This is a genomic window from Pantoea sp. SM3640 (assembly GCF_015654165.1).
GTDB classification, from domain to species: Bacteria; Pseudomonadota; Gammaproteobacteria; order Enterobacterales; family Enterobacteriaceae; genus Pantoea; species Pantoea vagans.
In genome coordinates this window covers 2187436-2245106 of record NZ_CP064872.1, presented here as the reverse complement: position 1 = coordinate 2245106, position 57671 = coordinate 2187436, and the positions used below count along the sequence as shown (strand labels likewise).

General features: G+C 54.0%; 49 protein-coding genes and 4 pseudogenes (1 of these 53 running past the window's edge). 42 read left to right on the top strand and 11 right to left on the bottom strand.

All coding sequences use genetic code 11. The features are described 5' to 3' along the window. The 3 genes from ghrA to IV493_RS10400 form a co-directional block, all read left to right on the top strand. Positions 1–13: the final stretch of a glyoxylate/hydroxypyruvate reductase GhrA gene (ghrA, locus tag IV493_RS10410; protein ID WP_110331745.1), read on the top strand. The gene continues 929 nt to the left of window position 1, outside the view; only the last 13 of its 942 coding nucleotides appear in the window; its start codon lies beyond the left edge, outside the window; its stop codon occupies positions 11–13. A 39-nt stretch (positions 14–52) separates the two neighbouring features. Beyond that, the gene (locus IV493_RS10405; protein WP_195857107.1) at positions 53–790 is read left to right on the top strand and encodes a phosphatase; all 738 of its coding nucleotides are present in this window, start codon (positions 53–55) and stop codon (positions 788–790) included. Between the two features lie 513 nt (positions 791–1303). Beyond that, complete coding sequence (locus IV493_RS10400; protein ID WP_195857106.1) at positions 1304–2020, top strand: HNH endonuclease; 717 nt, start codon at positions 1304–1306, stop codon at positions 2018–2020. A 21-nt stretch (positions 2021–2041) separates the two neighbouring features. Here IV493_RS10400 and IV493_RS10395 read toward each other — a convergent pair whose 3' ends face one another. From IV493_RS10395 to drt2, 4 genes and pseudogenes are all read right to left on the bottom strand, one after another. Continuing rightward, a complete protein-coding gene (locus tag IV493_RS10395; RefSeq protein ID WP_195857105.1) occupies positions 2042–2443 on the bottom strand; it encodes a hypothetical protein in 402 nt (133 codons plus the stop codon). Between the two features lie 227 nt (positions 2444–2670). Next, positions 2671–3807 (bottom strand): annotated as a pseudogene (locus IV493_RS10390) (IS3 family transposase). Positions 3808–4326: 519 nt separating this feature from the next. Continuing rightward, on the bottom strand, positions 4327–5121 hold the full coding sequence (locus tag IV493_RS10385) for a hypothetical protein (protein ID WP_195857104.1): 795 nt from the start codon (positions 5119–5121) through the stop codon (positions 4327–4329). A gap of 163 nt (positions 5122–5284) precedes the next feature. Further along, positions 5285–6571: an antiviral reverse transcriptase Drt2 gene (gene drt2, locus IV493_RS10380; protein WP_195857103.1), complete on the bottom strand. Its 1287-nt coding sequence runs from the start codon at positions 6569–6571 to the stop codon at positions 5285–5287. Positions 6572–7172: 601 nt separating this feature from the next. Here drt2 and IV493_RS10375 point away from each other — a divergent pair. Then, a complete protein-coding gene (locus tag IV493_RS10375; protein ID WP_195857102.1) occupies positions 7173–7991 on the top strand; it encodes a hypothetical protein in 819 nt (272 codons plus the stop codon). A 33-nt stretch (positions 7992–8024) separates the two neighbouring features. Here IV493_RS10375 and IV493_RS10370 read toward each other — a convergent pair whose 3' ends face one another. After that, a complete protein-coding gene (locus IV493_RS10370; protein ID WP_195857101.1) occupies positions 8025–8222 on the bottom strand; it encodes a helix-turn-helix transcriptional regulator in 198 nt (65 codons plus the stop codon). A gap of 195 nt (positions 8223–8417) precedes the next feature. Here IV493_RS10370 and IV493_RS10365 point away from each other — a divergent pair. Then, a pseudogene (locus tag IV493_RS10365) lies at positions 8418–8759 on the top strand (phosphatase); the annotation flags it as partial. A gap of 28 nt (positions 8760–8787) precedes the next feature. Continuing rightward, positions 8788–9354 carry a molecular chaperone gene (locus IV493_RS10360; protein WP_013357561.1) on the top strand — a complete coding sequence of 189 codons (567 nt, stop codon included), beginning with the start codon at positions 8788–8790 and terminating at the stop codon, positions 9352–9354. 1 nt (position 9355) lies between these two features. Here IV493_RS10360 and IV493_RS10355 read toward each other — a convergent pair whose 3' ends face one another. Together IV493_RS10355 and IV493_RS10350 are read right to left on the bottom strand one after the other, a co-directional pair. Continuing rightward, a complete protein-coding gene (locus IV493_RS10355; RefSeq protein ID WP_195857100.1) occupies positions 9356–10735 on the bottom strand; it encodes a CoA transferase in 1380 nt (459 codons plus the stop codon). Positions 10736–10781: 46 nt separating this feature from the next. After that, complete coding sequence (locus IV493_RS10350; RefSeq protein ID WP_195857099.1) at positions 10782–11666, bottom strand: DMT family transporter; 885 nt, start codon at positions 11664–11666, stop codon at positions 10782–10784. Between the two features lie 172 nt (positions 11667–11838). Here IV493_RS10350 and IV493_RS10345 point away from each other — a divergent pair, with 172 nt between their 5' ends. Next, positions 11839–12564 carry a glutamine amidotransferase gene (locus IV493_RS10345; protein ID WP_195857098.1) on the top strand — a complete coding sequence of 242 codons (726 nt, stop codon included), beginning with the start codon at positions 11839–11841 and terminating at the stop codon, positions 12562–12564. On the opposite strand, the gene IV493_RS10340 is transcribed toward IV493_RS10345, so the two are convergent. Next, positions 12552–13115 carry a class I SAM-dependent methyltransferase gene (locus IV493_RS10340; RefSeq protein ID WP_195857097.1) on the bottom strand — a complete coding sequence of 188 codons (564 nt, stop codon included), beginning with the start codon at positions 13113–13115 and terminating at the stop codon, positions 12552–12554. The two genes, IV493_RS10345 and IV493_RS10340, sit on opposite strands and share 13 nt — an antisense overlap. Positions 13116–13348: 233 nt before the next feature. Here IV493_RS10340 and IV493_RS10335 point away from each other — a divergent pair, with 233 nt between their 5' ends. From IV493_RS10335 to tssC, 10 genes are all read left to right on the top strand, one after another. Further along, positions 13349–14869, top strand: a complete 1521-nt coding sequence (locus IV493_RS10335; RefSeq protein ID WP_013357566.1) for an aldehyde dehydrogenase family protein — start codon at positions 13349–13351, stop codon at positions 14867–14869. 1066 nt (positions 14870–15935) lie between these two features. Continuing rightward, positions 15936–16532: an SH3 domain-containing protein gene (locus IV493_RS10330; RefSeq protein WP_195857096.1), complete on the top strand. Its 597-nt coding sequence runs from the start codon at positions 15936–15938 to the stop codon at positions 16530–16532. Positions 16533–16555: 23 nt separating this feature from the next. Continuing rightward, positions 16556–17053: a type VI secretion system lipoprotein TssJ gene (gene tssJ / locus IV493_RS10325; RefSeq protein WP_013357568.1), complete on the top strand. Its 498-nt coding sequence runs from the start codon at positions 16556–16558 to the stop codon at positions 17051–17053. A gap of 5 nt (positions 17054–17058) precedes the next feature. Then, entirely contained in the window at positions 17059–18399 is a 1341-nt protein-coding gene (gene tssK / locus IV493_RS10320; protein WP_195858173.1) for a type VI secretion system baseplate subunit TssK, read from the top strand. A gap of 17 nt (positions 18400–18416) precedes the next feature. Next, a complete protein-coding gene (locus tag IV493_RS10315; RefSeq protein WP_013357570.1) occupies positions 18417–19655 on the top strand; it encodes a DotU family type VI secretion system protein in 1239 nt (412 codons plus the stop codon). Positions 19656–19658: 3 nt separating this feature from the next. Next, the gene (gene tssM / locus IV493_RS10310; protein WP_195857095.1) at positions 19659–23288 is read left to right on the top strand and encodes a type VI secretion system membrane subunit TssM; all 3630 of its coding nucleotides are present in this window, start codon (positions 19659–19661) and stop codon (positions 23286–23288) included. Between the two features lie 14 nt (positions 23289–23302). Continuing rightward, positions 23303–24019, top strand: a complete 717-nt coding sequence (gene tagF, locus IV493_RS10305; protein WP_013357572.1) for a type VI secretion system-associated protein TagF — start codon at positions 23303–23305, stop codon at positions 24017–24019. Between the two features lie 16 nt (positions 24020–24035). After that, the gene (tssA, locus tag IV493_RS10300; protein WP_195858172.1) at positions 24036–25052 is read left to right on the top strand and encodes a type VI secretion system protein TssA; all 1017 of its coding nucleotides are present in this window, start codon (positions 24036–24038) and stop codon (positions 25050–25052) included. 79 nt (positions 25053–25131) lie between these two features. Then, positions 25132–25665 (top strand): type VI secretion system contractile sheath small subunit, encoded by a 534-nt coding sequence (tssB, locus tag IV493_RS10295; RefSeq protein WP_013357574.1) that lies wholly within the window; start codon positions 25132–25134, stop codon positions 25663–25665. Further along, positions 25662–27161, top strand: coding sequence for a type VI secretion system contractile sheath large subunit (gene tssC / locus IV493_RS10290; protein WP_013357575.1), 1500 nt, complete (start codon positions 25662–25664; stop codon positions 27159–27161). Before tssB ends, tssC begins: the two co-directional genes overlap by 4 nt. 114 nt (positions 27162–27275) lie before the next feature. On the opposite strand, the gene IV493_RS10285 is transcribed toward tssC, so the two are convergent. Beyond that, on the bottom strand, positions 27276–27509 hold the full coding sequence (locus IV493_RS10285; protein ID WP_033782822.1) for a hypothetical protein: 234 nt from the start codon (positions 27507–27509) through the stop codon (positions 27276–27278). Between the two features lie 328 nt (positions 27510–27837). On the opposite strand from IV493_RS10285, the gene IV493_RS10280 reads away from it, so the two are divergent. The 21 genes from IV493_RS10280 to IV493_RS10180 all read left to right on the top strand — a co-directional run bounded on the left by IV493_RS10280 (position 27838) and on the right by IV493_RS10180 (position 53005). Further along, positions 27838–28320, top strand: coding sequence for a type VI secretion system tube protein Hcp (locus IV493_RS10280; protein ID WP_013357577.1), 483 nt, complete (start codon positions 27838–27840; stop codon positions 28318–28320). Positions 28321–28424: 104 nt separating this feature from the next. Beyond that, the gene (locus IV493_RS10275) at positions 28425–29417 is read left to right on the top strand and encodes a hypothetical protein (protein WP_195857094.1); all 993 of its coding nucleotides are present in this window, start codon (positions 28425–28427) and stop codon (positions 29415–29417) included. After that, positions 29414–29827 carry a hypothetical protein gene (locus IV493_RS10270; RefSeq protein WP_041456803.1) on the top strand — a complete coding sequence of 138 codons (414 nt, stop codon included), beginning with the start codon at positions 29414–29416 and terminating at the stop codon, positions 29825–29827. Before IV493_RS10275 ends, IV493_RS10270 begins: the two co-directional genes overlap by 4 nt. 154 nt (positions 29828–29981) lie before the next feature. Then, on the top strand, positions 29982–30347 hold the full coding sequence (locus IV493_RS10265; RefSeq protein ID WP_195857093.1) for a T6SS amidase immunity protein Tai4 family protein: 366 nt from the start codon (positions 29982–29984) through the stop codon (positions 30345–30347). A gap of 19 nt (positions 30348–30366) precedes the next feature. After that, positions 30367–30759 (top strand): lysozyme inhibitor LprI family protein, encoded by a 393-nt coding sequence (locus tag IV493_RS10260; protein ID WP_041456806.1) that lies wholly within the window; start codon positions 30367–30369, stop codon positions 30757–30759. A gap of 297 nt (positions 30760–31056) precedes the next feature. Beyond that, positions 31057–32916, top strand: a complete 1860-nt coding sequence (tagH, locus tag IV493_RS10255) for a type VI secretion system-associated FHA domain protein TagH (RefSeq protein ID WP_195857092.1) — start codon at positions 31057–31059, stop codon at positions 32914–32916. After that, on the top strand, positions 32913–33704 hold the full coding sequence (locus tag IV493_RS10250; protein ID WP_013357582.1) for a PP2C family serine/threonine-protein phosphatase: 792 nt from the start codon (positions 32913–32915) through the stop codon (positions 33702–33704). The genes tagH and IV493_RS10250 overlap by 4 nt, the downstream gene beginning before the upstream one ends. Before the next feature lie 10 nt (positions 33705–33714). Continuing rightward, entirely contained in the window at positions 33715–34692 is a 978-nt protein-coding gene (locus IV493_RS10245) for a hypothetical protein (RefSeq protein ID WP_195857091.1), read from the top strand. A gap of 16 nt (positions 34693–34708) precedes the next feature. Then, entirely contained in the window at positions 34709–35536 is an 828-nt protein-coding gene (locus IV493_RS10240) for a type VI secretion system accessory protein TagJ (protein WP_195857090.1), read from the top strand. Continuing rightward, positions 35526–36101, top strand: a complete 576-nt coding sequence (gene tssE / locus IV493_RS10235) for a type VI secretion system baseplate subunit TssE (protein ID WP_061062261.1) — start codon at positions 35526–35528, stop codon at positions 36099–36101. Before IV493_RS10240 ends, tssE begins: the two co-directional genes overlap by 11 nt. A 2-nt stretch (positions 36102–36103) precedes the next feature. Beyond that, the gene (gene tssF, locus IV493_RS10230; protein ID WP_110331763.1) at positions 36104–37975 is read left to right on the top strand and encodes a type VI secretion system baseplate subunit TssF; all 1872 of its coding nucleotides are present in this window, start codon (positions 36104–36106) and stop codon (positions 37973–37975) included. After that, entirely contained in the window at positions 37972–39018 is a 1047-nt protein-coding gene (tssG, locus tag IV493_RS10225; RefSeq protein ID WP_195857089.1) for a type VI secretion system baseplate subunit TssG, read from the top strand. Before tssF ends, tssG begins: the two co-directional genes overlap by 4 nt. A gap of 54 nt (positions 39019–39072) precedes the next feature. Beyond that, positions 39073–41682 carry a type VI secretion system ATPase TssH gene (gene tssH, locus IV493_RS10220; RefSeq protein WP_147788298.1) on the top strand — a complete coding sequence of 870 codons (2610 nt, stop codon included), beginning with the start codon at positions 39073–39075 and terminating at the stop codon, positions 41680–41682. Positions 41683–41709: 27 nt separating this feature from the next. Further along, on the top strand, positions 41710–43212 hold the full coding sequence (locus IV493_RS10215) for a serine/threonine-protein kinase (RefSeq protein ID WP_195857088.1): 1503 nt from the start codon (positions 41710–41712) through the stop codon (positions 43210–43212). Positions 43213–43228: 16 nt separating this feature from the next. Beyond that, positions 43229–45946 carry a type VI secretion system tip protein TssI/VgrG gene (gene tssI, locus IV493_RS10210; RefSeq protein ID WP_195857087.1) on the top strand — a complete coding sequence of 906 codons (2718 nt, stop codon included), beginning with the start codon at positions 43229–43231 and terminating at the stop codon, positions 45944–45946. A 13-nt stretch (positions 45947–45959) separates the two neighbouring features. After that, positions 45960–46520 carry a hypothetical protein gene (locus IV493_RS10205; RefSeq protein ID WP_195857086.1) on the top strand — a complete coding sequence of 187 codons (561 nt, stop codon included), beginning with the start codon at positions 45960–45962 and terminating at the stop codon, positions 46518–46520. A 258-nt stretch (positions 46521–46778) separates the two neighbouring features. After that, entirely contained in the window at positions 46779–47213 is a 435-nt protein-coding gene (locus IV493_RS10200; RefSeq protein WP_195857085.1) for a hypothetical protein, read from the top strand. Between the two features lie 77 nt (positions 47214–47290). Beyond that, positions 47291–47653 (top strand): hypothetical protein, encoded by a 363-nt coding sequence (locus IV493_RS10195; protein WP_195857084.1) that lies wholly within the window; start codon positions 47291–47293, stop codon positions 47651–47653. Positions 47654–47711: 58 nt separating this feature from the next. Continuing rightward, complete coding sequence (locus IV493_RS10190; protein WP_033782841.1) at positions 47712–48152, top strand: DcrB-related protein; 441 nt, start codon at positions 47712–47714, stop codon at positions 48150–48152. 3 nt (positions 48153–48155) lie between these two features. Then, the gene (locus IV493_RS10185) at positions 48156–52619 is read left to right on the top strand and encodes an RHS repeat-associated core domain-containing protein (RefSeq protein ID WP_195857083.1); all 4464 of its coding nucleotides are present in this window, start codon (positions 48156–48158) and stop codon (positions 52617–52619) included. A gap of 14 nt (positions 52620–52633) precedes the next feature. Then, on the top strand, positions 52634–53005 hold the full coding sequence (locus tag IV493_RS10180; RefSeq protein ID WP_195857082.1) for a hypothetical protein: 372 nt from the start codon (positions 52634–52636) through the stop codon (positions 53003–53005). A gap of 275 nt (positions 53006–53280) precedes the next feature. Here the strand turns inward: IV493_RS10180 and IV493_RS18670 are convergent. Further along, positions 53281–53498 (bottom strand): annotated as a pseudogene (locus tag IV493_RS18670) (DUF933 domain-containing protein). After that, complete coding sequence (locus tag IV493_RS18665; RefSeq protein WP_370584684.1) at positions 53452–53604, bottom strand: hypothetical protein; 153 nt, start codon at positions 53602–53604, stop codon at positions 53452–53454. The pseudogene IV493_RS18670 and the gene IV493_RS18665 overlap by 47 nt, the downstream one beginning before the upstream one ends. A gap of 126 nt (positions 53605–53730) precedes the next feature. Here IV493_RS18665 and IV493_RS10170 point away from each other — a divergent pair. The 4 genes and pseudogenes from IV493_RS10170 to IV493_RS10155 form a co-directional block, all read left to right on the top strand. Then, positions 53731–55161: pseudogene (locus IV493_RS10170) on the top strand (RHS repeat domain-containing protein); the annotation flags it as partial. Further along, positions 55158–55628, top strand: coding sequence for a hypothetical protein (locus tag IV493_RS10165; protein ID WP_107319575.1), 471 nt, complete (start codon positions 55158–55160; stop codon positions 55626–55628). The pseudogene IV493_RS10170 and the gene IV493_RS10165, both read left to right, overlap by 4 nt. A gap of 445 nt (positions 55629–56073) precedes the next feature. Continuing rightward, the gene (locus IV493_RS10160; RefSeq protein WP_013357595.1) at positions 56074–57036 is read left to right on the top strand and encodes a hypothetical protein; all 963 of its coding nucleotides are present in this window, start codon (positions 56074–56076) and stop codon (positions 57034–57036) included. Then, positions 57036–57617, top strand: a complete 582-nt coding sequence (locus IV493_RS10155) for a hypothetical protein (protein ID WP_195857081.1) — start codon at positions 57036–57038, stop codon at positions 57615–57617. The genes IV493_RS10160 and IV493_RS10155 overlap by 1 nt, the downstream gene beginning before the upstream one ends. Positions 57618–57671: the final 54 nt, after the last annotated feature.

Here is a 57671-nt window from a genome sequence, read left to right as displayed (position 1 = left end):
GCGCGGCTACTAATGAACCGGCCCCGGCAGGGGCACTCAGCAGGAGAAGAGGATGTATCCGGTAGATCTGCATATGCACACCATCGCCAGCACGCATGCTTACAGCACGCTGCACGACTACGTGACCCAGGCGAAACAAACCGGCATGAAGCTGTTTGCCATTACCGACCACGGCCCCGACATGGCTGATGCGCCGCACTACTGGTACTTCATTAACATGCGCGTCTGGCCGCGCGTCATCGATGGCGTGGGAATTCTGCGCGGTATCGAAGCCAACATTAAAAACCAGCAGGGTGAGATCGACTGTTCCGGCCCGATGCTCGATGCATTGGATTTAATCGTCGCTGGTTTTCATGAGCCGGTTTATGCGCCGCGCGACAGAAAGCATCACACAGACGCGATGATCGCCGCCATGGCGGGCGGGCTGGTTCATATCATCAGCCATCCGGGCAACCCGAAATTCCCGGTCGATATCCCGGCGATTGCCGAGGCCGCAGCGCACTACGACGTGGCGCTGGAGCTGAACAACTCCTCCTTTACCCATTCGCGTCCGGGCAGCGAACCTAACTGCCGCGCTATCGCCGCCGCCGTGCGTGATGCGGGTGGACGGCTGGCATTCGGCTCCGATTCCCACACCGCGTTTACGCTGGGCCATTTCGATCACTGTCTGCGGATTGCCCGCGAAGTGGATTTTCCCGAGGATCGGGTGTTAAATGTCACGCCGCGTCGCCTGCTCGACTTTCTGGAAATGCGTAGCGGCAAACATATTGCTGAACTGGCTGACTTTTAATTTATTACCTGGGGACTCCAATGCCGCCAGACTTCCTGCCCCTGGTGTAAGCTGTGGGTCTGATATATCTGTTTTGCGGCTGAGTTACCCGAATTGAACCGACTGTTTTAGCTGTACGGACGATAGCGATGATTGGTACATCAGAAAATCGCTTCTTCATGGCAATGTCCTCAGGGGGCTGAAGACATGATTAACACCGGGATGTTACTAATCCACGGGAAGCAGGTTCGTTTACTGTCCATCTGCTACTAATCAGTACTTACTTTGCAAGTAATTTGGCCTGACGTCTCCGTGATTAACTACGCGGCGTTGCCTTGTTTGTTCGTGTTGAACTCATAGAAAAGTACTTAACAACTATCAAGTACTTCAAAGTGATTGGGCAAGTATCGCTGCGTAGTAGAGCCGACGAAGTGAACGCCTGCCTTATAATCATTGTAAGTGTTAGAACAACTGAAAAACTGGATCAGTTAGGCCGTTTTTATGTACAAAGAAATACTTCAAAGGGAGATGCGTATGAACAGAAAGCAATTCATCCAGTCAGAAGGCGCGACTTGCAGCAACTGGACCTGGAGTTGGTCATTTGTTAACCACGAAAAGAAGTTGGTAATTTTTGGTACTTGGGATGTAGAAAGCGAGCAGAAGCGAGCCGTAATACTTCGGGAAATATGGGAGTACAATTCCAAGAACAAAAAACAACCGGGCTACACACAAGCACTTGAACACATCAAACTCGTACATGAGGGATACGAGCTGTATACCTTCAATATGGAGTTTTCAGAACATCCAGATGATCCAGATGTCGCAGTTATTAAGAACTTCGAGCGTAAACTCGAAAAACGCTTTCTGAGGAAAGAAGGTACAGTCTGGTACGCAGATTTCCTTCCCAATCCATTCCCAGATGAAATTCCAGCACCTGAGAACTACTTAGAAGGGGCTAAGAAGCAGGTAACTGTCAACTCCTATGAACGTGATCCACGTGCTAGACAAGCTTGTATTGACCATTACGGTACTATCTGCAAATGCTGTAATTTCGACTTCGAGAAAATATATGGTGAACACGGTAAAGGCTTCATCCACGTCCATCACATCAAGCCATTGCATACTGTAGGAGAGGGCTATAGGGTAGATCCTATCGCTGACATGATACCTCTATGTCCAAACTGTCACGCAATGGTGCATCGCGGTAGTGAAGTACTTACTCTTGAGGAATTAAAAGAGAAAATGGTCTGAAGGGCTTGTTATAATCTTAAATTATAAGTTACTCAATGAATTTTTAAGCGTGTTCCATGCCTCACTTACTTCCTCTACAAAGGATTCAAGTGGGCTTGATTTTATAGCAAAAAATTTTCTCAAATACAAGTATCTCAATACGTAATCACTTTGCATATATTCAGAATGTCCAAAGTTAGTTTTGATGTTAATAAATTTATTACTTGAAATAGGTGTTGTGCCTATAGCGGATGTAGAGTAACAACATATCTCGATTAGTAATCTTTCTAAAATGAAATCATTAGTTGAATAAAGATTGAAAGCTCCAAGAATATTTTCATATGAATCGAGCATGGCATATTCCAACTCAGAAGAAATCCCTCCCATAAGTAGCAAGAATACCTTGTTTTTCTTGTCTATGATGTCAAGACTTTCAAGAACCACTTAAGTACCCATCGAATGAGCGATGATTAATATTGTCTCTGATGGAGTTGACCGGAGATTCACATTATAAGCTAGTTTTTTGCGGCATTACTTATCTGGTTTTGTGCCTCACCCCAGGCAATGATTGTTTTTTCTCCGTAATTTCTAGGTGAGCTAAGAAAGGAGAAAAACCTCTCAATCTTTCTGGTTGGCACACCTTGACCTGCCCCCAGTATTAGATACAAGGCTCAGTTAGTAATGTCAGATCCTTCACTCTCAGAATTACTCTTTCTCCAGCCCGCTGCAAATTCAGACGGCGTCTGATAATTCAGCGTGGAGTGCGGGCGACATTCGTTATAATCCTGATGCCATTCACTGATGGTTTTCCTGGCATGGCTGATGTCGCTGAACCAGTGTTCATTCAGGCATTCATCGCGAAAGCGTCCGTTAAAACTCTCAATAAATCCGTTCTGTGTCGGTTTACCGGGCTGAATAAGCCGCAGCTCCACGCAATGCTCAAAGGCCCACTGATCAAGTGCTCTACAGGTAAACTCCGGCCCCTGGTCAGTTCTTATCGTAGCCGGATAGCCGCGAAACAGCGCAGTACTGTCCAGAATACGCGTGATCTGCACGCCTGAAATCTCAAAGGCAACAGTGACAGTCAGGCATTCTTTTGTGAACTCATCGACGCAGGTAAGGGACTTGATCCTGCGACCGGTGTCCAGTGCATCCATGACGAAATCCATTGACCAGGTCAGATTGGGCGCATCCGGGCGAAGCAACGGAAGCCGCTAAGTCGCCAGACCCTTACAACGTCGTCTGCGCTTCATACTCAGGCCGTTAAGTTGATAAATGCGGTATACCCGCTTGTGGTTGACGTGAAGGCCCTAACGACGCAATAACTGCCAGATCCGCCGGTAACCAAAGCGACGGCGTTCAGGCGCCAGCTCTGTGATGCGTAGAGATAGCTGTGCGTCAGCAGCCGGACGCTGAGCTGAATAACGGCAGGTTGAAAGAGACAAACCTGCCAGCCTGCAGGCACGACGTTGCGACAGACCGGCGACCTCACACATGACTTCCACGGCTTCCCGCTTCTGGTCTGTCGTCAGTACTTTCGGCATAGAGCCACCTGAAGTGCCTCCTTATCCAGCATGGCTCCGGCAAGTAGCTTTTTGAGTCTTGCGTGCTCTTCCTTAAGCGACTTCAAGCGCTTAACCTAGGACACCACCATACCACCATACCACCATACCACCATACTTCTTGCGCAATGTGTAAAAGGTGGCGTTGGAAATAGCATGCTTACGGCAGAGTTCCCGGGCAGAAACCCCGGCTTCAGCCTCGCGGAGAATACTGATGATCTGTTCGTCGGAAAAACGCTTCTTCATGGGGATGTCCTCATGTGGCTTATGAAGACATTACTAACATCGCGGTGTATTAATCAACGGGGAGCAGGTCACAGGTATAAACGCAGCGAATAGCAGTACAGTTAAAAAGCGGCTTGCAAAAGGTAACTATGCACAAGCAAGCAAGGCAGTACTGCAATAGCGTTACGTCTCTCCGAGGAAGTCAGATTACTCTAAGGGACAATGGGAAAACAGAAATGGTAAGTACTACTATGATTGCTCTCAGTACCATCACGGTAAACCGAACAAACTATGCTACGGGCTGCACACAAGGCGTTTGATGGAGAGTGAACTACTTGCCGGTACTACGACGGATAAAGTAGAGATTCAAAGCTATATACAAAAATTTGGGAAGTAAAAAGGGCATACCATATGGTATCCCTATTTTTTATGAATAGAGCCGATAAAGAATAGTAGAGAAAATTGCTATCAAAAGAATCAAGCATATAATCTTAAGTGTATTGATGATGGTTGCCATTATTTTCCTTTTGGCCAAAATTCTTACTTTTTCCATTTTATTTTGATTTTTTTCTCTTCGATTATTGAAACGTCCCACTGAGATAGATGTAGCATTGCTGTCTCTGATTTACGCAGCGTTTTAAAGTCAATTGTTTTTGTTATTATTGTTGTAAATATTCCGAAGCAGATTAAAGGAATACCAAAATATATGACATTTGGAGTGTCGAACATTATGAAATAGATTCCTTCTGCTAAAAGTAACCAAGCTACAAGAACTAAGACATAAAGAAATTGGTTTAACTTAGCAATGGAATATCGCTGCTGGCTCTTATTAAGCAAAGTTCCATAGAGCTTACCAGAGAAAATAGGTTCCAGTAAATTAACATGATATTCCCAGTTTTTCTGCCAATACTCACCGCTTTGTAGAATTCTCGAAGATATAATGGTGATGAATAGGCCAAATATAGCAATAACTGCTACAATCCATAACAGTGCATCTTTCGTTTCTTTGTTTAAAGTTAATCTGAAATATCCCGCCATTAAAACGCCACAAACAGTTATTAATGCAGCTATTAGCGTCCAAACGTATGTGGTTCTTTTCCAATAAAGTTCAATTTCAAATTTACGAATGTCATGAGATTTATCATATGCGTCTTTTAGTTTTTTCACATCGGCATTAGTTAAGAATTCTTTATCGGTATTGCCTAATATTTTTTTCATGTAGGCATTTGGTGCTTCTTCTTTATAATAAGACTGAACTGCCTCATCTTTATGCTTTTCGTCTAAATTATTTCCAGGATCATTGCCTTTGATTACCATAACCCTTTGAATTTTCATGACTCCGATCCTTGTTCTTCATAATAATTTGGTTAAATCATCAGGTGTTGCATGAAGACTAACCAAATCTGACATGTAAAACTACTTAATTGCTGCCCATATGGTCTATCTATATGGAGGTTGTGTTCAACAAACCGAAGATGGAGAACATCTCTTTAATATATTATTTTTGAATCTCTTTCTGTAATCTTTCCCACAAGGGTTTCAACTGCTTTCTTATTGAATTAGAGTTCATAATGCGAGACGCTCGATACCCATATGTTAAAAAGTTTCGCTTTCCAACATGGGCATAACGTGCATAGACTTTTTCTTTAAAAAGTTCTTTGCTAGGTAAGCCTTTTTGTTTTCTTATTTTGTTCTTCCGCTTCATTGTCGATTTTGCAAGCTTAACCCCACGTTTCATTTTGTCAGAATAGCGTGATAATGAAGAGGAGCGAAGATATATATTGTGCCCATCAAAAATGAATCCTAAGTATTGTAAAGGCTTATCACATTTTATTTTAGTTGGAGTTACCTTGAATTCTCTGATTTCAGTTTTTTTAACGTTTAAAGAAACTTTAAGTTTAATTAATCGCTTTTCAGCTTCGCCAGCTACATTGTTTTTTTCGTGTGCAGGCACAATAAACAACATGTCATCGCAATAGCGGAAATATTCTCCACCTAATGATGAAACATATTCATTCATTTCAATGTCAAAATTTAGCATGTAGATATTCGATAGTAGGGCACTGATTGGTGAACCTTGCGGTATCCCAAAATTAGCTTTATTTGGTATAATTAAATTTGATTTCCTTACCTTCTCCCTAAAATCTGCAAAAGAACAAATCTGCTTCTTAGTTTTTTTTGCATGTTTAGCATTATTTTTGGGGATAGACATTAGTTCATAAACTTTATCTTTATCAACTTTAGAGTACTTAGTGATAGCTTTGAATACAGCATAATGATCTTTAGGAAGTTTATCAGTAGCCAGCAATCGGCACCAAGCATCTTTTAGAAAAGAATGATCAAGGGTATCAAAAAACTTCGATAGATCTAAAGCCACTGCACTGCAATCGCCTCTTAATTTTATTTCTTGAAAAGCTTCATTAGCAAATTCAATATTGCTTTTGCTTAAAGCTCTAAACGCTAAAACATTTTTTGTAATGTTGTGAATGCGTAACTGTTCTTCATAGAGATAATCAAGTATTTCTGCATAATAAGAATAGATATGACTATCGATATGCGATGAATACGCAATAGGCCTTTCTTTAGGCGTTTTTGCAATTACTTTCGTAATCTTATCTTTATGCACTTTAATAGTTGTAGACGTAAAGGTAATAAAAGGAAGAAATGAATGAGTTGCAACCGTATTAGGGTTAGTAACAATATCTAAAGCATGTTCTAAAGGAATAGGTTTGTCGAAATGCAAATAGCCGCGTTTCCTGAACCAAGGATGTTCACGAGATTCCATTTTATGAGTTCTCAGAATTGTGAAACCGGGGCAACTTCGAACTGCGGTCGTTCAGAAAAACATTGCCCCGGCTTAACAAAGTGGTCTTTATCCAACCTTCTCATACATACTGATTCACAAGTGAACCAGAGATGCATTTCACCGCAAATGTTAGAAACACTGTATAATGTAATCAGCTTGACGGAGACCATAATGAGCATCGTCCACCTGTTGGTCAGCCTCTGGTCGGTGTGCAGCGAAGGTCGCTGGCCGGGAGTTGACAAACTGTACATCACCCCTAAGCCTACACTTAGGGCAAGGTATTTATAACATTTCTTAATGGTTGGTTACAACAAGAAAAATCTACTTTTTCCTATAGGGATTTGCGAAAAACTAAAAACACCAAAAATTTTGCTTATCATTTGGCGTTTCTTTGGTAGGAGGTTGGAATTTTATCATAATGTACTGCCCTTAGATTGTATGAAGAACAGCAGGGCGGGTTGAAAAGCTGTCAGCTGTATAAAAATGGTATAGAGCTTTGTTCTGCCATGTCTTTTGGAAATAATGTAACATTAAGCGATATATTTATGGTCTATATGGAGTCACTATGTTCCGGTTAATAATGTCTGATATTTCAGATGCTATTGAAAATTTGAAAAAAATCTCATTTCAAGATAAAAAGATAAGATATGGTTTTTATGCTCTTATTATATTCACTGTTTTTTTGTATTGTGCCATTAAGTTTAATGATAATAAAGGTTCATCTACAGATTGGATATCGGCAGTTTCTGACATAACTACGGCAATTGCTGCACTATGGGGTGTGTTAATTGCCAAGAACTGGCTTAGTGAACTCACCACTAAGGACGGGTATCAAGTCGCATATAACATCAAAAACATAACGATCCCTAAAATAAATGAAAATATTCCATCGGTAACTTATGTAAATGCCTTTAGGGATGTATTGCCCCCTTTAAAAAAAGATAAAAAAGTTAAAAAATTGCATGTTGTTTTTTCTGCAATTAATTACACTGATTTTCATGCTGCTTTTATGACTTTTTTTAATTTAAAAAGAAATCTCGATAAAGAATTACACGGATTAGAAACATATGGCTGGAGAGTGAAAGAAGAAAAGCAACAGCGATATGATGAAATGCAATTCCTTATCAGGAATCACCTTGAATACTCTCATTACATATTAGAGCATATGAGACGGTTTATAGTTTTGTTTTTCGGTTCGTCAAGTTTTGATTCCTTTAAAGAAAATCAAATAGTTGATGCTTATGAAGTACGCTATGATTCTTTAGATGACGATTGGCTACTGGAAATGAAAGCCGATATCACAAGGTATCAAATGAATTTTAATATGTTGAAAGCCGCTCTTGATAACTATCAAAATAACGATCTTTATATTGGTAAGAATTTTGAAAAGATATTTTAGTTAAAAGGCCACCGCAGAAGTGGCCTTTTTCTTTTAGAGTACTAACTGTTCTGGAAGGCAATCATAGAGCTTCGCAAGACGTTTACGAGTCTTCTTCTGTGGATTACTTTCTGCACGTTCTAATTGAGAGATAGCACTCCGCGTATTACCTAACTTTTCTGCTACATCGTACTGATACGAGCCACCATGCATACGCCAGGCGGCCTGAAGGCTCACTTCCTGACCAATCATGATACATACCTCTACATGCGGTACGGTTTCGTCATCATGCTCATGAGCTTAATATTGCAGATGCTCCGTATGTTCATAGCCATGTTTGACTAACCTTTTCATAGATTGTGGTTGCTTATTAGCCACTAAGTACTTCAGTACATTGATTGAAAAGGCATTTAACATGAAAAAATTTTATGTGTACTATTTAATTTCGGCAACCCGAAATTCCCGGTTGATATCCCGGCGATTGCCGAGGCCGCAGCACACTACGACGTGGCGCTGGAGCTGAACAACTCCTCCTTTACCCATTCGCGTCCGGGCAGCGAACCTAACTGTCGCGCTATCGCCGCCGCCGTGCGTGATGCGGGTGGACGGCTGGCATTCGGCTCCGATTCCCACACCGCGTTTACGCTGGGCCATTTCGATTACTGCCTGCGGATTGCCCGTGAGGTGGATTTTCCCGAGGATCGGGTGTTAAATGTTACGCCGCGTCGCCTGCTCGACTTTCTGGAAATGCGTAGCGGCAAATATATTGCTGAACTGGCTGACTTTTAATTTATTTTGCCTCAAGGAAATCTGACTCATGAATGAGTTTTCCATTCTGTGCCGTGTGATCGGCTCACTGTTTAATCGTCAGCCGCAGGACCCGCTGCTGGTGCCACTGTTCACGCTGCTGCGTGAAGGCAAACTGCAGTCGCAGTGGCCGCTGGAGCAGGATGAACTGCTGACGCGTCTGCAACAGAACAGCGATCCGCAGGCGCTGGCCGCCGATTACAACGCGCTGTTTGTCGGCAGCGACTGTAATGTGCCGCCTTACGCCTCACAGTGGCCGGAAGGCAAAACGGAGCCGGAAGTACGTGCGTTCTTAACCTCACGCGGCATGCCGCTGAGCGATGCGCCTGCTGATCATTTTGGCGTGCTGCTGCTGGCCGCATCCTGGCTGGAAGATCAGTCAGCGGAAGATGAGAGCGCGGCGCAGCTGGCGCTGTTTGAAGAGTACCTGCTGCCGTGGTGCGGTGCGTTCCTGGGTAAAGTGGAAGCGCATGCAACCACGGCGTTTTATCGCACGCTGGCGATGCTGAGCCGCGAAGCAATTCAGGCGATGTACAACGAACTGCTTGAGAGCAGTGAAGAAGCGCCAGACGCCTGATTTACCATGTTGCCGGGTGCGTGCCCTGCGTACAGCCCGGTGTTGCGCAGAGCTGCGGGGTGCCGGGTAGCCAGGCGGCTGCCCTGAGCCTGACCCCAAGCCCCCATGGCGTTAACTCGTAACAGGGCAGGTTATCTTTGACCTGTGGCGTAATGCCAGAACCCGCGCACTGCCCGGTGGGATGCTGCTGCAACAGCCACGCGGTGCGTGCCAGCGACAGCCGCACCTGGCTGCCATCTCCTTGCGTCACGCGCCGCCGCAATCCTTCCAGTACCGCCGCCGCCAGCAGATAGCCGGTTGCATGGTCCAGCGCCTGTACCGGCAGCGGAACCGGTTTGTCGCTCTGCTGCCACTGCATGCCCCGTTCAGCAATGCCGCATCCCATCTGCACCAGACTGTCGAAACCCCGGCGGTTGCGCCACGGACCCTGCCAGCCCCAGGCATTCAGACCGGCATCAACCAGACCGGGCGAGAGTGACTGAAGCGTCTCCGCATCAAACCCCAGCCGTTCCAGCGCATCCGCCCGGTAGCCATGCACCAGCACGTCCGCCTCACGTATCAGGCGGATAAACTGATCGCGATCGGCGGGTTGTGTCAGGTCGAGCACCGCACGACGTTTGCCGCAGCTCATCTCCTCATCCAGCGTCGGCTCCTGCCAGCCTGGCGGATCGATGCGCAACACACTGGCCCCCAGGCTGGCCAGAAACCGCGTGGCGACCGGCCCGGCAATAATCCGTGTCAGATCCAGTACCCTGATACCCAGTAACGGGCGCGCTTCGGCCAGCGGCCACGCCGGAGCGGGTGCCGCGAGTGTTGTTTTCCAGCTAAACAGCGGCTCATGCTGCACGGCCTGGCCCTGGGGATGCAGCTGCCAGGCGGCGGCGCTGCGCATTTCAGCGGCGCAGCCACCGGCATCAATAATCGCCTGCTCCAGTTCGCTTGCCTGCCACTGTTGCACCTGCTGTGCCAGCGCCGCGCGATCGGCGTGCGCGCCCAGCACCTGTTCCATCGCCAGCCGGTGATGCGCGGCGTTGGTGTGCAGGCGGATCCAGCCATCGCGACTGCGATAGTCACCGGCAAACGCATCCCACATCGCGGGCGCAGCACGGTTCAGCGGGATAAAGCTCTGCTGGAACCAGCGCGACGCCAGGCGCACATTGACGGCGACGGGCGGAGAGGGATATTCAGGGTGGGAGGCGGCGACCAGTGCGGCGGTGGCCTGGGTTGCCAGACCGATGCTGGTGGCCGCCAGTTCACTGACGGCAAAAGCAGAAGCGAAGGTGGCGCGATCAAGGAAGGCAGGAAGAGGCAAGGCGTCGTCGCGACCCCGCAATCCCTGCTGCATCTGCTGCCAGAGCGCGGCGGCAAGCTGTGAGTCCATATTGTGCTTCCTGAGAGGGGAGATTTCTCAAGCATAGCACGCAGGATTAACGCCGCCGCAGGCGCGGGAAGCGCGCATGCATCCGCAGGTTACGCAGGTTGAGCACCGCGATAGCCGTGCCCAGGATCACCAGCGAGGCGCCGATAATCTTGAAGCTGTTGAGGCTGTCACCCAGCACGATAATCCCCATCACCACCGATAAAACTGGCGTCAGCAGCGAGTAGGGCATGATCAGATTGACGTTATATTTCTTCAGCAGCATATACCACAGCGTATAGGCCACAATTGACGAGGCGATGGCGCTATAAAGAATGGCAAACCAGCCGCGCCAGCCCGCATGCTGCAGCGCATAGAGCTGATGGGATTCCATCACCAGACTGGAGCCGCCGACGATGGGAATCGCCAGAAACGCAATCCAGCCGGTCATGGTCAGCGGTTTAATCGGCGGTGACTTTTTCACTATCAGGTTACTGACGGCCCAGCCGGTAGCGCTGCACAACAGCAGACAGAGCACCCACCACGAGGGAATCGTCGGACTGCCAGAGAGCACCACCACGCCGCTCAGCGAAATCATAATGCCCAGCAGCTGCACCAGCTTCAGCTTCTCTTTCAGCACCACCATCGCCAGCAACATCGCAATCGGTGTGCCCAGCTGTACCACAATCGCGCCGGTACCGGCATCGGTGTAACGCAGGCCGACAAACAGCAGCGAGAAGTGCATAAAACCGAAGGTAAAAGCCAGCAACAGCAGCCAGGGCAACTGCTGACGGTTAATACGGCAGAACGGCACCAGCATGATGGCGACGACCACAAAGCGCATAAACGTCAGAAACAGCGGCGGCAGCTCCAGCAGCCCCCATTTCACCGCCACGTTGTTGAAGGCCCAGATAGAAACCACCATCAGAATCAGAAAAAAATGCCGCACAGCCACGATAATATCCTTTCGATGATTTTTGCTTAGCCCGCTAATGATGGCACGAACTGCGGCATTCCAGCCAATCGCAGCGACAAATTTTCTGCAATTGCGGTGCAGCCCGATGAGACTTTCGGGCGTGATGCTGGCAGACTGATTTGAAACGACTTCTTAAAGGAACCGATTCGGTATGACCTATACGTCCGCCTTACCCCTTGCGTTGATTCAGCTTGAAGTCCCACCCGCAAACGTCGTTTCAGAGATTGGTGAACAGCCGCGCTGGTTTATTGATGCACTGAATCTGCAACCCGATGAGTACCTGATTGTGCGGCCTCATCTGGGCGAAGCGTTACCCGATTTTGATCAGATTTCCGGCGCGATCCTCAGCGGTTCATGGGCGATGGTCACCGATCACGCCGACTGGAGTGAGCGCAGCGCCGCCTGGGTCAGAGCGGCGATTGATCAGGGTCTGCCGCTGCTCGGTGTCTGTTACGGCCATCAGCTGATGGCGTATGCGCTGGGCGGTGAGGTGGCAGACAATCCCAACGGCTGGGAACGCGGTCTGTTACCCATTCGCTGCTCCGATCAGACCCAGCGCGATCCGCTGCTGCAGAAGCTGCCCGCCGACTTCAGCGTCTGGTTGTCGCATCGTCAGTCGGTCGTCAGTACGCCGTCCGGGGCGCAGGTACTGGCCGCTTCTGCGCGCGATGGCTGTCAGATTGTGCGTTATTCACCGCAGGCACTCTCGGTACAGTTCCATCCCGAATTTTCACGGCACATTATGAGTGTCTGTACGCCGCCGGGCTGCAAAGAGGATGGGGCCAACGAGATTGAGGGCAAAGACTGGGCGCGCGAGTTGCTGGTGACGTTCTGGCAACAGACGCGCCCGGCAGTGGAGCGTGCTCAGGGCGCGTAGTGACGCGTGCAGCGATAGACCCACGCGGGTGGCACGTTTTTCAGCACCCGCTGGCGCTCCCAGGTGAAGTAACGTGACAGATCGGGCTGGGTCAGCGAGGTGTACTGGAACTGCACAAAAACGCCGTCCGGCCCAAGGGCGTTATAGACCGCTCGCAGAATGGCTTCACGCAGTTCGGGCGGTAATGAGAGCAGCGGCAGGCCGGAGAAGATCACGTCATAGTTGCCGTTCAGATACTCCGCAGAACAGGTGCGCACGGTCATGCGCGGGTCCTCCAGTGCGGTTAGCTTGTCTGCCAGCGTAGTGCAGATTTCAAAGGCATCCAGTGTTGCGTCGGGTGCCATCTGTGCCAGTATCTGTCGGGTCAGTACGCCATCACCCGCGCCAAGTTCCGCTATGCACGCCGCTACAGGCCATTTCACCGACGTAATCATCGTCCGGCACAACGCCTCTGACGAGGGGGTAATGCTGCCCATCTTGCGCGGATTGCGTATAAACTGATGCACGAAATTGGCTTTAGCGCGCATCTGGGTAAAAGCTGAAGCCAGCATGCTTATCTCCGGAATGAATTCATCCTCAGGTTGACCCCCTTTGTGCCGCACAAGTTTCTCTCTGACTACCCTTTCGGGGAAAAGTCGGAATTTTCTCTAAGCGCAGCGTAAACGCCTATTCCTTCGGGGCGGTCACAGTTTCCGGTTAACAGACCTGACAGGCTCACAATGATCCTTCATGTTAATAATAAGTTTCATCATTGTTACGTCAGTCACCTGTCAGGAGAATGATCATGCGTTACGCTGCCCCCGGAGAACAGGGTTCTCTGATTACGCTACAGAAGAAGTATGGCAACTTCATTAATGGTGAATTCGTCGCGCCGGTGAAGGGTAACTACTTTACTAACACCTCGCCGGTAAACGGCTCTGCGGCCGGTGAGTTCCCGCGCTCAGACGCGGCCGATGTGGATAACGCGGTGGCCGCCGCGGCAGCGGCTGCGGACGCCTGGGGCAAGACCTCACCGCAACAACGCGCGCTGCTGCTACTGAAAATTGCCGATCGGCTGGAACAGCATCTGGAGACCATGGCGGTCTATGAAACCTGGGATAACGGTAAACCGGTGCGCGAAACGCTGGCGGCCGATATGCCGCTGGCCGTCGATCACTTCCGCTACTTTGCCGGTTGTGTCCGGGCGCAGGAGGGCAGCGCGGCAGAGATTGATGAGTTCACCGCTGCCTACCATTTCCACGAGCCGCTGGGCGTGGTGGCGCAGATTATCCCATGGAACTTCCCGCTGTTGATGGCGGCCTGGAAACTGGCTCCGGCGCTGGGCGCAGGGAACTGCGTGGTGCTGAAACCGGCTGAACAGACGCCGCTGTCGATCACCATCTTTGTCGATCTGATTAAAGATTTGCTGCCGCCGGGCGTGCTGAATGTGGTGCACGGCTTTGGTAAAGAGGCAGGTGAGGCGCTGGCGTCCCATTCCGGTATCGCCAAGGTCGCCTTCACCGGCTCTACCGCCACCGGCGGGCACATTCTGGAGCTGGCCGCCAAAAGTCTGATCCCCTCGACGGTCGAACTGGGTGGCAAGTCACCGAACATCTTCTTTGAAGACATCATGCAGGCGGAGGAGAGCTTTATTGAGAAAGCGGCCGAAGGCGTGGTGCTGGGCTTCCTGAATCAGGGTGAAGTCTGCACCTGTCCATCGCGTGCGCTGGTGCAGGAGTCGATCTACGAGCCGTTTATGGCGGCGGTGATGAAGCGGGTAAAAACCATCAAACGCGGTGACCCGCTGGACACCGATACCATGGTAGGCGCGCAGGCGTCGCAGCAGCAGTTCGACAAAATCCTCTCTTATCTTGAGGTAGCACGGCAGGAGGGCGCAGAAGTGCTGGTAGGCGGTGGCGTAGAGAAGCTGGATGACTCACTCAACAGCGGTTACTACATCCAGCCAACCCTGCTGAAAGGTAACAACAGCATGCGGGTGTTCCAGGAGGAGATCTTTGGCCCGGTGATCGGCATTACCACCTTTAAAGATGAGGCGGAAGCGATCAGCATCGCCAACGACTCGATTTATGGCCTGGGTGCCGGCGTCTGGACCCGCGATATCAACCGTGCCTATCGGGTGGGCAGGGCGATCAAAGCGGGGCGCGTCTGGACAAACTGTTATCACCTCTATCCGGCGCACGCTGCCTTCGGCGGCTACAAGAAGTCGGGCATCGGGCGTGAAACTCACAAAATGATGCTCGATCACTATCAGCAGACGAAAAACCTGCTGGTCAGCTACAGTATTGAGCCGCTGGGCTTCTTCTGATGGTCTCAGTCGTGCCGGCTTAATGCGGCACGCTCTCACACTAAACCACGCTACGGCGTGGTTTTTTTGGTTAGAAGGCCGAAACCCGTTAGGAAATATCTGGTAGCCAGTTTATAAAAGCGAACCGGTAAAGAACAATTAATCAGTCTGGTCTGAAAGCGCATCTGGCCTGATTAACGTTTCGCTTAACCCCTTCCAATCCCCACCCTGCCTGGTTTACATCCCCCTCACTGTAAATCCGTATAAGATATTGATATTTATTTAAATATATAAATATCCCCTTGCGACTCAGCATAGTTGCAGACTGCCTGTACGACATAAAAACTTTGAAATTTGGCTTAAATCAGAACCATTAAAAACGTGAGTGCTTTTAATAGCAATCTCAGAGGAAACTTATTTATGTGCAAAAAAACTTCATATTTTCGCAAGTTGTTAAGATTAGTCCTAACCGTGTGCTTAAAAGTAACACATATTTGTATTAACTTTATTTGTTAAGGTTTACTTGAGTAAATTCTTCTGAAAGTGGGGCGTTGAAATTTTGTCAATCTTCTGTAAACTCGCAGCTAATATTTACACATGGATTGTAATCTCTGAACCACGGGCAGGATCTACCTGACTCGTGCGGTAGCTATGAAATTTCAGTAAAGTTATAAGTAACTGAAAATAAACAAATATAATGAAGATTATTCGGGCGTAATGTGTCATTTCTTACTGCCGGATAATTGACTCACGGTTATCGGCTTAATTCAATCCGCCGGTTTTTCGACCAGGGATGGCATAAGGAAAGCTTGGGTTTACCCCACCTTCTTAAATTTGCCGGGAAAAAATTGATCATGTTTCTGATCGTTGTTTGCCAGGACAGATTCCTCCCATTTCCCGTTTACGTCCCCGATGTTGCTTTTTTATACTTAACTTTTGCTGATCGGTTAACGTTTCGCAGCAAGACGCTTAGGCGCTTTTTGTTTAAGGATTATTTTTTAATCTGGCACTAAGTGGCTTCCTGTGCAGATGACATCTCCGATTTTCATTACTGACACCCGGCCTCTGGCCACTCTCCAAGGTATGAATGGAACACAACATGAAAAAAATGGTGAAGCTCCGCGTTGCGTTAGGCCTGATGTTTGTTTTTTCAGTCGCCGGTTGTAAAACCCCGCCAAAAATGACCGATGACACCCTGGTCACCAGCACGGTGGACGGTGTGGCGATCAGTCACCGTTATGCCGTAAAACCGCCAGCGCAGTTCAGTCCGGTCAATGAAACCTATCGCGCGCTCTATCCCGGTTCGGTAATGAGCCAGCCAGGCTACGGCGGCAAGGTAGTGGAGACGCTGAAAACCGGCGAAACCTACACCGTGATTGGTCAGGTCGAGAACAACTGGCTGGCGCTGGGTGAACCGGCTCAGGCAGCAGAGCCTCAACCAGACAACGCTACCGCCAGTGTCAAAGATGCACCTCAGTCTGCCGCGCCGCAGTCAGCCGTCCAGCTGACAGGCTATGTGCCATTCCGCGCCGTGGTGAAAAGCGCACTCTACGATCAGACCGTCAAAGCCGATCAGCCGAAACGCCGCGTGCGCAGTAGTAGCAAGAAGAAAACCTGCGTCGCGGTTAACGGTGACAGCACTGCCTGTCAGAACAGCACTAACGGAACCTGGATCATTAACTAATCGCACTGAGCAGGGAGGGCTGGATGATGAGAACAACACAACTGCGCGGTGGGCTGATCGTGCTGCTGATGTGGCTGCTGACGGCCTGCAGCAGCAGCAGTACGCCGCCGGTGGCTTACTACAACCTGGACGTTCAGGGGCAGAATCAGCTTAACGGCGGTGCGCCGCTGAAGGTTCGTGTGGTGTTACTGAGTTCCGATGCGGAGTTCATGTCAGCAGACTTCTTCTCCCTGCAAAACCAGTCCGCAACGGTGCTGGGCAGTGCGCAGCTTAACACCCAGCAATTCTTCCTGACGCCAGAGCAGCGCAGCAAAACGCTGCGGATTAAGAGCCTGCCTGAGGCGCGCTTCATCGGCATCATGGCGGAATATCAGGCGCTGGATGGCAAGGTGTGGCGACTGTCGCTGCCGGTTCCCGAAGGGGAGTCACCCTCATTCTGGGCATTCTGGAAACGTGACGATAGCGAGCTGAATGCGCGCATCGTGGCGGGAATTAATGGCCTTCACGTGGAAAAACAGTGATGTCGATGAACAGAGCCGAAAAGGTCGTCTGGACCGAGGGGATGTTTCTGCGTCCTCACCATTTCCAGCAGTCAGAAAATTATCTTCTCAGCACCCTGCGTGAATGGGGTCAGTCACAGCGCGTTTACACCTGGGGCTTTTACGATCTGGAGTTTGATGAAGCGCTGCTGCGTCAGGGGAAACTGGCGCTGAGTGCGGCCAGCGGCTGTCTGCCAGACGGCACGTTTTTCGCCTTCAGCCAGCCGCAACATGGCCCGGCACCGCTTGATCTGCCAGCTTCTGTTGACCGCAGCAAAGTGGTGCTGGCGATACCGACCCGTCGCAATGGCCGCGAAGCCGTCGCTTTCCAGGAGTCGCAGGATTCTCTGGCGCGCTATCTGGCCTGGGAAGCGGAAGTGGAAGATGACAACGCCCAGGCCGTAGGCAGCGCGACGGTACAGTTCGGCAAGCTGCGCCTGCGGCTGATGCTGGAGCAGGATCTGACCGCCGAGTGGACCGCGATGGGCGTTGCGCAGGTGATTGAAAAACGCAGCGACAACCATATCCGGCTCGACAGCGATTACATCCCGCCGATGCTGACTCTGAACAGCAGCCGTCCGCTGCAAAACATGTTTAACGACCTGCACGGGCTGATCCAGCAGCGCAGCCAGCAACTGAGTCAGCGTGCACCCGGCACCGGCCGCTTCAACAGCGCCGATATGGTCGATTTTATGCTGCTGGCGCTGCTCAATCGTCAGCTTGGCCTGCACAACCATCTGCAACATCTGCCGCTGCTGCATCCTGAAACCCTCTACAGCCACTGGCTGCAACTGGCCGCAGAGCTGAGTACCTGGACGCCCGCGCGCGCGCCGGAAGGACTGCCGCTCTACGATCATGATGACCTGCATAACTGCTTCAGCCGTCTGTCGCTGCTGCTGCGTCAGGGTCTGTCGCAGGTGATGGAGGAGAGCGCCATTCAGCTGCCACTGACGCAGCGTTCGCACGGCCTTAACGTCGCTACCGTGCCGGAGAGCAGCATGGTGCATGAGTTCGGCTTTGTGCTGGCGGTGAAAGCCAGCGTGCCGGCCGACACCCTGAAAACCCATTTCCCAGCACAGATGAAAGTCGCGCCGGTCAGCAAAATCCGCGATCTGGTGCAGCTGCAGCTGCCGGGTCTGGCACTTCGGGCGATGCCCGGCGCGCCGCCGCAGATCCCGTGGCATGCCGGATACAGCTATTTCGAACTGGATAAGAACAGCGAGCTATGGAAAGAGATGGAGCGCTCGGGCGCTTTTGCGCTGCATCTTGCCGGTGAGTTTCCGGGCCTGAACATGGAGTTCTGGGCCATCCGCAGTCAGTCAGAATAATAAACTGAGCACGCAGCATGATGCAGGAACAACAACATTCACACAGCGATCTTGCGCCGGATGCCAGCCACCAGAATGTGCTGGTTGCGGCGGCCAACCCCCTGATTAACGCGATTCCACAGATCCGCCATTCGGTGTCGCATGAAGACCCGGCGCAACTGCGTCAGCAGCTGATCGACCAGATCCGCCGCTTTGAGCTGAGCTGTCAGCAGTCGGGCCTCGGCTACGAAGTGATCATCGGCGCGCGCTACTGTCTCTGTACCGCGCTGGATGAGGCGGCGGCGCTGACGCCGTGGGGCAGTCGCGGCGTCTGGACCAGCAACGGTCTGCTGGTCACCTTTCATAACGAAACCTGGGGCGGCGAGAAGTTTTTCCAGCTGCTGGCGAAGCTGTCGCAGAACCCCAGACGTCACATTCTGATGCTGGAGCTGATCTACTTCTGCCTGCTGCTGGGGTTCGAAGGACGCTACCGGGTGCTGGACAATGGCCGCTCGCAGCTGGAGACCATCAAACAGCGCCTGCTGCAGATGATCAAAAGCGTACGCGGCAGTTACGCCGCGGCGCTGTCACCGCATCCCACCGATCAGCCGGTGCTGCGCAAGCTATGGCGGCCGATGATCCCGCTGTGGGCCTGTGCGGCCGTGGCTGGGCTGGCCGCCTGTCTGTTCTACATCGTGCTCAACTGGCGTCTGGGTGATTACACCTCGCCGGTGCTGGCCCGCATCTATCAGACGGCGCTGCCGGAAGTGAAGATTGGCAACCCGGCGCCGCCTCCGCCTGCCACGCTGAATCTGCGCGCCTTCCTGAAGCCGGAAATTGATGCCGGGCTGGTGGCGGTGCGTGATGAAGCGGACCGCAGCGTGGTGACGCTGAAAGGGGATGGGCTATTTGCTTCGGCGGCGACCGAAGTGCGCGGCGGCTACATTGACGTGATCCGGCGCATCGCGGCGGCCATGAACAACGTCAGCGGCCAGATTCAGGTGATTGGCTACAGCGATAACGTGCCGATCCGCAGCGCGCGCTTCGCCTCCAACTTTGAGCTGTCGCTGGCGCGCGCCCGTTCGGTGCAGACCCTGCTGCAACAGCAGCTGGCGCAGCCGTCGCGGGTGAAAGCGGAAGGGCGCGGCGAAAGCAATCCGCTGGTGCCGAACACCAGCGCAGAAAATCGCGCGCGTAACCGTCGTGTTGAAATCACACTGCTGGTGGCGCCGGATGCGACGCATGCCGAACTCAACGGCCTGGCGAGAGGGAACTGATCCATGCTGAATATTCTGTTTGCGGTGCTGACCAGCCGCCTTGCGTGGGGCTTTGTCGGCATCACCGCGCTCTCTTTTATCATCTGGGTGATTGGCCCGGTCTTCTCTATCGTTGATTCGCGGCCACTTGAGCCAGAGCAGAACCGCATGATCAGTATCGCGCTGCTCTATCTGGTCTGGGGACTGGGGCAGGCGATTCCACGGCTCTACAATTACTGGCTTAACCGCAAGCTGATGTCGAGTCTGGAAACCGGCAAAAGCGATGCGCCGGAAGCCGATCGTCAGCGTCTGACCAGTGAAGAGCAGGTGCTGGCGGGCCGTTTCTCCGAAGCTACTGAAATGCTGAGAAAGGCGCACTTCCAGCGCCACAGCAGCAAAGGCACGCCGTTCTGGGCGCAGCGCTTTGGTCGGCAGTATCTCTATCAGCTGCCGTGGTACATGATTATCGGTGCACCCGGTGCCGGTAAAACCACCGCGCTGGTCAACTCCGGCCTGCAGTTCCCGCTGGCGGATAAGTTTGGCAAGTCGGCCCTGCGCGGCATTGGCGGCACCCGCAACTGCGACTGGTGGTTTACTAACGACGCCGTGCTGCTCGATACCGCCGGGCGTTACAGCACCCAGGAGAGTCAGCAGGAGCGGGATGCCAGCGAATGGCACCATTTCCTCGATCTGCTGCGTAAATATCGCGGACGTCAGCCGATCAACGGCGTCATCGTCACCCTGAGCGTCTCCGATCTGCTGAGTCAGTCGCCCGAGGCACTGCGCAACCAGGCGCTGGCGCTGCGTCAGCGTCTGATGGAGTTGCACGATCGTCTCGGCATCCGTTTCCCGGTTTATGTGCTGGTCACTAAAGCGGACCTGCTCAAAGGTTTCCGCAGCTACTTCGCCTCGCTGGATAAAGCGCAGCGTGAACAGATCTGGGGATTCACCTTTCCGTGGGCGAAGGCATCCGCCGCCGATTTCGAGCTGAACAGCCAGTTCCAGCAGGAGTATTCCCTGCTGCAACAGCGGCTCGATGCCGGACTGGCCGATCGGCTGCTGACGGAGAGCGACGCGCAGGCGCGTGCCGAAAGCTATCTCTTCCCACAGGAGTTCGCTGCGCTGCGTCCGTTGCTGGCCGACGCGCTCGACACGCTGTTCGCCCGCTCCGATTTTGAAACCCAGTTCGCGCCACGCGGCATCTACTTTGCCAGCGGCACCCAGGAAGGTCTGCCGTTTGACCGGGTAATGGGCGAGCTGAACCGCGCCCTGAATCTGCCAGGCCAGCAGGCGGGCGAATCAGGCAGCTGGGATCAGGTTGATAAGGACGCCCCGATTCCGCAGAACAAAGGGCAGAGTTTCTTCCTCAAAGGCGTGCTGGAAAATGTGATTTTCCAGGAGTCGGGTCTGGCGGGCAGCAACCGCTGGTGGGAGCTGCGCAACCGCGCCGGACTCTGGTCAGGCTATCTGGCGCTGCTGTTGCTGTTACTGGTCGCGGGCAGTCTGTGGCTCACCAGCTACAGCAAGAACAAAGCCTATCTGCAGGAGATGGCCGCTAAAGCGCCGCAGGTGGAGCAACTGGGCGACCAGCTTCAGAAGCAGGTCAACGGCGATCTCTTTGCGCTGGTGCCTTATCTCAACACCCTGTTGCACCTGCCGGAAAGCGCCGACTTCTCGCTGGAATCGCCGCCGCTGACGCGTCGTATGGGCCTTTATCGTGGCACCGAGGTCAGCGATGCGACGCGTGCGCTTTACGACAAAGCGCTGAAGCAGCTGCTGTTGCCGCAGGTGGCGCAGAACATCACCCGCTGGCTGCGCAATGACAACGGCAGCGACGCTGACTACAGCTATGAAGCGCTGAAGGCGTATCAGATGCTCTATCAGCCGAAGCACTACGATGGCAAGTTCCTGCAGGCGTGGCTGATGCTTAACCTGTCGCGCGAGCTGCCGCAGAACGTGACACAGCAGCAGGTAAAACAGCTGGCGTGGCATCTGCAACAGCTGCTGGAGACGCAGATTCACTCGTCGCCGTATGCGAAGGATGACGCGCTGGTAAAGCGCGAGCAGGCGCTGATTAATCAGATGCCGCTGTCACAGCGCGTCTATGGACGCCTGAAGCGCCTGCTGCAACGTGATGACAGCCTGCAACCGGTGACGCTGGCGGCGCTGGGCGGTCCCCAGAGCGAGCTGGTGTTTTCCCGTAAAAGCGGTAAATCGGTTAATGACGGTGTGGCAGGTCTCTATACGCCGGACGGCTACTGGCAGCATGTGGACAAGCAGATTGGTCCGGTGACCCAGGCGCTCTATCAGGACGATCTCTGGGTGCTGGATGGCGCTGCGCCGCAGCAGAAAAGTGAGCAGACCGATCTCGCGGTGCGTCAGCTCTATGTGCAGGACTACATCCGCCAGTGGGAGCAGTTCCTGAGCGATATCCAGCTCAACAGCAGCGCCGATCTCTCGCAGCGTATTAACACCGCGCGTTTGCTGTCGGGCAACCACTCGCCGCTGCGCCAGCTGGTCATCAACCTCAGTAACCTGCTGACGCTGAACCGGGCGCAGCCCGATGAGAAAACCGCGCAGGCGGCAAAGCCGTCGGATAACAGCGCTACCCGCACCCTTGAAGCGCTGTTTACCTCGCCCGAAGCGGCTGCGGCGCGTGGACAGGCGGCAGCGCAGGCGTCACCGGAGCAGGCGGTTGCCGTGCATTTTGCGCCCGTGCTTGAGCTGGCTCAGCCATTACAGCAGGGCAGCAAGGTGCTGGCGGTGGATGATTTCCTGCATCAGATTGACGATCTCTATCGCTACCTCACGGCGGTGCAGGATGCCGCCAACAGCGGGATGCCGCCACCGGCCAGCGATGCGATCAGTCGTTTGCAGGCCAGCGCCGGACGTCTGCCCGGTTCGCTGCAGAATATGGTCTCCAGTATGGCGGTCGGGGCCAGCAGCGATGCGCAGCGCCGCGACATGGATAACGTCCGTAAACGCATCACCATGGAAGTCGGCAGTTTCTGTCGTCAGGCGATCGCCGGCCGTTATCCGCTGGTGCGCTCCGCGCGCAGTGAGGTGACACCCGACGATCTGGCACGGATGTTCGCCCCCGGCAGCGGCATGATGGACAGCTTCTTCCGCGACAACCTGGCCAGCAAAGTCGACACCACCAACGCCTCATGGCGCTTTACGCCGGGTATCGACGGCAAAACGCTGCCGGGCGGCGAAGCGCTGCTGCGTCCTTTCCAGCAGGCGCAGTCAATTCGTGATGCGTTCTTTGCCAACGGTGCGACTACGCCAGGCTTCCGCGTCACGCTGCGCACCGTAAAAATGGACAACGACATTCTTAACCTGACGCTGGATGTGGATGGACAGCAATTGCGTTACAGCCACGGGCCGCAGGCAGTACAGATGGTCAGCTGGCCCGGTCCGGGCGGCACCAGCCAGGTGCGCATGCAGCTGGGCCTGACCAACGGCACCACCTCAACGCTGGTCACCAGTGGGCCCTGGGCACTCAATCGCTTCTTCGATCGCGCCCGTGTTACCGCGGCTGGCGGCCTGACCCGCGAAGCCACGTTCAGCGTGGAGGGTCATCAGGTCACGCTGTCGTTCACCCCTGGCAGCATTCGTAACCCGTTCCAGCTTCCCGGCTTTAGCTGCCCCTGAAACAGGACCCGACAATGACTCATTACGCTGCACCCTGCTGGTACGGCAAATTGCCCAGCGCGGGTGACTTTGTGAAGCGCCGCTTTCCTGATGTCCTCTATCGCCAATGGTCCAGCTGGTTTCAGGTGGGCCTGCATCACTGGCAGAGCAGTCAGGAGGGGGATAACGCGCCGTCGCGCCCGTTCCTCAACGCGCCGGTCTGGAATTTTGTGGTGCCGCCGATGCTGGGCAGTCAGCTGATCCAGATGGGCTGCCTGATTGCGGCACGGGACAGTGTGGGACGTAACTACCCGCTTTGCGCGCTGCGTCACTTCACCCCCGCCGAGTGGTCGCCAGCGCTGCTGGCACGCTCCGGCGAGTGGTATCAGCAGGTGGGCAATACGCTGCTGCGGGTGGTGCAGGGCGGCGGATCGCCGGAGCAGTTGGATCAGGCGCTGATCAGCATTCCGCAGCCGCAACCGCCGCAGGAGACGGGTGAGCCGTCAGATATCCTCAACGTTATCGGGCATGGCGACACGCCTTCAACGCTGAACTGGACGCTGCCGGGTGAGAACTTCGATCCGCAGTTCTACACCAGTTTCTGGTGGACCAATCAAAGCGACGGGTTTCCGCTTTATACCCAGGTCCACAGCGGTAACTTCACCGCCCAGCTTTTTTCATTGCTGTTTGATCCGGCCGGTGGGGCAAAGCCGGGACGAAACGGACTTTATCCCCCGATGTTTGAATCCTGAGGCAACACCCATGACGATGAATACAGAGGCTTTGCTGGCTCCGGTCAGTGATGACAATCCCGGTGGCGATAACCTGGAGTACGACGCCGATTTTCAGGCGATGGATCAGGCCAGTGCCGGTAAAGCCGAACAGCAGTTCGGCAACACCATCATTCCGGCAGAACCCGCCGACTGGAACAAAGTTGAGAAGCTGGCGATAGCGCTGCTGGCCCGCAGTAAAGATTTACGCGTGATGCTGGCGCTGACCCATGCCTGGACGGAGCTGAAAGGACTGCCAGGCTATGCCCAGGGCCTGAAGCTGATTGAACAGGCGCTGCTGCTCTACTGGGAGCCGCTTTGGCCCCGGCTTGAAGAGTACGGCGAGCAGGACCCGTTCTACCGCATCAATGCCCTGGCGCTGCTGGGTGACAAGACGGAACTCAGTGGTGCGGTGCGTCAGTGCTGGCTGCTGCGCTATCCGTCCGACGGTATCACGCTGCGTGATGCAGCCGCCCTGTGCGACGGCAGCAAAACCGAGGTGGCAGACTATCCCGGCGGCCTGCCGCGTCTGATCGATGAACTGGCACGCGGCGACCAGCCCGGCATTGAGGCGGTGCTGCAGATTCATGAGCGGCTGCAGACCATCTGCGAAACCGTGGCCGAACGGCTGGGCGACGCGGCGGTGCCTGAACTGGCCCTGCTGCGCCGACAGATTGCGCTGATCGCCGAACGCTGCCAGGCCACCGATATCAGCCAGCTGATACCCACCGCAGCGGCGGAACAACCCGCAGAAGCGGCGGCCCCGGCGGCGGTCGCAACGGCGCCGCGCGCGGCCGCGGACTGGCGCACGGTACAGATCAGTTCCCGCGCCGATGCCCAGCTGATGCTGGAGAAAGTGAAGCTCTACTTCACCCAGCATGAGCCGAGCCACCCGGCTCCGCTGATGATCGACCGGGTACAGCGCTTAATCGAGCGCGACTTCCTGGAGATCATCCGCGAGCTGGCACCCGATGGCGTGCATCAGCTGGAAACCATTTTCGGACGTCGCGACTAAGCAGGCGTGACCCACTCACACAGCGGGACCTGCGCGCCTGCTGTGACACATTATCCGCGCATCATTGATGGAGAAAACCATGGCAACAAGCAAATCCAGTGGGCAGAAGTTCATTGCCCGCAATCGCGCGCCTCGCGTTCAGATTGAATATGACGTGGAAATTTATGGCGCGGAACGCAAAATCCAGCTGCCGTTTGTGATGGGCGTGCTGGCGGATCTGGTGGGTAAACCGCTGGAGCCGCAGCCGGGCATCGACGACCGCAAATTCCTTGAGATCGACATCGACAACTTCGATGAGCGCATGAAAGCGCTGAAGCCACGCGCCGCGTTCCAGGTAGACAACACCCTGAACGGCGAAGGCAAGCTCAACATCGATCTCACTTTCGACAGCATGGATGACTTTTCGCCGGATGCCGTGGCCCGCAACGTCGAGCCGCTGAGCAAGCTGCTGGAAGCGCGTACCCAGCTGGCAAACCTGCTGACCTATATGGACGGCAAAAACGGTGCGGAAGAGCTGATTGGTAAAGTGCTGCAGGACCCAACGCTGCTGCAGGCTCTGACCCATCTGCCTAAGCAGGATGAGGCCACTGAAGGTAAGGAGCCGCAGGCATGACGCAGACTTCACAACAACCCCAGTCGCAGGGCGCGGCAAGTTTCAGCCAGGATGAGTTCAGCGCGCTGCTGAACAAAGAGTTCCGGCCGAAAAGCGATCAGGCACGTGCCGCGGTCGAGAGCGCGGTAAAAACTCTGGCGCAGCAGGCGCTGGAGAACACCGTCACCGTTTCCAGCGACGCCTATCGCACCATTCAGGCGCTGATCGCGGAGATCGACGAAAAGCTGTCGCAGCAGGTTAACCAGATTATTCACCATCCGGAGTTCCAGTCGCTGGAAAGCGCCTGGCGCGGCCTGAGCTATCTGGTTAACAACACCGAAACGGACGAGATGTTGAAAATCCGTTTTATGAGCATCTCCAAGCAGGAACTGGGTCGTACGCTTAAGCGCTATAAAGGTGCTGGCTGGGACCAAAGCCCGCTGTTCAAGAAGATCTATGAGCAGGAGTATGGTCAGTTCGGCGGCGAGCCGTTTGGCTGTCTGGTGGGCGACTACTACTTCGACCATAGCCCGCAGGATGTTGAGCTGCTGGGTGAGATGGCTCGCATCGGTTCGGCGGCACACTGTCCGTTTATCACCGGCACCGCGCCGGAAGTGATGCAGATGGAGTCCTGGCAGGAGCTGGCAAATCCGCGCGATCTGACCAAAATCTTCCAGAACACCGAATATGCTGCCTGGCGCAGCCTGCGTGAGTCGGAAGATGCACGTTATCTGGGCCTGGTGATGCCGCGTTTCCTGGCGCGTCTGCCATATGGCATTCGTACCAACCCGGTCGACAGCTTCGATTTTGAAGAGCAGACCGACGGTTCCGATCACGGCAACTACACCTGGAGCAATGCGGCGTATGCGATGGCCGCCAACATCAACCGCTCCTTTAAGGAGTATGGCTGGTGTACCGCAATCCGCGGCGTAGAATCGGGCGGGGCGGTTGAGAACCTGCCGTGCCACACCTTCCCGAGCGACGACGGCGGCGTGGACATGAAGTGTCCGACCGAAATCGCCATCAGCGATCGCCGCGAAGCCGAACTGGCGAAAAACGGCTTTATGCCGCTGGTGCATCGCAAAAACTCTGACTTCGCCGCCTTTATTGGCGCGCAGTCACTGCAGAAGCCGACGGAATATCACGACGCCGATGCCACCGCCAATGCCCGTCTGGCCGCGCGTCTGCCTTATCTGTTCGCCTGCTGCCGCTTTGCGCATTACCTGAAGTGCATCGTGCGTGACAAGATCGGCTCCTTCCGCGAGCGCGATGAGATGGAACGCTGGCTGAACGATTGGGTGATGAACTACGTCGATGGCGATCCGGCTAACTCCTCGCAGGAGACCAAGTCTCGTAAGCCGCTGGCCGCTGCCGAGGTGAATGTGGAAGAGCAGGAGGATAATCCAGGCTATTACGCCGCGAAGTTCTTCCTGCGTCCGCACTACCAGCTGGAAGGCCTGACCGTTTCGCTGCGTCTGGTCTCTAAGCTGCCGTCACTGAAGAATGATAATGCTTAAGGGCTGAAAATGGGCGTGGTGCCGGAATCTGAAACTGCATCGCGCCTCTCCCTGTTGTAACGGCTTTAACCCATTTATTCGCCTGAACGTGTCTGAGCAGAGTGGTGTGCAATGCTATACCCGGTCTTTATCAGACTGAGTGTGTTTGCGTATTCTTTTCACAAGAATAAAAATCACAACTAAGCAAACTGTGGTAAAAAGCGTTTTACCGGCAATAAAGCCGAGTGAAGAGAGAGTGAAATTTTCATAGCGAGAGATAAGGTATATAGACTCGATAATATCGACGATCGCATAAAGTGAAAGTAGTGAAAATATTACGGCCAGAAAAATTGAGAGGGTTTTTTTCATGCTCCTTCCTTTTTTGAGCTATTGAAACTTTCCGCTAATGTAAACTTTTCGTCAGGTTGCTGTCTATTGAATGATGACCTGCAATCTTAGACAAATCGAAGGTCATCGGTTTTGCATATTAAGTTCCGCTATAAATAAGCGTTAACTAAAAGTATTTGTCCGATTTAAAAACGGGCAGCAAGAAGTCTGAAATATCGTTAAGCACGATATTTCAGAAGCAAGGCAAAGGTAAAATATGGACTGTTTTATTCAGCCCCATGCTTTTCTTTTTGCCATATCCTTGCTTTTTTTGAAAGCAATAATCTCAACCAATAAAGAGTGAAAGATAATGGCTATTGATATGTTTATGAAGGTTGACGGTGTTACTGGCGAGTCGAAAGACTCAAATCACACTGGCTGGACTGATATTACCTCTTTCTCATGGGGTGCTTCTCAGCCAGGCAACATGTCTGTGGGCGGCGGCGGCGGTGCGGGTAAAGTTAACTTCAACGACCTGCACGTGAATGCACTGATCGACAAATCCACCACTGCGCTGCTGAAGAACTGCGCAAGCGGTAAGCATCTCACTAAAGTTGAACTCTCTATCTGTAAAGCGGGCGGTTCACAGGTTGAGTATGCGCGCATCACTCTGGAAGACGTTCTGGTGACTGCGGTGAATTACAATGGCTCCGACAACGGCGATACCCTGGGAATGACCTACTCCTTCCAGGCATCCAAAGTGAAGCAGCAGTACTGGGAGCAGAGCTCTTCCGGCGGCAAAGGCGCAGAGAGCAGCGCCGGCTGGGACATTAAAGGCAACAAAGAAGCGTAATAAAATACGCCTCCGAAAAGGGGGCGTATATTCATTGAAATTCAATGGATTAGAGGTTGTGGTAATTATACGTTTCGAACATTTAATTGCAAAAGGAGGTTGTTATGGCTGAGAAAAATTCAATTGAGCCGGGATTTTGTGTTGTTCAGCGTCCAGGAAGACTGACTGAGCAGGCAATGTGGCTTTATGGCACGCGTAATATGTCTGCCGCGAACTATTTTTTGCAATTAAATGCTGATGTTGCATGGGCTAAACCCGGCCAGATTTTAATCGTTGCCGATCCGAATGGTAATAATCACCCGGCAGCCATGTGCACGCTGGAAGAGGCTAAATCCAGAACCAATAATAGTGTCACTCATCTGACCGTTGATGAGGCTGATTTCTTTAACCGCCATTATGCTTCCATTGCTGCTATTACCAATTTTGTGGATAAAGCATCAGGTATCATCGGCGATGCGGGAGAGCGTTATTTCAATGAAATTGGCAAGAAACTTGTCGCTATTGAGAATGCCTACCGTAACCAATATCTGACGTCAGGAACATTGTTCGGGCAGCAGTTTTTTATCGAGCGGAAACGCCTGTTTGGTGAACTTGAAGTATTACTGAATCGTTTATCCCGATTTATGTTGAATTTGCGCCCCTATGAAAAGATTAAGCATGCTTTAAACCTTTCCAGTTCCTCTATTATCCATGACTGGCAAACTGCTGGCACAGGAGTAATACGCGGTTATTCGACCTATGTAGATAGTGCAGCCAAAGCAGCGAAATTTATGAAAATGGGTGGGCTGGTATCCATAGGGTTCGGTGCTGCAAATACTTCTAACGACGTTTATCAGGCTTGTACTGTAGACCGGCAGAGTGAATGTGTTAAAGTTGCCGTAACTAAGTATGCTCAATTTGCCAGTAGCACCGCTGCAAGTATCTATGGTGGTACGTTAGGCTCGGCTTTGGGGCCGGGAGTTTGTCTTGCTGTAGGGGTGGGAACTGGTCCCGTAGGCTATCTGACCTGTAGTCTCGTCGGGGCAGCTGTAGGGGGCTATATTTCTGGTGAAATTGCCAGCTGGTTTACGGGATTAACAATGGATAAAATTTTATGACCTGGCCTTGCATTTTGATCTCTGTTTCAGTGATTTCATTTTTGATTTCCATTGTTTTGCAGGTTATTGGCTACATAATATTCAGAAAAAACGTTCACAACTATGAATCATTAATTAGCGAGTTTCGTAAAAGAAGATTGGATCTTGATTTCAGCACTCAGGTTAGCTCATTTTTCAGTCCATCGTTCCATCCTGTAAAAATTTCCTGGTTTGCACGCTTATATAAAGGTGTAAAACTTCAGCGCAGAGGTAACGAAAGCGTTAGCCAGGAAACTTATGATTTTATTCAATCGTTACCTGAAAAAGAAATAGGCTGGCTAATTCGCCTTCATACCTTAAATATGGTGACTGCAGTAATGATGATTGGCGGAGGTTTAGGTTTTATTATCTGGCGTCATTTTTATAACTAGTATGTGCTTAACAATGATCATGGAGATGGCTGCATCGATATCCGAGTGAATGTGACACCCTGAAAAAAGCAACATCTGTTCTGATACTTGTCACTTCCTGAATGCGCAGATTATGGCAGTGTGTCCCTGATGCTGCCTCCCTGTGGATACTGAAATGAAAAAATTACTGATGTTACTGGCTCTGACGCTATCTCCTGCAGTGCTGGCGATAACGCCTCCGGCGCCAGACGCCTTTAGGCAACCGCAGATTTTCAGCAACTGGCTTCTGAATCGTTGTGCAGGTAAAGCTTCGACTGACAAGGCCTTCACCGATGATGCCTTTAAAAGCGCGTCAGCCTGGTTAGAGGTAAGCCATCTCCCTGTTGAAGCCTTCAGTGATGGCGATAAATTGATTAATGCGTATCTGAAGATGAACCTGGCCGGATCGGTATCAGGTAACTTCAATATGATGAAATGCACGTTGCTTTCGCAAAGCCAGGATGCAAAAGTGCTTTACGAAAAATATAAAAATAAAAGTTAACATCAATGGTGAGTTTCTGATGAAATGTTATTATTTACTGTTATGTGTTTTAGCTTCTTATGTTTCCTCCGTCCAGGCGATGAGTGATTGTTCGAACGGGAATAATACTCAGGAAGTTAACGAATGTGCAGAAAAAAATAAAACAGAGTCAGAGCTGAATTTAAATAAAGAGTATAAAGCGGCGAAAATCCGAATCGAGCACCTTTATAAAGGCCATGATCAGGAGTCCAGCCAGTACCGAAGCGCCTTCGTTGATACTCAGCGCAACTGGCTTAAATACCGTGATAGCCAGTGCAGGCTGGAAGCTTATGCCGCTGATGAGGGCAGCGATGCTTATGTGAGCGTCATGAATTTCTGTATTGACCGTCTCGATAAGGAACGCACTGCAATTCTGAAGCAACTGCCTTATTGATTACCCAGAAAGACTTATGTCTGTTTAAAATTCAAAAAAAGTCACTCTTATTCGTCTCTGCTACGCTGTCTTTTCGGGTTCGGAATTATGCTGCGCGCTTCTTTAATTAAGAATTAATTCCCATCGCAGTGGATTTAATTTATTAACCAGTGAATCTGTCAATTTAAGTAACGTATCCGGCATCACTAATTTAAATAAACCCCAACCCCACAATAAACTCTCCGCTCCCTATACCCCGCGCCTTTCCCCGAGAGGTGCGCGGTATAGATGCCGAACCGCTAACCGCAGGAATCCGTTATGCGCTTTACGATAATAACGACTAAACCCGGCCAACAGCCGCCGCAAACTCATTGTGATTTCTTTCCGCCCGGCGGCACCATTGGTCGCGGCGTGGATAACAATCTGGTGCTGCCGGATGACGACCGAACGCTCTCCCGGCTGCAGGCCATTGTGCACATCACCGCGAACGGTGAATGTCGTCTGACTAACCGTGGCAATGTGACGCGCGTGCTGCTCAACGATATTCCGCTGGAACGCGGTCGTCAGGTTGAGCTGCAGGATGGGGACATTCTGGGCATCGATGATTATCAGCTGCTGGTCAGCGATCTCAATAGTGCGCAGCAGCCGCAGGCTGAAAGGGCGGTTCCGCGTCCGGAGCCGGTCCAGCCCGCCGCGACTCCTCGTGAACCGGTAGCCGAAAAAGCCAGTACCACCGCCGCTATCCCCAGCGAAATCTGGGACAGCCTGGCGAAAGAGTTCTCGATTTCCGACGATCTCTCTAAACGCAAAGCCGCGCCAGAGATGCCGGATGCCCATCCGCTGACCGCGCCCGCCATGCCAGATCGGAATCCGGAAGATCCACTGGCACAGCTAATCAATGATGCGCCGCTGGATTATGGTCAGCAGCCCAAAAACAGCAGCCTGTTTGATGACGGTGATGCGCTCTTTGCGCAGCAGAGTATTTTTGACGACCGTACGCCGAGCACGCTGGCGGCTCAGCCGCACACTACGCCAAAGCAGGCTGAGGCGCCTACTGCGGAACTGGATCCACTGAGCCTGTTCGACGGCGAGAGCAGTGCGGATGTGCGCAACCATGATGATCCATTAGGACTGATGATGGGGAACGCGGTGCCGCTGGCGCAGCCGGAGCCAGCGAAACCGGCGGCGCTGCATGTGCCGCCTCAGCCAGAGACAAAGCCTGAGCCGGTTGCCCCACGCTCACCTGAGCAGGCTTCCGTCAGCCTGAACGAAATGGATCACTCTCCACTATTTAGCGGCATCGACTTACCCGTTGATGACCAGCCTCATAGTGAAGCCCCGCGCCCGACGCTGCTGGCGGATGAGGCGGAATCCGGTCAGACAGACGCGGTCAATCCGCAAAACGACTACGGCGGCATTACGCTGCCGACACCCCAGGCGGTGCAGCGTGCTCCTTCACCGACGCCGAAAGGGCGGCTGCGCATTGATCCGGTTGCCTCGGGTCATCAGCATGCCGCCGCCGTGCAGCCCTCCACATCCAGCCAGAGCAGCGGCGATGCGCTGAAAGGCGAACTGCTGGACGCGCTGCTGGAAGGCATGGGTCTGCGCGATCTGCAGCCGACGCCGCAGTTTGACCGCGAGCAGATGCTGCAGTTTGGTCAGATGCTCAGCATGTTCTCGCAGGGCACGGTCGCGCTGCTGTCATCGCGCTCGATCCTTAAGCGCGGCGTTAAGGCTGACATGACGGTGATCCTCGACGACGCCAACAACCCGTTCAAGCTGCTGCCATCGGGCAAAACTGTCCTGATGCAGATGTTTGGCAGCCGGATGCCGGGCTTTATGCCACCACGTCAGGCGGTGCGGGATGCGCTGATTGATTTGCAGGCGCACCAGCTGGGCATGATCGCCGGTATCCGCGCCATCATCGCCTCGATGCTGCAATCCTTTAACCCGGAGCAGCTGGAGGAAGAGGCACGTCAGGCGGGATCGGTTTCCCGTATCGGCCTGCCGGGCAGCCGTAAAGCGGCGCTGTGGGAGCATTTTGTTGAGCGCTACGGCGAGACAGCGGGCGAGATCGAAGACGATTTCCACACCCTGTTTGGCGAAGCGTTTCTGCACGCCTATGACCTGGAAGTTAATCAGTACAAAGACTCACAAACCCACACGGATGACGCATGAATATCACTATTGCCTCGACGTCGAATCAGGGCGATCGCGCCAGTAATCAGGATCAGATCGGTGATGTCATCGGTAAGCGCTCCGCCTGCTTTGTGGTGTGCGACGGTGTGGCCGGGTTTCCCGGCGGTGACAGGGCGGCCGCCATCGCCCGCAGCAGCCTGCTGGAAGCGTTCGATGGGGATGCGCACCTCAATGCGCAGTCGATTCGCAACTACGTTAATCACGCGAATCACGCTATCCGGCAGCAGCAGAAAGCCAGCAGCGAGCACAGCCGGATGGGCACCACGCTGGTCAGCCTGTTCATCGACCGCGACTACCACCTTGCCTGCTGGGCGCATGCCGGTGACAGCCGCCTTTATCTGTTCCGCCGCGGCTATCTCTATCTGGTCACCACCGACCACAGCCTGGTGCAGCAGATGAAAGATGCCGGACATCGCACCGAAGGTATCAACAGCAACCTGCTCTATTTTGCGCTGGGAATGGGTGATGAGCAGCGCGACGCCAGCTACAGCGACGTGGTCGGGATTGAGGATGGCGATGCCTTTCTGCTCTGCACCGATGGTTTCTGGCACGGCGTGACGCTGGAGCAGATGCAGCAGTCACTGCACATGGTGAATACGCCGGAAGAGTGGCTGACGCTGATGCAGCAAATCATCAAAAACGATCAGTCAGATCAGGGGCAGCAGGATAATTTCAGCGCACTGGCCGTCTGGATTGGATCGCCCCAGGACACCACTTTGCTGCACTCGCTCTCTGAAGCGGCGCAGTTCTTCCCTCTGCGAGATTGAGAACGCCAACATGAAATATGGATTACTGGGTCTGGCTGCGCTGCTGCTCAGCACGCACGCTTATGCTGAAAACTATCGCATCGTTCAGTCCCCGGCACAGAAACTGGATGTCTGGATTGATGACGTCAAAAACAATCAGCTGTCGAGCTGGTGTAACAGCACCATTAACCTGCGCATCGTCACCCTGGGTGAGAAAAACGCGTCGGTGCTGAAAGAGTTTCTGCCACGGGTGGCTGGCCTGATGGCGTCGCAGTGTAAATCGCTGCAGCAGCTGCACTGGCAGCTGACCGATACAGAGGGCAGTGAAATCGCTACCGGCAGCGCCGCCCGGGCGCAGCAGTGGAAAACCGTGGTGACGCCGCCCGCGCCGCCTGCACAACAACAACTAGCCACGGCTGCCGTGCCCGCGGACCCATTGGTCAATGCCGCCCAGGCGGATACCTCGCCATGGCTGCAGTTCAGCCTGCTCGACGGCTGCCATTTCCGCACCTGGTGGCAGCATCCGGCGCAGGGCAGCGCGCTGTTTGTGCCGGCTAAGCAGGGGCTGGTCTGCGGTTCCGATGGCTGGCTCAGCGGACACAGTCGTCTGACGCAGCAGGGTAACGGCGCACCGGCAGCCGTCGGCGTGACCTTCCTGCAGGGCTTCCCGGTGATGGGGCTGAACAGTCAGTCGCCCACCGCCGAACTGCACATCACCACGGTTAACAGCGAGCGCATGGTGCTGAGTAACGAAAAATCCCCGGACAGCTGGCTGGTTCTGCCGTTCAGTAACCGCTTTAACGGCTGGCAGGCGGCCCGTCAGGTGGTGGTGCTGATGCCCGCCAGTGAAGCCGCTGATGAGAGTGCTTTGCAGGCACGTCTGCAGGAAGTCCGTAAAGTCTGGTCACCGTGGGTCAGCGGCAATACCACGCTGAGCGTACAGCTGGTGGAAAAACTGCACCCTGAACTGAAAGATCCCGCCGCTGCGGTTTATCGCACCCTTAACTGACGCAAAAGGAGTTTGCATGGAATCCTTACAACATCATCTTGCGAACGCCACGCTCAGCGAGACGCTGGCTGACGTTACCCGCCAGATTCAGGCCAATCCGGCGAACGCCGACCTGCGGGCTGCCTTTGTGCAGCTGCTCTGCCTGGCGGGCAACTGGACGCGTGCGCAGACGCAGCTGCAATCCTGGCTGGCGTTAAGCCCGCAGGCGCAACCAACGGTTAATCTGTTGGAGCAGGCGATTGCCGGTGAGCGGCAGCGTGATGCCGTGCTGCGTGGCGAGGCACAACCCGTGCTGCCGGGCAGCGCGTGGCACTGGTGCGACACACTGCTGGCCGCATTACAGGCCGAAACCGCGGGTGATGTCGCGCGCGGCAGCGCACTGCGTGCCGACGCGCTGGAGCTTGCTGCCGCCAATCCCGGCACCGCGACCGGGCAGGATCAGCCGACCGCCTTCAGCTGGCTGATGGATGGCGACAGCCGTTTCGGGCCGGTGTGTGAAGTGATCAATCAGGGCCGTTATTACTGGATCCCGTTCGCCGCCATTCGTGAGATGCAGTTCCAGGCACCCGCCAGCGTCACCGATCTGGTGTGGCGTCATACTCGGGTGCAACTGGTGGATGGCAGCGAACAGGTGTGTCAGATCCCGGCGCGCTATCCGCTGCTGGCGGGTGCGGACGAGCGTTTTCTGCGCGCCAGCGTCACCGAATGGCAGCCGCTGGGCAACGATCCGGACCAGTTTATCGGCCAGGGACAAAAAATGTGGCTCAGCGACAGCGCGGAGTTCTCGCTGCTGAGCCTGCAGCAGGTCGCGTTCGATAACGTTGAGTCCGCCAATGAGCCATGATTCAGGCGCGCACAACGACGGCTATGCCCAGCTGCATGGCGGCTTTCGTGCGCGCAAAAAGCGCGATGCGCTGACCGCCCGCGACAAACTGCAATCCTCGCTGCTGGACCGCCTGACCGACAACGCGCCGGACAGGCAGCAGGAGCCGGAGAACAGCATGCTGATCAGCCACAGTACGCTGCGCCGCCACGTGCTGCGCGATCTGCAGTGGCTGTTTAACACCATCAACAACGAAGCGCAGCAGGATCTGGACGGTTTCGATCAGGTGCAGCGCTCGGTCTGGAACTTCGGCGTAGCGCCGCTGGCCGGACAGAACGTCTCCGATATCGAATGGCAGGATATGCAGCGCAAAATGACCAACGCCATTCTGCACTTCGAGCCGCGTATTCTGCCGCAGGGTCTGCAGGTGCGCTGCGTCAGCGATCTCGGCTCGCTTAGTCTGCACAACGTACTGTCGATTGAGATCAAAGGGCGGCTCTGGTGCGTGCCTTATCCGCTGGCGTTTCTGTTCCGCACTCAGGTTGATCTGGAGAGCGGCCATTTCGAACTTCAGGATGCAGGGTAATCATGGACAGCAATCTGCTCGACTATTACAACCGTGAACTGGCTTACCTGCGCGAGATGGGGGCGGAGTTCGCGACGCGTTACCCGAAAGTGGCGGGACGTCTTGGCATGCATGGCATCGACGTGGCGGACCCCTATGTCGAGCGGCTGATGGAGGGATTCGCCTTCCTGACGTCGCGCGTGCAGCTGAAGATGGATGCGGAGTTTCCGCGCTTCTCGCAGCGCCTGCTGGAGATGATTGCACCATCCTATCTCTCGCCAACACCATCAATGGCGATCGCGCAGCTGACGCCGGACAGCCGCAAGGGTGACATCACCCAGGGCTTTCGCGTGCCGCGCGGCACCATGATGGAGAGCCAGAACCTGAAAAAAACCGGGGTGACCTGCAGCTACACCACCGCGCACGATGTGGTGCTGCATCCGCTGCGCATCAGCGAAGTCACTCTCGGCGGCGTGCCCGGCGATCTGCCCTCGGGCGAACTGAAACTGGGTGGCCTGGGCGCGGCCAGTGCGCTGCGCATCCGCATCAGCTGCGAGGGGATCTCCTCATTGAGTCAGCTCAGTGTGGATGACCTGATGCTGTTCCTCAGCGGCCCCGATATCCAGGCGCTGAAGCTGCTTGAGCTGCTGATGCAGCACCGGGTCGGCATCGTCCTGCAGTCCGCAGAGCAGCGGCCGCAGCGTCAGGTGCTGACGGATGAAGCCCTGCAGCAGGAGGGCTTTGCACCGGAGCAGGCGCTGCTGCCGGACGATCTGCGCAACTTCGACGGCTATCGCCTGTTGCAGGAGTATTTTGCGTTTCCGGCGCGCTTCCAGTTTATCAGCCTGAGTCAGCTCGGCCCGTTCCTGCGTCGCTGCGACAACGCTACGGCGTTCGACATCATTATCCTGCTCGACAAAGCGGACAGCGCGCTGGAAAGCGTGGTCGATCACAGCCATCTGGCGCTGCACTGCACGCCGGTCATCAATCTGTTCCCGAAAACCGCCGAGCGCCTGAAGGTCAGCGACAGCCAGCATGAATATCATCTGGTGGTGGATAACATCCGGCCGCTGGATTATGAGGTGCATTCGGTGCAGCGGCTGTTCGCCACCGTAGAAGGCCAGCGGGAAGAGCAGGTTTTCCGTCCTTTCTGGAGCACCTTCAGCGGTGACCAGGGTGATTACGGTGCTTACTTCTCGCTGCGCCGCGAACAGCGCACCTTGTCAGAACAGGCTCAGCGCTATGGCACCCGCACCGGGTACATCGGTTCCGAAGTCTTTCTCTCGCTGGTGGATGAGCATCACGCGCCGTGGCGTGATGACGTGCGCTATCTCTCCGCCGAGGTGATGTGTACCAGCCGCGATCTGCCGCTGATGCTGCAGCAGGATCAGGGCAACTTTGTGATGCCGGACTCCATTCCGGTGTCGGAGCTGAAGCTGTGCAAAGGGCCGACGCCACCGCGTCCGGCGCTGGCCGAAGGCCTTTCTGCGTGGCGGCTGATCAGCCATCTGCAGATGAACTACCTCAGCCTGATGGACAGCAGCGACGGGGAAGGTGCTGCGGCGCTGCGCCAGCTGCTGAGCCTCTACGCCAACCTGGCGGAAGCGCCGGTTGCCCGCCAGATTGACGGCATCCGCCACTGTACGCTCAGCGCGGTCAACCGCCGCGTGCCGGAACCGGGGCCGGTAGTGTTTGCGCGCGGCGTCAGCATCACGCTGGAGGTGGATGAGCAGGCGTTTTCGGGTGCCAGTCCGTGGCTGTTCGGCAGCGTGCTGGAGCGGGTCTGTGGCCGCCTCGTAGCGCTCAACAGCTTCACGGAGTTCACCCTGAACAGCCAGCAGCGCGGCGAAGTGGGCTACTGGCCACCGCGCATGGGCCGGAAGGCGCTGATATGAGTGGCGAAAAAGTCATTACGCTGCCGCGGCTGACCCGACTGCCGGATGATTTCTGGCAAAAAGTGATGGCCGCGCCGTGGCGCTACGATCTGTTCCAGCTGCTGCGGCGGCTGGATGCGCAGGGCGGTCAGCGTTATCCGCTGGGCCGTGCGCCGCTGCCGAAGTTCGAATCGGTGCGCATCGGTCAGACGCCGTCACTGGCATTTGCGCCTGCCACCGTCTCCAGTGCCACGCCACGTGAAGAGTCCGGACGTCATGAGCTGTCGATCTACAGCTTTGGCCTGTTTGGCCCCAACGGGCCGCTGCCGACCCATCTGACTGAATATGTGCATGAACGCATCGTGCATCATCAGGATCACAGCCTGTCGGCGTTTGCTGACCTGTTCCATCACCGCGCCACGCTGCTGTTTTATCGCGCCTGGGCGGATGCGCAGCCGACCGTATCGCTGGATCGCCCCGACGACAGCCGCTTTCTGAACTATCTCGCCTGCCTGGCGGGCATCGGTTTACCGGCCCAGCAGCAGGCCAGTTCGCTGAGTCTTCATGCCCGCCTGATGCTGGTGGGTCATCTCAGCCGTCACGGTCACGATGCCGAAGGGCTGGTGCGCATCCTGCGCCACTACTTTGGCGTGCCGGTCCGGCTGACGCAGAACCTGCCGCACTGGCTGACGCTGGATAGCCGCGATCAGGCCCGGCTGGGCGCGGGACGCCACATGCCCCGTCTGGGTGCCTCTGCGTTTCTCGGGGTGGCGGTGCGCGATGTGCAGCACCGTTTCCGTCTCCATCTGGGACCGCTCAGTGCCGCGCAGTATGCCCGTTTTCTGCCGGATGCCCCCGGCGCGCAGGAAGTGCGCGACTGGGTACGCCATTATCTCGGTATCGAAATGCAGTGGGATCTCAGCCTGATCCTGGCCGCTGACGAAGTGCAGGGTGTGGCGCTGGGCGGCAGTGCCCGACTCGGTTATACCAGCTGGCTGGGGCAGATGCCGCAGCCGCAGGATCGAGAAGATTTTATGTTTGAGGTTGAGGCAGCTTCGCGCTAGCCCAGCCGCTTTCCCTGTTACACAGCCTGCGTCTTTCATTGAAGAGAGCCCCCTATGTCAGAAATCAGCCGTGCCGTGCTATTCGGCAAACTGGATACGCTGTTATTTACCTCGCTGGAAAGCGCCACCGCCTTTTGCAAACTGCGCGGCAATCCCTATGTTGAACTGGTGCACTGGCTGCATCAGCTGATGCAGCAGCAGGATGGCGACTTACAGCAGGTCATCACACATTTTTCACTGGATGAAAAGGCCCTGACTCAGGACATCGTTGCTGCGCTGGATCGTCTGCCGCGCGGTGCCAGTGCGGTCTCCGACCTCTCTGAGCATATCGACAGCGCCGTCGAGCGGGCATGGGTCTACGCCTCGCTTAAATATGGCGCGACCCGCATTCGCGGCGGCCATCTGCTGATCGGCATGCTGAAAACCTTCAACCTGGCCAGCGTACTGAAAGGCATCTCCGGCCAGTTCAGCCGGGTTAATGCCGATGCGCTGCTGGCAGAATTCGACACGCTGCTCAGCAGCAGCAAAGAAGCGCAGCAGGCGCTGATCGCACCGGCGGATGCCGCTGGCGCACCGCCTGCGGCCAGCGGCAGCACGCTGGAGCAGTACGGGCAGGACCTGACTGCGCGCGCACGTGACGGCCGCATCGATCCGGTGACCGGCCGTGACGATGAGATCCGCCAGATGGTGGATATTCTGATGCGTCGTCGTCAGAACAACCCGCTGCTGACCGGCGAAGCAGGTGTCGGCAAAACCGCGGTGGTCGAAGGTCTCGCGCTGCGTATCGCGGCGGGCGATGTCCCTGCGCCGCTGCGCGATGTGCAGCTCTGGCTGCTGGATATCGGCCTGCTGCAGGCGGGTGCCGGGATGAAAGGGGAGTTCGAAGCACGGCTGCAGGCGCTGATCAATGAGGTGCAGTCCAGCCCGACGCCGATTGTGCTATTTGTGGATGAGATCCACACCCTGGTTGGCGCGGGCGGTCAGCAGGGCACCGGCGATGCCGCCAACCTGCTGAAACCGGCGCTGGCGCGCGGCCAGCTGCGCACCATCGGCGCGACTACCTGGGCCGAATATAAAAAGTACATCGAGAAAGACCCGGCGCTGACCCGTCGCTTCCAGACCGTGCAGGTGCAGGAGCCGGATGAAGCCAAAGCGATTCTGATGCTGCGCAGCACCGTCAGCGCGCTGGAGAAACACCACCGGGTGCTGCTGCTGGATGATGCGGTCAGTGCGGCGGTGAAACTGTCGCATCGCTACATTCCGGCGCGTCAGTTGCCGGACAAAGCGGTGGCGCTGCTGGATACCGCCTGCGCCCGCGTGGCGGTCAGTCAGGGCGCACAGCCTGCGGCGCTGGAGGATTGCCTGCACCGTCTGGCCGCGCTGGAGATTGAAGCGGAGATCATTGAACGCGAAATTAAGGTCGGCCTCGGTGACGTCACCCGCCAGCAGGCGATTGCCGCAGAGCGCACTGCCCTGGAAGCTGAACGCGATGCGCTGCAACAGCGCTGGCTGCAGGAGCGCGAACTGGTCGAGACCCTGATTGCGCTGCGTGCCCGCTGTGTTACCGAAGAGGATGCGGCGCTGCGTGAACAGCGTGATGCAACGCAGCAGCAACTCACTGCGCTGCAGGGCGACACGCCGCTACTGTTTGCCGCCGTCGATGCGGGCGTGGTAGCGGCCGTGGTGTCGGACTGGACCGGTATTCCGCTGGGCCGGATGGTGAAGAATGAGATCGACGCCGTCCTGAATCTGGCTGACACCCTGAACCAGCGCGTCATCGGTCAGCGTCACGGTCTGGAGCTGATCGCGAAGCGGGTTCGCACCACACGCGCGCGCCTGGACAACCCTAACAAACCCGCAGGCGTCTTTATGCTGTGCGGTCCGTCCGGTGTAGGGAAAACCGAGACCGCACTGGCGCTGGCCGAGTCACTGTATGGCGGTGAGCAGAATATCATTACCATCAACATGAGCGAGTTTCAGGAAGCGCACACCGTCTCGACGCTGAAAGGCGCACCGCCGGGCTACGTCGGTTACGGCGAGGGCGGCGTGCTGACCGAAGCCGTTCGCCGTCGTCCCTATAGCGTGGTGCTGCTGGATGAGATTGAGAAAGCCCATCCGGATGTGCATGAGCTGTTCTTCCAGGTGTTCGACAAAGGCTGGATGGAGGATGGTGAAGGCCGCCACATCGATTTCCGCAACACCATCATTATTCTGACCTCGAACGTCGGCACGCAGTTGATCAGCGCGATGTGCGCCGATCCTGAACTGATGCCGGATCCCGATGCCCTGAGTACCGCACTGCGTAAGCCGCTGCTGGAGGTATTCCCGCCTGCGCTGCTGGGCCGTCTGCTGGTGGTGCCCTATTACCCGCTCAGCGATGACATGCTGGCGGAGATCGTGCGGCTGCAGCTGGCGCGCATCGTGCGTCGTCTGGCCGACAACCACGGCATTGAGGCGCAGATCGACGAGTCGGTGGTCAGCCAGATCGTGCAGCGCTGCACCGAGGTGGAGTCCGGCGGTCGCATGGTCGATGCCATCCTCACCAACACGCTGTTGCCGCAGATGAGCCAGATACTGCTGAGTGCCCACGCCCGCGATGAACGCTATCGCCGCGTTGAGGTGCGTTGTGAGCAGGGCGAATTTGTCTGCCAGTTCGCTGTTTAAAGCCTAGTCATCAGAGAGTTTTCGAATATGTCGGAACATGATCAACCCCTGAATGTCCCCAACGCCCTGCCGCTGGGTTACCGCTTCAATGAGTTTGAAATCAAAGAGGTCATCGGCGGTGGCGGCTTTGGCATCGTCTATCGCGCCTGGGATCACCAGCTTGAGCGTGATATCGCCATCAAAGAGTTCATGCCTGCCTCACTGGCAGTGCGCAGCGATGACCTGAATCTGGTACTGCGCAGCGAGCGCTTCAGCAAAACCTTTCACGCCGGACTGAACAGCTTCATTCAGGAGGCGCGGCTGCTGGCGCGCTTCAACCATCCGAACCTGCTGCACGTGCTGCGTTTCTGGGTGCAGAACGACACCGCCTACATGGGCACGGTGTTCTACAGCGGCACCACGCTCTCGAACTTCCGCGAACGTAATCCGCATTCGGTGAATGAGGCCTGGATCCGTCGCATGCTGCCGCCGCTGCTGGGGGCGATTAAAACCATCCATGAAGCGGGCTATCTGCATCGCGATATCTCGCTGGATAACATCCAGATCCAGAGCAGCGGCGAGCCGATTCTGCTGGACTTCGGGTCGGCGCGTAAAACCATCGGCAACCTGTCGGATGAGAGCGAGACCATGCTGCGCCCCGGCTATGCGCCGATTGAGCAGTACAGCGACAACGACGAGAGTGAGCAGGGCGCGTGGACCGATATTTACGCGCTGGGCGCGGTGCTGCACACGCTGATTACCGGTGCGCCGCCGCCGGTCAGCGTGGTGCGCAGCATCGAAGATAACTACCAGCCGCTGGTGCAGCGTCGTCTGGCGGGCTACTCCACCGCGCTGCTCAGCGCCGTCGATCACGCGCTGGCGCTGAAACCGGAAGACCGTCCGCAGAGTATTGATGATTTTGCGGTGCTGATGGCGCTGCCGGAGCGCGAGCCTGAACCGCTGCTCAGCGCAAAAATGAGCGGGCCGGGCACCATGCTGGTGCCGATTGAAGAAGAAGAGGTCGTCACACCCGCCTCGCCGCTGAAAACGCTGCTGGGGCATCGCTTTGCACTACCGGGTCTGGTGGCCGCAGGCGTGCTGGTCGGCCTGTGCGCCGGTCTGCTGATGTCGCGTGGTGAGGACCAGACGGCACCGGCTGAGACCGCGCAAAACAGCGCGCCTGCCGCCACCGTCGCGCCGGTTAATCAGCCGGTGGCTGCGCCACCGACGCAGGCTGAGACCCCACCGGATACCGTTGCCAGCGCCCCGGCTCAGACTGCTGAGCCTGCGCAGACCGCCGCACGTGAACCCGATCCTCAACCGGCACCGCCACCCGTGCCGGTCGCCCAGGTCTATATCCGTCTGCAGCAGGGTGAACGCGTTCAGGTCAACGGTCAGCCGCAGGCGCTGGTCCCTGCGGTGAATGGCTTCGCCACGCTGCAGCTGGCACCGGGTAACTACACCTTTGCCATCAGTGGCCAGAGTGGCACCCGCCAGCAGATGCTGACCATCAGCGAAGAAGGCGTCTGGTTGCTCGATCCACACAGTTAATAGTCAGGGATTACTTATGTTCTCACGCATTACTGCACAGCTGCCGGCGGACGGCCTGCTGTTCCATACGCTCACGGGCAGCGAGACGCTGTCCCGTCCGTTTGTGCTCACTGCCGAACTGCTGGCCACCGACGCGCGCATCGACCGCCATGCCCTGCTGGGCAAGCCGGTTACCTTTTCGCTGCCGACCGATGGCCTGATGAGCGCGCTGAGTCCGCGCTACCTCAACGGCAAAATCACCCGGATAGCGGTGCGCAGCCAGGAGCTGAGCGGCACGCGCTACGCGGTCTACCAGCTGACGGTGGAGCCGGACCTGTGGCCGATGCGGCGCGACCGCAACCTGCGCATCTTCCAGAGCCAGACGGTGCCGCAGATTGTGCAGACGCTGCTGAAGGAGTACGCGGTTAACGTGGAGACGCGCCTGGCGGGCAACTACCGGGTGTGGGAGTACTGCGTGCAGTATCAGGAGAGCAGCCTGGACTTTATCAGCCGCCTGATGGAGCTGGAGGGGATTTACTACTTCTTCCGCCACGAGGCGGACAAACATACGCTGGTGCTGTGCGACGCGCCGGACCAGCATCAGGCGTTTCCGGGCTATGAGACCATTGCTTATCACGTCACCCCGTCGGGCGGCGTGGTCACGGAAGAGGGCATCAGCCAGTGGTCGCTGGCGGAGAGCGTGACGCCGGGCATCTACAGCACCGACGACTACGATTTCCGCAAGCCCAACGCGTGGATGCTGCAGGCCCGCCAGAACCCGGCGTCGCCGGTGCCGGGCTCGGTGGACGTCTACGACTGGCCGGGTCACTTTGTCGACCACAGCCACGGCGAGTCCTACGCGCGCATCCGTCAGGAGGTGTGGCAGGCCGAGCACCACAGCGTCAGCGGGTCGGGCACGGCCACCGGCATCGCCCCGGGATTTACCTTCTCCATCATCAACGCGCCGCACTTCAGCGACAACGGCGAGTATCTGGTGACCTCGGCGACCTATGACTTTGCCGAGAACAGTTACGCCAGCGGCGACACCGGCGACAGCCGTCACAACATCAGCTTCACGGTGCTGCCGTCGTCGGTGACGTACCGCACGCCGCCGGAGACGCCGTGGCCGAAAACGCACGGCCCGCAGACCGCGAAGGTGGTCGGGCCGAAAGGCGAATCGATCTGGACCGACCGCTACGGCCGGGTGAAGGTGAAGTTTCACTGGGACCGGCTGGCGAAGGGCGACGACACCAGCTCCTGCTGGGTGCGCGTCTCCAGCGCATGGGCGGGTCAGGGGTTCGGCGGGGTGCAGATCCCACGTGTTAACGATGAAGTGGTGGTGGACTTTATCAACGGCGATCCGGACCGTCCGCTGATTATCGGCCGCGTGTATAACGAGGCGAGCATGCCGCCGTGGGCGCTGCCGGCAGCGGCGACGCAGATGGGCTTTCTGAGCCGGTCGAAGGATGGCACGGCGGACACCGCGAACGCGCTGAGGTTTGAGGATAAGGCGGGTGAGGAACACCTGTGGATTCAGGCGCAGAAGAACATGGATACGCATGTTAAAAATGACGCCAGCCATTCAGTTGCCAACAATCACAGCCATTACGCGGGCGGCAATGAGCTCTACCGTGTCGAAACTAACCGCGTCCACGGAGTGAAAGGGGGTGAAGAGCGGCTGACCGGTAAGGGCAAACTCGATGCGGTGGTTGATACTTACGTCGTTGGGTCGGGCACTAAGCTTCGCCTTGAATGCGGAGAGAGCGCTATCGAGCTTAATGCGAATGGCCAGATTAATATTGTGGGTAAAGGCTTCAATATTTTCGTGCAGGGCGACGGTCATATCACCACCTCTGGCGGCAAACTGAACCTGAACACAGATGGTGCGAAGCCAGGCACCAGCGCACCGGGATCCAGTCATAAACAGAACATCAGCCAGGCGGTAGAGAACCTGTTCCCGCCGAAGCAGAAAGGACAGGCCGCGCCCGCTGCGCCAAAAGCTGCGACGGCACCGGCGAAAGGGGTGGCTGGGCCGTTAGCCAATTCTGCCTCTGGCGATAAGAAGAGCACATATGACTACTCGGTAGATGAGATGGTCAAAAAACAAAAAGGCCTTAAAGCCACGCCAGTGAAATGGGATAAAACTAAGAAAGGTTTCGTAGATGCTACCGAGGACGATATCAAAAAATATGTCGATCCTGCCAACCACATGGAAGGCAAAGACAAATATCAGTTTGTAGATCTTTCCTCCTCATCCGGGATCAGCAAAGAGGATATGAGCACTTTCCTTAAGGATAAGGGCACACTCTCCGGTCAGGAACAGACTTATCTGGATGCGGCTAAAAAATATAACGTCAATGAAGCTTATCTGGCCGCCCATTCCGCGCTGGAGACGGGAAATGGCACCAGCGAGTTAGCCAAAGGCGTCATGGTCAATGGAACCAAAGTTTATAATATGTACGGCATAGGCGCGTTGGATGGCAATGCGGTGAAAACTGGCGCTAACTACGCTTATAAACAGGGCTGGACAACACCCGCTAAGGCCATTGATGGTGGGGCTAAGTGGATATCTGATAAGTTTGTTGGCTCTGGTCAGAATACTTTGTATAAAATGCGCTGGAATCCGGCCTCGCCGGGTACACATCAGTATGCGACAGATGTTAACTGGGCTACTGCTCAGACAACCAGCATGAAGAAAATGTTCGACAGTTTTCCGAATGCGAATCTTTCTTATGACATACCTGAGTTTAAATAAGGGACTGATAAAAATGATTTTTTCTATGAGAAAGGCAGTGTTGTTGTTTGCGCTGCTGTTCCCTGCCGTTCAGGTAAATCTGGCTACTGCGGCTGCAAGCCTTACGGCCCCTGCAGCCTTAACAGCCGCTGACTTTAGCGTGAAAATCAATAATCATCCTTTTACATTAGGTGATAAATGGAGCGATGAAACTCAGAAGCAGGTGGGCGCGCAGATTAGTGAAAACTTTGTTGGCGATGTGCCTGCCGGTGACATCAGCTATAAGTACTACCAGCACAAATATGATGGTTTTGAAATCTACACTGCAAACCTGTTCTGGCAAAAAGAGCAGCGTGATATCGACAGCTATCTTATTGCACAGATCACCATCAACACGCCTGCGATCAAAACAGCAAGAGGCGTAGGACCTGGCGATAGCCAGGATGTGCTGGTCAGTAAATATGGTCAGGGCACAGTGGATGACAGTGATAATCAACACTGGTTATATTATGACGCTGATAACAAACGCATCTCATTTCAGCTAGAGCATAAAAAAATCAGTCATATTATGATGACGATTAATACGGATGATTGAACAAAATCCTGCGTGATACGTCACGCAGGATTTTATTAATTTTTCAATATTAATCCCTGATGTAGAGAATGAAAATACGCCATCAGATTTAATTGCTTGCTCCGGAGGATTGTGAGTCAGTAAAAATAAATACCATGCTCACTTAAGACCAGATTGGATGTATACAGCAGCATGTCATCTGGCGAGTTGGATGATTATTTAAAAGAACAGATCGGTTAATGTGATAAAAGAGTGCTAATTAATTTATCAGGTAAGGCTATGAAGTTATTTATTAACATGATGCTCTTGGTGATATTTATAGTTTACCCGGCAGTCGTCGCGACAGCTTCAGGAGAAAAGGTTTCTTTTTCTCAGTATAATAGCTTAGGCAACGTTTCGAAGATTTTTCAGGACCAGGGAGTTGTCTCCAGTTTAAAATCTGTTTTAGGTAATGAGTATAATAATTTCAGCCAGAACTTTGATGTTTTTGGCGAGCCCCGTAAAACAGAGGGTGGCGGTATATTCGTTGAGGGCTGGTTAGACGATCTCTATCTTGTGCAAGCATCCGTATTCGTTATACAACCTGATGGCAAAGTCTATGCTGCATGGAAGTTGCCTGAAGACAACAAAATTCATTATATCACTAACGCTCCTGAAGGTAATAAAATTCAGGAAGATATTGCACTCTGGTCTAAGCGATTTGATAATAAATAGTCTGCTATTCAGCATATAGACTTTAATCGTTAATCGCGTGGTATTGATATCTTCTTCAAATTTCATAGCAGGTTAAAATGATTAGGATTTTATGCATTTCAGTGGTTTTATTTCCATTAATGACATCTGCCAATGATTTTTGTCAAAAGACAGCGAGTAACGCCAACGCAAAAGGCGTACGTTTCGATAATACAGATAATGTCTACAGGGTTGCCGGGTCAGGACGGCTGCAATTTTATTCTGCACCTGATGGCCAGTGTGTAGAGAAAAACGTTTTTGTGGTGCCTGGCGATAAATTATATGCTTACGTAGAATATGGAAAATATTACAGCGTAATGTATGTGGCTAATGACGGAAATCAGGCCAATGGCTGGGTCGAAAAATTCAGATTAGTTGAAACACACGCAGGTATCGCACCCGATTATAATGCGAATAAATAGTTAGTCCTTCTGCTCTTAGTATCACCCCATTTTCACTTCCCCCATATGGATATCTATTATGAATTACCAATTCAATGAGGGCGCCTTTGCGCTTTTTCCTGCTGCCTGGCAGGACACCACCATGAATATTCTCCGCGACGAAGCCAGTGGCCTGGCTTTGGTTGTAAGCCGTGGTGTTATTTCTGAGGGCAGTGATGCGGAAAAAGAATTCCAGCGTCAGTGGGACACGTTGCGGAGTCAGATGGGTCACATCCAGCAGAGTGAGTTTGTACGCGTGATGGCTGGTGTGGATAACACCCTACACGCAATTGAAGTTGAAACTATGTTTGACCGTAACGGGCAGGCCGTGTGGCAGAAACAGCTGGCTACGCAGGTGCCGGACTCGAACACCTTAATGATTTTTACGCTCTCCGCGATGCGTCCATTCAATGAAGAAGACGGACAGCGCTGGAGTGCTTTTAAACAAAGCCTGACTCTGAACACGCCACGGAAAGCATAACTTATGGATAATCCTGCGGCCCGCGTGGGCGATGAGATCATTCACTCCAGCATTTTTGCTGATATCACCAGCATTGTGGCAGAAGGTGCGGCGTATGCCGTCATTGGTGCCGCAGTGGGTGCTGCTATCGTCTCGGCAGCGCCCCTGTTGGGTACAGGGGTAGCAGCGGCGAGTGTAGCCGCTGTGGGTAACAGTTGCCTGCTCAGCGGTATTCTGGGTGGTGTACTGGCCAATGCCGTGGGTCTGTCACAGGAGATCAGCAAAGCAGCCGATGGTCTGGGTAACATGATATTTCCGCCGTCACCCGCCGGTGTGATCGCCAGTGGGTCAGAGAATGTCTACGTTAATGGTCTTTTAGCCGCACGCGCGGCCGGGATGCTCACGCCCGGTGAGACACCGCCACCGGAACCACAATCGCCGCAGAGCTTTGCGGACTACGGCGGCATGCTGCTCTCTGCGGTCGGCCAGTTTGGCAGTGCAATGTGGCAGCCCACGGTCGCCTCCGCCGATGCGGGCACCTCTCCGCTGGAGCAGGACAAAGTGGCCTGTGAAAAACACAGTGCACCGCAATATCTGGCGCAGGGATCGAAAAGCGTCTTTATCAATGGCCAGCCTGCGGTACGCGCAAAGGATAAAACCACCTGTGATGCGACTGTGAGTGACGATGTGTCCCCCAATGTCATCATTGGGGGTGAAACCGTCACGGTCAGAGAGATCAAAAGTGGCAAAGTGCCTGGTCTGGCCGTGATGATGATCGGCCTTTCCCTCCTTCGTGGTCGTCCCTGTGAGATCCTCAAAAACATGCCCTGCGCGCTGGCAATGGCGGGCGGCGGGATGCTGGCAGATATGTCGATCAATGCGGCCTTCTCGTCGCTGTTCCCGGTTCATGCAGCGACCGGCGTCAAAGTCCTGAATGATGATGCCGAGCGCGATTTTTCCCTTCCCGGACGTTTCCCGCTGAGTTTTCAGCGCAGCTATAACAGCCTGACTCAGCGCGCTGGCCTGTTTGGTCAGGGCTGGGCCACGGTGTTTGACAGTTATCTGACGCTGGAAGGGAACCGGGCGACCTGGTTTGATGATAACGGGCGTGAACTGAGCTTTGACGTTCCCGGTGAAAAAGAGGTGCTCTACAGCATCAGCGAAGGGCTGATGGTTCGGCGCAATGAGTCAGGCGATATCGCTATTGCCGATGACGACGGTGCGGTATGGCGTCTTTACCGGCGCACGGCTGCCGATCCGCAGGTGCTGCGGCTGGCTTCACTCAGCGACGAGTACGGTAATGCGCTGGAGATAGGCTGGGATGAACAGGCTCGTCTGGTGCGTATCCATGACGCGCCGCTGGCGATTGACGTTACGCTGCACTATGACGACAGACAGCACGCGAGGCGTCCGACATCCGCCAGCCATTTTGATGGCGATCAGCACTGGCCCTTGACGCGCTGGACCTACAATCAACAGGGCCAGCTTGCCAGCGTCACCGATGCCGCAGGCGTTGTCACCCGACGCTTCCGGTACAACGATGACGGATTAATGGTCTGGCATCAGCTGCCCGGCGGGCTGGAAAGTGAATATCGCTGGCAGAAGCTGGATCACTGGCGTGTGGTAGAGAACCGCACCAATACCGGCGATGGCTGCCATATGCATTACGATCTTGAGGCGGGCATCACGCGTGTGTCGACCTATGACGGTCAGCAGCGCGAACACCACTGGAATGCCGCGGGCCTCATCACCTGTTTTATTGATGAGCGGGGTGAGAAGTGGCGCTATGAGTGGGATGAAAACGAACTCCTGACGCGTCGCATCGATCCGCTGGGCAACGCGGTGAGCTTCGCCTATGACGATCTGGGTAACCGCGTTGAAGAGAAAGATGCTGACGGCGGTGTTCAGGCGGTGCAATGGCTGTCACACCGTTCGCTGCCCACGGTGGTTGCCGGAGCTGATGGTTCCACAACGAAATACTATTACGATCCCCATCATGGTCTTGAGCGCGTGGTTGATGCGCTCGGGCAAAGCACGATCTATAAACGGGATGAGTCCGGGCTGGTTGTCGAGGAGATCGACGCAGCAGGTAACAGCTACCGCCGGGAGTTTAACGATGCGGGGCAGGTTATCCGTGAAACCGACTGCTCAGGGCTGACCACGCGCTACCGCTATCATCCCCTGGGCTGGCTCAGCTCTGTCACCGCGCCGGATGGTGAAGAAACCCGTTATCACTATGATGCCGCAGGACGTCCTCTTCAGCTGGAACGTGCAGAGGGATGGGAAGAGCGGTTGCACTGGAGTGAAAACGGACTGCCGCTGGCCTATGAGTCGGCTGATGGCAAGCGCAGTGAATTTCGTTACGACAATGTCGGGCGACTGATTGCCAACCGCAATGCGCAGGGTGAGACGGTTCAGCGAAGCTGGGATAGTCGTGGCCGGTTAACGGCGCTGCAAAACGAAAACGGCGAGCAGTACCAGTTCGAGTGGGGCGCAGACTCTCTGTTACTGGCTCAGGTGGGGCTGGATGGCGTTGCCACGCGATACAACTATGACGCGGCGGGCCGCACGGTATCACGTACCTTTGCCGCCGGACATCCTCAGTCCATTACCCATCGTTATCACTGGAGCCGTGCGGGACAACTGCTGGCGCGGACCACGCCGGAAGGCCAGACGCGCTATCACTACAGTGGTGGCGGCCAGCTGGGTAAAGTGTCGCAGCATCTGCCGCTGTCTGACACTGAGTGGAGCCAGCAGGCCGAGCAGGAGATCACCTTTAAATATGATGCGCTGGGCCGCATCGTTGCTGAACAGGGGGAGCAGGGCGAACTGGCGTGGGAGTATGACGCGCTGGGTAACTGCACAGCCTTAACACTGCCGGATGGTCGTAATCTCAAGCAGCTTTACTACGGCAGCGGCCATTTATTGAGCATCGCATTAGACAACCTGCCGGTCACCGAGTTTACCCGTGACACGCTGCACCGGGAACTGAGCCGGACGCAGGGCGGCCTGACCATGCGCAGTGAATATGACCGGTTAGGCAGACTGCGCCGCCGTGACGTGTTCAAAGGCGACTCGCAGCGTCCTGCACCGCGCGTCTGGTCCCGTCGGCGCGACTTCGATTACGGCAACAACCTGATTCGTGAAGAGCGTGACGATAATCCGTTCAGCCAGACATTATGGAACTACGATAACGCCGGCCGGCTGTTGTCACAGGAAGGCGCACAGCCGGGTAATGAGCAGTGGCGCTGGGATGGCGCAGGCAACCCGCTGGATCGCCATAGTGCCGCCCACGTCATCCATAACCGCGTCACCGAACTGAACGGTATCCGCTGGCAGTACGATATTCATGGCCGCACCACTGAGAAAGATGACGGCCAGACCCGCTGGCGCTACCGTTACGATGGTGAGCATCGCCTGATGGACGTCATCAGCGAGCCGCGGGACCGTAACAAGCCGCGCACAAAGGTGAGTTTCCGCTACGATCCGCTGGGACGTCGCATCAGTAAAACCAGCCAGCAGCTGTTACAGGGAAGACCATCTGGCAACGCCGTAACGACGCGTTTCGTCTGGGAAGGTTACCGTCTGCTGCAGGAGATCCACGACGGCACTCCGCTGACCTACGTTTACAGCGACAGCCAGAGCTATGAACCGCTGGCGCGTATTGATGGTGTGGAAAGCCCGGAGATCTACTGGTTCCATAATGCGGCCAACGGAATGCCGGAGCTGCTGACTGACGCTGAAGGGCAAAAAGCCTGGGAAGGGATCAACAGCCCTTGGGGCAAACTGCTGCGCGAGTCCAGCCAGCGAATGCCAGTTATTCAGCAGAACCTGCGTATGCAGGGCCAGTACCTGGACCGGGAAACCGGACTGCACTACAATCTGTTTCGTTATTATGACCCGGACAGCGGACGGTTTACCCAGCAGGACCCGATAGGGCTGGCGGGCGGGATCAACCTCTACCAGTATGCGCCGAACGCGCTGGGTTGGGTGGATCCGTGGGGGTTGAGTTGTAAGAAAACTAATACATGGAATGAATATCAGCGGCATCATCGTGGCAATTTCAAAAAAACATCCGATGCTTCCGAAGCCTATCATAATTTGATAAAAGAACAGTCTCCTTGGCCATTGAATGAACCTCCAGTTAAAGCAGAAGTTTTACCTGGTGTTAAACTTAATATGGCAGTGGCTCCGGGCCAACCTGCTACCCGCCCGGGCGGTTTTGCTACTTTCGATGATATTCCTAATAAACCTTTCGTAAGGAATGAGCTTGGAGTCAAAAATGAATGGAAACCTGATATTGATAGAGTTATTACTTATGAGGTTATAAAACCCTTGCCTGTCAACTTTGGAGAGGTAGGTCCCCAAATTGATAAAGGGGCTGGTGCTTACCTTAAAGGTGGTAAATCACAGGTGGAAATGTTAGTGCCCCCTAATGAAAGAATGGACTACTTGAGAGTAGTAGATGAAAAGCCCATCGGCGATTGAAGCAGGGAGTAAAAATGAGCGAAATTAATGATCTAAATGTCATGGCTTGTGAGTCGATTGTAAAGTGGAAATGTAAAGAAAAAATATTTTCCATGCCATTTTCTAAAATTGATCAGGTGATGGTCGATGGAAGTAGAGAGTTGATATTTGTTCTAGACCAAAAGAGAGAATTGCCTCAGAGGTTATCTATAATTAACGGAGGAGGAGAGGTTTTATCAACATTTTCGCCTCCTGATGGGGGACGGTTTTACTACATGACCATTGATGCAAAAAAAGAAGTCTTAGTAGTCTGTGTTTTTAGTGAGAAAATTGACGGGTGGAGTGATTGGCATTTTTCTTACAATCAAAAAGATAATTTGCTTGTGCGTGTTTCACCTGCATACTGATGGTTATCTATTCAACATTAGAGCGATAAGATATAATGGGTAGCTATATTTAAGTTCGTGGAGTGATGTGGTTACTCCACGAAAATCTGATAGAATAGATTTTTCAAGATTGGATAAAGTAAAATGCTTATAAAAACAAGCATGCCATTTAATTTTTTATGATTAAAGACAGTTATTTTATGAAAGATAATTCATCAGTAGCTTCCGATTCCATTCTTCGTTGCCTGAAATAAAAAACATGCTAAGAACGTGTTTTTTTAAAGCCTGAAACCACATCAGTCGTTGAACAGGAAATTCATCACATTGCCATCTTTCACGACGTACTCTTTACCTTCTGAACGTATCTTGCTGGCTTATTTAGCACCTTGCTCGCCTTTATAAGCGATAAAGTCTTAAACGCGATGGTCTGGGCGCGGATAAAGTCTTTCTCGAAGTCGGCTTGGATTTTACCGACTGCCTGAGGGCGATCGGGCGACCTGAATGGTCCATGCACGGATTTCTTTCACACCAGCGGCGATGTAGGTCTGCAGGTTCAGGAGAGAGTAACCGGCACTGATAACGCGATTCTGGCCCGGCTTTTCCAGTCTCGGTTCCGCCATGAACTCGTCCCGGTCTTCATCCTCCAGTTCGGCAAGGCCTGACCCACTGATGGCACATAATGGCACCATGAATCGAGTCTACTCGTGACACATTGCATCGGGAACTCTGAGGCACTATGCGCAATCAATGTATTTAAGGGTGACTCACAGCGTCCTGCACCGCGCGTCTGGTCCCGTCGGCGCGACTTCGATTACGGCAACAACCTGATTCGTGAAGAGCGTGACGATAATCCGTTCAGCCAGACATTATGGAACTACGATAACGCTGGCCGGCTGTTGTCTCAGGACGGTGCGCAGCCGGGTAATGAACAGTGGCGCTGGGATGGCGCAGGCAATCCGCTGGATCGCCATAGTGCCGCCCACGTCATGCATAACCGCGTCACCGAACTGAACGGTATCCGCTGGCAGTACGATATTCATGGCCGCACCACTGAGAAAGATGACGGCCAGACCCGCTGGCGCTACCGTTACGATGGTGAGCATCGCCTTATGGACGTCATCAGCGAGCCGCGGGACCGTAACAAGCCGCGCACTAAGGTGAGTTTCCGCTACGATCCGCTGGGACGCCGCATTAGTAAAACCATCCAGCAGCTGTTACAGGGAAGACCATCTGGCAACGTCGTAACGACGCGTTTTGTGTGGGAAGGCTACCGCCTGCTGCAGGAGATCCACGACGGCACTCAGCTGACCTACTTTTACAGCGACAGCCAGAGCTATGAACCGCTGGCGCGTATTGATGGCGTGGAAAGCCCGGAGATTTACTGGTTCCATAATGCGGCCAACGGGATGCCGGAGCTGCTGACAGACAGTGAAGGGCAAAAAGCCTGGGAAGGGATAAACAGCCCGTGGGGCAAACTGCTGCGCGAGTCCAGCCAGCGAATGCCTGTCGTTCAGCAGAACCTGCGTATGCAGGGCCAGTACCTGGACCGGGACTAATTTGCTTTAGCAAATTTGAACATCGCTTCAGCGATGACCCCAGAGGGGTGAGGCACCGCAGGTGCCGAATTAACCGGACTGCACTACAATCTGTTTCGTTATTATGATCCGGACAGCGGACGGTTTACTCAGCAGGACCCGATAGGGCTGGCGGGCGGGATCAACCTTTACCAGTATGCGCCGAATGCGCTGGGTTGGGTGGATCCGTGGGGGTTGATGAAGTGTAAGAACCCTGCGAAAGAAGCGACGAAGTGGCAGGGGCCAAGTAATAAAGATTATCCTGGCATCGATGTTTATGAGAATACGGTTATAAAAAAAGGGACGATTCTTTATGCTCTTCATCCTAATGGAGACCGGTTACCTGCTTATACAGTAAGCCATCCTACAGTCAGACAGTATAAAGGTGATCCACTTGGTTATCATAAAGCTTTGCAAGTTATGCTAGACCCAGCATTTACAATGCGTTCAAAGGTGAGAGCTTACAACGTTACCGAAGATATACATGTAGCCAGAGGACGTGCTGAAGCTAATGCTCAGTATGGTCGAGGAGGAGGGCTACAGTTTTATATACCGGAAGAGGCTCGGCTTAAACTGAAACCTGGAAAAGTAATTGATATATGAAAAAAATGATTTTAGAAGAGAATGGTGCTTTGCTTGTGGATGGAAGTAAAATAGAACTTTCTTCTTACGAACAATTTATTAATTCTTCGTTTTTTAAATCTTCTGATGACCTTATAACTGTAGGTGAGTATTATTTTTCAGCAAAAAATGTCATATGGCATAATGAACCGTTCCATGTACAATTTAGGCCCGCTATTTTTTCTGTTAATAAGAGCGTGTTCCTAATCAGTAAAACTGGTGAGTTTTATAAAAACATTAACGATTGGGAAAAAAGAGCAAATGTAAACGTTTTAATTTCTGAAGAGAAAAGATTGTATGAGTGGATGATGGAAAAGTATCCAGGTAATTATAAGGGTGAATTAAAAGATCCTCCATATGGTCATGTTTGGGGGTTTTCATGGGGTGAGATAACGGTACAGTCTAATGAAAAATCATTTACGTGCGGGATATATATTGAGTGGAGATAAATTTAAAATTAACCAACCTGTCATTATATTAATATGTTGTGCTGCTGCAGAAAATTATAATGAAGGTTGTTAATATTCAACTATTAACATTGGTAAGTATTATTACTGTCTGCAGGCACTGCGATATTGAAGGCCGAACAGTTGATAAATATGATGGACATACCTACTACCTACATTGCTACCATGGTGAGCGTCGCCTAAAGAAATTTATTTATTCTGCCAATTGATCTTAAAACTTTTCCGATGAAGTGTAGCTAGGTTGTTATATTTTCTTAGTGAAGGGTTTATTAGAATAACTATTTATCTCTTTTAATTAAAAATAACGTTTTTAGCTTATTTTATGGTTATCGATATGTAATCTGTTGCGGTAATGACCGGCTCTCTATTCCGAATTTCAATGCTTAAAAACTCTATCTTCATATGTTCAAACTTATAAGGAGATAAAATGAACCTGCCAGGAATGAATCCCGAAAATAACTTACCGGGTTATGACATCGCGAGAATGACCGGTTATGGGGCACCAGATTTTGATTTCAAAGCGCTGGGTGCAGCAATGGATTGCACTCGAGAGTTTTATCAGGCTGGCATCATCTATGCAGATGGCGCACAGCGTTTTCTTGTTCGATCTGGTCAGCGTCATCCTAATGGCCAAAGTGGTATCGTCACACATCTTATTGTGACCAAAACGCCTAAGCAAGCCACAGCATCTGATACGGGTAAGTCACTTAGTGAAGCAGTAAGCGCAACCTCAATGGGAACGGAGATTGCCTCGACCGTGCTTTCCTGTGGTGCAATGATTATCACAGCTGGCGTGGCGGTTATCGGCGCTTCAGCAACGCCTATAACCGCTGGCAGTAGCGGCGTGCTTGTTGCTATTGGCTATGCTGGCGCTGCCGCAACAGGCGTGCAATGTGTCAATGGTATCTACCGGGTTTATGATCTCGTCGAAAACGGTGGTCAAAACGTCGCGTGGCTGGACTCTCAGGATTGGTACGTTGCCACTTCAACGTCCCTTGACCTTATTTCACTAGCCAGCGTGGGCGGAGCGTTAAAAGAAGCCCTGGCAACATGGCGAGCGATGAAATCAGTCTCTTCTTTAAAAGCAACGGAGTGGCTCAGGAACTATCCAAGGCAGGACCGGGCACGCCTGACCGAATTAATCATTAAGGCACAAAACCCTGGTATTAGTAATAAAGAGCTTAAAGCCGCCATCCGTGCAGGACTTTATCCAAAGCGTTTCCCTGTAGAGCCAGTGCAAAAAGAACTTGTTAAGCAACTCGCGCAGGTCGTCACGAGTGCAGCTGCTGTGGCTGGCAGTGCTGTCAGTGGTATTATTGCTGCTCCGGGTAACGTGCCGCGCACCGGGCGTTATGTAGTAGGAACAATCCAGTCACTGGCGGTATTTTAATGCAATTTTTATCATGGCTTATTGGGCGTAATCTCACTGAACTGCTGCAACATGGTCGCGAAATAGATCAGCTGATTGCACGGCAGGATAATTCCGTACTTGCCCGTTCCACCACAGAGCTTGAGCGCTATTTTAAACAGCCTTCTGAGTCGCTTCCCCGGCAAAACGGCTTCCCGGTTGCACTAGTGCTGATGCTGTTACTGGTCGCATTTGCATTTAACTTGCTGACGTTTCTGCATGCTTTACCTCTGCTTACGCCACAGATACACGCGTTAAGTTTTTTTGTTCCCTCAATTGTCGTTCTTGGCGCGATACTCACCGCCAGTTATCTGCTTGCGCGAGGGCATACATCCGGTGTTCAGGGGCTGGCTTACGTCTGGGTGGTGTTGCTCATATCGACCGTGTTACTCCTGATCTACAGCGTTGTTACGGGTAGCAACTCGGGTCTGTGGCTACTTCTGGCACTCGCTGCTTTGGTGGGTGCTCGCTGGTTACTGAATGGGCAGGCTTTCATCCTGTTTGCCATTTACTGCCGGACACAACGCCTCGCCATTGTCGCCCGGCAGCGTCGCATGAAGTAACCCGTAATGGTTTTTAGTGCGGTTATCGCGGAACACCCATTCCGCGACTCTCTT

Bases quoted from the DNA above. Each gene is read 5' to 3' on its own strand.
- tssC (WP_013357575.1), top strand. From the start codon at position 25,662: ATGACGCAGACTTCACAACAACCCCAGTCGCAGGGCGCGGCAAGTTTC.
- tagH (WP_195857092.1), top strand. From the start codon at position 31,057: ATGCGCTTTACGATAATAACGACTAAACCCGGCCAACAGCCGCCGCAA.
- IV493_RS10265 (WP_195857093.1), top strand. From the start codon at position 29,982: ATGAAAAAATTACTGATGTTACTGGCTCTGACGCTATCTCCTGCAGTG.
- tssB (WP_013357574.1), top strand. From the start codon at position 25,132: ATGGCAACAAGCAAATCCAGTGGGCAGAAGTTCATTGCCCGCAATCGC.
- IV493_RS10260 (WP_041456806.1), top strand. From the start codon at position 30,367: ATGAAATGTTATTATTTACTGTTATGTGTTTTAGCTTCTTATGTTTCC.
- IV493_RS10345 (WP_195857098.1), top strand. From the start codon at position 11,839: ATGACCTATACGTCCGCCTTACCCCTTGCGTTGATTCAGCTTGAAGTC.
- IV493_RS10245 (WP_195857091.1), top strand. From the start codon at position 33,715: ATGAAATATGGATTACTGGGTCTGGCTGCGCTGCTGCTCAGCACGCAC.
- IV493_RS10370 (WP_195857101.1), bottom strand. From the start codon at position 8,222: ATGATTGGTCAGGAAGTGAGCCTTCAGGCCGCCTGGCGTATGCATGGT.
- IV493_RS10335 (WP_013357566.1), top strand. From the start codon at position 13,349: ATGCGTTACGCTGCCCCCGGAGAACAGGGTTCTCTGATTACGCTACAG.
- tssH (WP_147788298.1), top strand. From the start codon at position 39,073: ATGTCAGAAATCAGCCGTGCCGTGCTATTCGGCAAACTGGATACGCTG.
- IV493_RS10280 (WP_013357577.1), top strand. From the start codon at position 27,838: ATGGCTATTGATATGTTTATGAAGGTTGACGGTGTTACTGGCGAGTCG.
- IV493_RS10155 (WP_195857081.1), top strand. From the start codon at position 57,036: ATGCAATTTTTATCATGGCTTATTGGGCGTAATCTCACTGAACTGCTG.
- IV493_RS10360 (WP_013357561.1), top strand. From the start codon at position 8,788: ATGAATGAGTTTTCCATTCTGTGCCGTGTGATCGGCTCACTGTTTAAT.
- IV493_RS10190 (WP_033782841.1), top strand. From the start codon at position 47,712: ATGAATTACCAATTCAATGAGGGCGCCTTTGCGCTTTTTCCTGCTGCC.
- IV493_RS10375 (WP_195857102.1), top strand. From the start codon at position 7,173: ATGTCTGATATTTCAGATGCTATTGAAAATTTGAAAAAAATCTCATTT.
- tssF (WP_110331763.1), top strand. From the start codon at position 36,104: ATGGACAGCAATCTGCTCGACTATTACAACCGTGAACTGGCTTACCTG.
- IV493_RS10405 (WP_195857107.1), top strand. From the start codon at position 53: ATGTATCCGGTAGATCTGCATATGCACACCATCGCCAGCACGCATGCT.
- tssM (WP_195857095.1), top strand. From the start codon at position 19,659: ATGCTGAATATTCTGTTTGCGGTGCTGACCAGCCGCCTTGCGTGGGGC.
- IV493_RS10285 (WP_033782822.1), bottom strand. From the start codon at position 27,509: ATGAAAAAAACCCTCTCAATTTTTCTGGCCGTAATATTTTCACTACTT.
- tssJ (WP_013357568.1), top strand. From the start codon at position 16,556: ATGATGAGAACAACACAACTGCGCGGTGGGCTGATCGTGCTGCTGATG.
- IV493_RS10330 (WP_195857096.1), top strand. From the start codon at position 15,936: ATGGAACACAACATGAAAAAAATGGTGAAGCTCCGCGTTGCGTTAGGC.
- IV493_RS10340 (WP_195857097.1), bottom strand. From the start codon at position 13,115: ATGCTGGCTTCAGCTTTTACCCAGATGCGCGCTAAAGCCAATTTCGTG.
- IV493_RS10270 (WP_041456803.1), top strand. From the start codon at position 29,414: ATGACCTGGCCTTGCATTTTGATCTCTGTTTCAGTGATTTCATTTTTG.
- IV493_RS10240 (WP_195857090.1), top strand. From the start codon at position 34,709: ATGGAATCCTTACAACATCATCTTGCGAACGCCACGCTCAGCGAGACG.
- IV493_RS10180 (WP_195857082.1), top strand. From the start codon at position 52,634: ATGAGCGAAATTAATGATCTAAATGTCATGGCTTGTGAGTCGATTGTA.
- IV493_RS10185 (WP_195857083.1), top strand. From the start codon at position 48,156: ATGGATAATCCTGCGGCCCGCGTGGGCGATGAGATCATTCACTCCAGC.
- tssI (WP_195857087.1), top strand. From the start codon at position 43,229: ATGTTCTCACGCATTACTGCACAGCTGCCGGCGGACGGCCTGCTGTTC.
- tssK (WP_195858173.1), top strand. From the start codon at position 17,059: ATGAACAGAGCCGAAAAGGTCGTCTGGACCGAGGGGATGTTTCTGCGT.
- tagF (WP_013357572.1), top strand. From the start codon at position 23,303: ATGACTCATTACGCTGCACCCTGCTGGTACGGCAAATTGCCCAGCGCG.
- IV493_RS10215 (WP_195857088.1), top strand. From the start codon at position 41,710: ATGTCGGAACATGATCAACCCCTGAATGTCCCCAACGCCCTGCCGCTG.
- IV493_RS10205 (WP_195857086.1), top strand. From the start codon at position 45,960: ATGATTTTTTCTATGAGAAAGGCAGTGTTGTTGTTTGCGCTGCTGTTC.
- IV493_RS10315 (WP_013357570.1), top strand. From the start codon at position 18,417: ATGATGCAGGAACAACAACATTCACACAGCGATCTTGCGCCGGATGCC.
- IV493_RS10250 (WP_013357582.1), top strand. From the start codon at position 32,913: ATGAATATCACTATTGCCTCGACGTCGAATCAGGGCGATCGCGCCAGT.
- IV493_RS10355 (WP_195857100.1), bottom strand. From the start codon at position 10,735: ATGGACTCACAGCTTGCCGCCGCGCTCTGGCAGCAGATGCAGCAGGGA.
- tssE (WP_061062261.1), top strand. From the start codon at position 35,526: ATGAGCCATGATTCAGGCGCGCACAACGACGGCTATGCCCAGCTGCAT.
- IV493_RS18665 (WP_370584684.1), bottom strand. From the start codon at position 53,604: ATGGCGGAACCGAGACTGGAAAAGCCGGGCCAGAATCGCGTTATCAGT.
- IV493_RS10160 (WP_013357595.1), top strand. From the start codon at position 56,074: ATGAACCTGCCAGGAATGAATCCCGAAAATAACTTACCGGGTTATGAC.
- tssG (WP_195857089.1), top strand. From the start codon at position 37,972: ATGAGTGGCGAAAAAGTCATTACGCTGCCGCGGCTGACCCGACTGCCG.
- drt2 (WP_195857103.1), bottom strand. From the start codon at position 6,571: ATGGAATCTCGTGAACATCCTTGGTTCAGGAAACGCGGCTATTTGCAT.
- IV493_RS10195 (WP_195857084.1), top strand. From the start codon at position 47,291: ATGATTAGGATTTTATGCATTTCAGTGGTTTTATTTCCATTAATGACA.
- IV493_RS10165 (WP_107319575.1), top strand. From the start codon at position 55,158: ATGAAAAAAATGATTTTAGAAGAGAATGGTGCTTTGCTTGTGGATGGA.
- IV493_RS10275 (WP_195857094.1), top strand. From the start codon at position 28,425: ATGGCTGAGAAAAATTCAATTGAGCCGGGATTTTGTGTTGTTCAGCGT.
- IV493_RS10400 (WP_195857106.1), top strand. From the start codon at position 1,304: ATGAACAGAAAGCAATTCATCCAGTCAGAAGGCGCGACTTGCAGCAAC.
- IV493_RS10385 (WP_195857104.1), bottom strand. From the start codon at position 5,121: ATGAAAATTCAAAGGGTTATGGTAATCAAAGGCAATGATCCTGGAAAT.
- IV493_RS10200 (WP_195857085.1), top strand. From the start codon at position 46,779: ATGAAGTTATTTATTAACATGATGCTCTTGGTGATATTTATAGTTTAC.
- tssA (WP_195858172.1), top strand. From the start codon at position 24,036: ATGAATACAGAGGCTTTGCTGGCTCCGGTCAGTGATGACAATCCCGGT.